The 53,868-nt window shown below is 66.9% G+C and carries 60 protein-coding genes and 2 tRNA genes (2 of these 62 cut by a window edge); 34 read left to right on the plus strand and 28 right to left on the minus strand.

The window, feature by feature from the left end:
• The 6 genes from EPO41_RS13395 to ribA form a co-directional block, all read right to left on the minus strand.
• Window positions 1–847, minus strand: the 5' portion of a protein-coding gene (locus EPO41_RS13395; RefSeq protein WP_296325809.1) for a class I adenylate-forming enzyme family protein. It extends 653 nt beyond the left edge of the window; the window shows 847 of its 1,500 coding nt (coding positions 1–847); its start codon is at window positions 845–847; the stop codon falls past the left edge of the window.
• Complete coding sequence (locus tag EPO41_RS13400) at window positions 841–1,932, minus strand: M14 family metallopeptidase (protein WP_296325811.1); 1,092 nt, start codon at window positions 1,930–1,932, stop codon at window positions 841–843. Before EPO41_RS13400 ends, EPO41_RS13395 begins: the two co-directional genes overlap by 7 nt.
• Before the next feature lie 50 nt (window positions 1,933–1,982).
• Window positions 1,983–2,825, minus strand: a complete 843-nt coding sequence (locus EPO41_RS13405) for a VOC family protein (protein ID WP_296325813.1) — start codon at window positions 2,823–2,825, stop codon at window positions 1,983–1,985.
• Between the two features lie 192 nt (window positions 2,826–3,017).
• Entirely contained in the window at window positions 3,018–4,484 is a 1,467-nt protein-coding gene (locus EPO41_RS13410; protein ID WP_296325815.1) for a GH1 family beta-glucosidase, read from the minus strand.
• An 83-nt stretch (window positions 4,485–4,567) separates the two neighbouring features.
• A complete protein-coding gene (locus EPO41_RS13415; RefSeq protein WP_296325817.1) occupies window positions 4,568–5,800 on the minus strand; it encodes an ABC transporter substrate-binding protein in 1,233 nt (410 codons plus the stop codon).
• A gap of 22 nt (window positions 5,801–5,822) precedes the next feature.
• Window positions 5,823–6,986, minus strand: a complete 1,164-nt coding sequence (gene ribA / locus EPO41_RS13420) for a GTP cyclohydrolase II (protein WP_296325818.1) — start codon at window positions 6,984–6,986, stop codon at window positions 5,823–5,825.
• A gap of 106 nt (window positions 6,987–7,092) precedes the next feature.
• Here ribA and EPO41_RS13425 point away from each other — a divergent pair, with 106 nt between their 5' ends.
• A complete protein-coding gene (locus tag EPO41_RS13425) occupies window positions 7,093–7,791 on the plus strand; it encodes a response regulator transcription factor (protein WP_296325819.1) in 699 nt (232 codons plus the stop codon).
• Between the two features lie 94 nt (window positions 7,792–7,885).
• Window positions 7,886–8,953, plus strand: coding sequence for a ferritin-like domain-containing protein (locus EPO41_RS13430; RefSeq protein WP_296325820.1), 1,068 nt, complete (start codon window positions 7,886–7,888; stop codon window positions 8,951–8,953).
• A gap of 71 nt (window positions 8,954–9,024) precedes the next feature.
• Here the strand turns inward: EPO41_RS13430 and EPO41_RS13435 are convergent, their stop codons facing one another.
• Window positions 9,025–9,711: a YoaK family protein gene (locus EPO41_RS13435; RefSeq protein WP_296325821.1), complete on the minus strand. Its 687-nt coding sequence runs from the start codon at window positions 9,709–9,711 to the stop codon at window positions 9,025–9,027.
• A complete protein-coding gene (locus EPO41_RS13440) occupies window positions 9,645–10,664 on the minus strand; it encodes a ferredoxin--NADP reductase (RefSeq protein ID WP_296325822.1) in 1,020 nt (339 codons plus the stop codon). The genes EPO41_RS13435 and EPO41_RS13440 overlap by 67 nt, the downstream gene beginning before the upstream one ends.
• Before the next feature lie 145 nt (window positions 10,665–10,809).
• Here EPO41_RS13440 and EPO41_RS13445 point away from each other — a divergent pair, with 145 nt between their 5' ends.
• A complete protein-coding gene (locus EPO41_RS13445; protein WP_296325824.1) occupies window positions 10,810–11,877 on the plus strand; it encodes a ferritin-like domain-containing protein in 1,068 nt (355 codons plus the stop codon).
• A gap of 149 nt (window positions 11,878–12,026) precedes the next feature.
• Here the strand turns inward: EPO41_RS13445 and EPO41_RS13450 are convergent, their stop codons facing one another.
• The 3 genes from EPO41_RS13450 to EPO41_RS13460 form a co-directional block, all read right to left on the minus strand.
• Entirely contained in the window at window positions 12,027–12,686 is a 660-nt protein-coding gene (locus EPO41_RS13450; protein WP_296325826.1) for a hypothetical protein, read from the minus strand.
• Between the two features lie 12 nt (window positions 12,687–12,698).
• Complete coding sequence (locus EPO41_RS13455; protein ID WP_296325828.1) at window positions 12,699–13,364, minus strand: hypothetical protein; 666 nt, start codon at window positions 13,362–13,364, stop codon at window positions 12,699–12,701.
• Window positions 13,365–13,442: 78 nt separating this feature from the next.
• Window positions 13,443–13,518: transfer RNA gene (locus EPO41_RS13460), tRNA-Ala, on the minus strand.
• 103 nt (window positions 13,519–13,621) lie between these two features.
• Between EPO41_RS13460 and EPO41_RS13465 the strand changes: the two genes are divergently transcribed.
• The 6 genes from EPO41_RS13465 to folD all read left to right on the plus strand — a co-directional run bounded on the left by EPO41_RS13465 (window position 13,622) and on the right by folD (window position 16,496).
• Window positions 13,622–14,014, plus strand: a complete 393-nt coding sequence (locus tag EPO41_RS13465; RefSeq protein WP_296325829.1) for a RidA family protein — start codon at window positions 13,622–13,624, stop codon at window positions 14,012–14,014.
• A 4-nt stretch (window positions 14,015–14,018) separates the two neighbouring features.
• Window positions 14,019–14,258, plus strand: a complete 240-nt coding sequence (locus EPO41_RS13470) for a hypothetical protein (RefSeq protein WP_296325831.1) — start codon at window positions 14,019–14,021, stop codon at window positions 14,256–14,258.
• 3 nt (window positions 14,259–14,261) lie between these two features.
• On the plus strand, window positions 14,262–14,909 hold the full coding sequence (locus EPO41_RS13475; RefSeq protein WP_296325833.1) for an FHA domain-containing protein: 648 nt from the start codon (window positions 14,262–14,264) through the stop codon (window positions 14,907–14,909).
• 78 nt (window positions 14,910–14,987) lie between these two features.
• The gene (locus EPO41_RS13480) at window positions 14,988–15,281 is read left to right on the plus strand and encodes a YggT family protein (protein WP_296325836.1); all 294 of its coding nucleotides are present in this window, start codon (window positions 14,988–14,990) and stop codon (window positions 15,279–15,281) included.
• Between the two features lie 47 nt (window positions 15,282–15,328).
• Complete coding sequence (locus EPO41_RS13485; protein ID WP_296325837.1) at window positions 15,329–15,601, plus strand: DUF167 domain-containing protein; 273 nt, start codon at window positions 15,329–15,331, stop codon at window positions 15,599–15,601.
• Window positions 15,594–16,496: a bifunctional methylenetetrahydrofolate dehydrogenase/methenyltetrahydrofolate cyclohydrolase FolD gene (folD, locus tag EPO41_RS13490; RefSeq protein WP_296325840.1), complete on the plus strand. Its 903-nt coding sequence runs from the start codon at window positions 15,594–15,596 to the stop codon at window positions 16,494–16,496. Before EPO41_RS13485 ends, folD begins: the two co-directional genes overlap by 8 nt.
• 7 nt (window positions 16,497–16,503) lie before the next feature.
• On the opposite strand, the gene EPO41_RS13495 is transcribed toward folD, so the two are convergent.
• The 3 genes from EPO41_RS13495 to EPO41_RS13505 form a co-directional block, all read right to left on the minus strand.
• A complete protein-coding gene (locus tag EPO41_RS13495) occupies window positions 16,504–18,231 on the minus strand; it encodes a GSCFA domain-containing protein (protein ID WP_296325843.1) in 1,728 nt (575 codons plus the stop codon).
• Between the two features lie 84 nt (window positions 18,232–18,315).
• Window positions 18,316–19,209, minus strand: coding sequence for a zinc ABC transporter substrate-binding protein (locus EPO41_RS13500; RefSeq protein ID WP_296325844.1), 894 nt, complete (start codon window positions 19,207–19,209; stop codon window positions 18,316–18,318).
• A gap of 17 nt (window positions 19,210–19,226) precedes the next feature.
• Window positions 19,227–19,718 (minus strand): prolyl-tRNA synthetase associated domain-containing protein, encoded by a 492-nt coding sequence (locus tag EPO41_RS13505; RefSeq protein ID WP_296325846.1) that lies wholly within the window; start codon window positions 19,716–19,718, stop codon window positions 19,227–19,229.
• Between the two features lie 113 nt (window positions 19,719–19,831).
• On the opposite strand from EPO41_RS13505, the gene EPO41_RS13510 reads away from it, so the two are divergent.
• From EPO41_RS13510 to panC, 3 genes are all read left to right on the plus strand, one after another.
• Window positions 19,832–19,906, plus strand: a tRNA-Gly gene (locus tag EPO41_RS13510).
• A gap of 198 nt (window positions 19,907–20,104) precedes the next feature.
• Window positions 20,105–21,046 carry an FkbM family methyltransferase gene (locus tag EPO41_RS13515; protein WP_296325848.1) on the plus strand — a complete coding sequence of 314 codons (942 nt, stop codon included), beginning with the start codon at window positions 20,105–20,107 and terminating at the stop codon, window positions 21,044–21,046.
• Window positions 21,047–21,091: 45 nt separating this feature from the next.
• Complete coding sequence (gene panC, locus EPO41_RS13520) at window positions 21,092–21,958, plus strand: pantoate--beta-alanine ligase (protein ID WP_296325850.1); 867 nt, start codon at window positions 21,092–21,094, stop codon at window positions 21,956–21,958.
• Window positions 21,959–22,111: 153 nt separating this feature from the next.
• On the opposite strand, the gene EPO41_RS13525 is transcribed toward panC, so the two are convergent.
• Window positions 22,112–23,389, minus strand: a complete 1,278-nt coding sequence (locus tag EPO41_RS13525) for an acetyl-CoA C-acyltransferase (RefSeq protein ID WP_296325852.1) — start codon at window positions 23,387–23,389, stop codon at window positions 22,112–22,114.
• Between the two features lie 9 nt (window positions 23,390–23,398).
• Complete coding sequence (locus EPO41_RS13530; RefSeq protein WP_296325853.1) at window positions 23,399–24,283, minus strand: TauD/TfdA family dioxygenase; 885 nt, start codon at window positions 24,281–24,283, stop codon at window positions 23,399–23,401.
• A 54-nt stretch (window positions 24,284–24,337) separates the two neighbouring features.
• Here EPO41_RS13530 and EPO41_RS13535 point away from each other — a divergent pair, with 54 nt between their 5' ends.
• The gene (locus tag EPO41_RS13535; protein WP_296325854.1) at window positions 24,338–25,333 is read left to right on the plus strand and encodes a D-2-hydroxyacid dehydrogenase family protein; all 996 of its coding nucleotides are present in this window, start codon (window positions 24,338–24,340) and stop codon (window positions 25,331–25,333) included.
• Between the two features lie 95 nt (window positions 25,334–25,428).
• Here the strand turns inward: EPO41_RS13535 and EPO41_RS13540 are convergent, their stop codons facing one another.
• Window positions 25,429–26,358 carry a hypothetical protein gene (locus EPO41_RS13540; protein WP_296325856.1) on the minus strand — a complete coding sequence of 310 codons (930 nt, stop codon included), beginning with the start codon at window positions 26,356–26,358 and terminating at the stop codon, window positions 25,429–25,431.
• Window positions 26,359–26,380: 22 nt separating this feature from the next.
• Window positions 26,381–27,631 (minus strand): class I SAM-dependent methyltransferase, encoded by a 1,251-nt coding sequence (locus EPO41_RS13545; RefSeq protein ID WP_296325857.1) that lies wholly within the window; start codon window positions 27,629–27,631, stop codon window positions 26,381–26,383.
• 84 nt (window positions 27,632–27,715) lie between these two features.
• Between EPO41_RS13545 and EPO41_RS13550 the strand changes: the two genes are divergently transcribed.
• Window positions 27,716–28,282: an RNA methyltransferase gene (locus tag EPO41_RS13550; RefSeq protein WP_296325858.1), complete on the plus strand. Its 567-nt coding sequence runs from the start codon at window positions 27,716–27,718 to the stop codon at window positions 28,280–28,282.
• 53 nt (window positions 28,283–28,335) lie between these two features.
• A complete protein-coding gene (gene rlmN / locus EPO41_RS13555; RefSeq protein ID WP_296325859.1) occupies window positions 28,336–29,484 on the plus strand; it encodes a 23S rRNA (adenine(2503)-C(2))-methyltransferase RlmN in 1,149 nt (382 codons plus the stop codon).
• 78 nt (window positions 29,485–29,562) lie between these two features.
• Here the strand turns inward: rlmN and EPO41_RS13560 are convergent, their stop codons facing one another.
• Window positions 29,563–30,591: a class I SAM-dependent methyltransferase gene (locus tag EPO41_RS13560; RefSeq protein ID WP_296325860.1), complete on the minus strand. Its 1,029-nt coding sequence runs from the start codon at window positions 30,589–30,591 to the stop codon at window positions 29,563–29,565.
• A gap of 108 nt (window positions 30,592–30,699) precedes the next feature.
• On the opposite strand from EPO41_RS13560, the gene EPO41_RS13565 reads away from it, so the two are divergent.
• The 13 genes from EPO41_RS13565 (at window position 30,700) to EPO41_RS13625 (ending at window position 41,644) form a co-directional block, all read left to right on the plus strand.
• Complete coding sequence (locus tag EPO41_RS13565) at window positions 30,700–31,956, plus strand: argininosuccinate synthase (RefSeq protein ID WP_296325862.1); 1,257 nt, start codon at window positions 30,700–30,702, stop codon at window positions 31,954–31,956.
• Between the two features lie 43 nt (window positions 31,957–31,999).
• The gene (locus EPO41_RS13570; RefSeq protein WP_296325863.1) at window positions 32,000–32,659 is read left to right on the plus strand and encodes a rhomboid family intramembrane serine protease; all 660 of its coding nucleotides are present in this window, start codon (window positions 32,000–32,002) and stop codon (window positions 32,657–32,659) included.
• A 17-nt stretch (window positions 32,660–32,676) separates the two neighbouring features.
• Window positions 32,677–34,071 (plus strand): ATP-binding protein, encoded by a 1,395-nt coding sequence (locus EPO41_RS13575; protein ID WP_296325864.1) that lies wholly within the window; start codon window positions 32,677–32,679, stop codon window positions 34,069–34,071.
• An 81-nt stretch (window positions 34,072–34,152) separates the two neighbouring features.
• A complete protein-coding gene (locus tag EPO41_RS13580) occupies window positions 34,153–34,371 on the plus strand; it encodes a hypothetical protein (protein ID WP_296325865.1) in 219 nt (72 codons plus the stop codon).
• 104 nt (window positions 34,372–34,475) lie between these two features.
• The gene (locus EPO41_RS13585; protein WP_296325867.1) at window positions 34,476–34,736 is read left to right on the plus strand and encodes a hypothetical protein; all 261 of its coding nucleotides are present in this window, start codon (window positions 34,476–34,478) and stop codon (window positions 34,734–34,736) included.
• A gap of 16 nt (window positions 34,737–34,752) precedes the next feature.
• Window positions 34,753–35,451: a response regulator transcription factor gene (locus tag EPO41_RS13590; protein WP_296325868.1), complete on the plus strand. Its 699-nt coding sequence runs from the start codon at window positions 34,753–34,755 to the stop codon at window positions 35,449–35,451.
• A gap of 240 nt (window positions 35,452–35,691) precedes the next feature.
• Window positions 35,692–36,657: a 2OG-Fe(II) oxygenase gene (locus tag EPO41_RS13595; RefSeq protein ID WP_296325870.1), complete on the plus strand. Its 966-nt coding sequence runs from the start codon at window positions 35,692–35,694 to the stop codon at window positions 36,655–36,657.
• Between the two features lie 50 nt (window positions 36,658–36,707).
• Complete coding sequence (locus EPO41_RS13600) at window positions 36,708–37,079, plus strand: hypothetical protein (protein WP_296325872.1); 372 nt, start codon at window positions 36,708–36,710, stop codon at window positions 37,077–37,079.
• A 290-nt stretch (window positions 37,080–37,369) separates the two neighbouring features.
• Window positions 37,370–38,188: a phosphonate ABC transporter ATP-binding protein gene (phnC, locus tag EPO41_RS13605; protein ID WP_296325874.1), complete on the plus strand. Its 819-nt coding sequence runs from the start codon at window positions 37,370–37,372 to the stop codon at window positions 38,186–38,188.
• A gap of 37 nt (window positions 38,189–38,225) precedes the next feature.
• Window positions 38,226–39,140: a phosphonate ABC transporter substrate-binding protein gene (gene phnD, locus EPO41_RS13610; RefSeq protein ID WP_296325876.1), complete on the plus strand. Its 915-nt coding sequence runs from the start codon at window positions 38,226–38,228 to the stop codon at window positions 39,138–39,140.
• A gap of 37 nt (window positions 39,141–39,177) precedes the next feature.
• Window positions 39,178–40,062, plus strand: coding sequence for a phosphonate ABC transporter, permease protein PhnE (gene phnE, locus EPO41_RS13615; RefSeq protein ID WP_296325878.1), 885 nt, complete (start codon window positions 39,178–39,180; stop codon window positions 40,060–40,062).
• Window positions 40,062–40,898: a phosphonate ABC transporter, permease protein PhnE gene (gene phnE / locus EPO41_RS13620; protein WP_296325880.1), complete on the plus strand. Its 837-nt coding sequence runs from the start codon at window positions 40,062–40,064 to the stop codon at window positions 40,896–40,898. The genes phnE (EPO41_RS13615) and phnE (EPO41_RS13620) overlap by 1 nt, the downstream gene beginning before the upstream one ends.
• Window positions 40,895–41,644 (plus strand): DUF1045 domain-containing protein, encoded by a 750-nt coding sequence (locus tag EPO41_RS13625; RefSeq protein ID WP_296325882.1) that lies wholly within the window; start codon window positions 40,895–40,897, stop codon window positions 41,642–41,644. Before phnE (EPO41_RS13620) ends, EPO41_RS13625 begins: the two co-directional genes overlap by 4 nt.
• On the opposite strand, the gene phnN is transcribed toward EPO41_RS13625, so the two are convergent.
• From phnN to phnG, 8 genes are read right to left on the minus strand one after another with little or no spacing between them, the layout of a single operon-like run.
• On the minus strand, window positions 41,592–42,197 hold the full coding sequence (gene phnN / locus EPO41_RS13630; protein WP_296325884.1) for a phosphonate metabolism protein/1,5-bisphosphokinase (PRPP-forming) PhnN: 606 nt from the start codon (window positions 42,195–42,197) through the stop codon (window positions 41,592–41,594). The two genes, EPO41_RS13625 and phnN, sit on opposite strands and share 53 nt — an antisense overlap.
• Window positions 42,181–43,326 carry an alpha-D-ribose 1-methylphosphonate 5-triphosphate diphosphatase gene (locus tag EPO41_RS13635; protein WP_296325885.1) on the minus strand — a complete coding sequence of 382 codons (1,146 nt, stop codon included), beginning with the start codon at window positions 43,324–43,326 and terminating at the stop codon, window positions 42,181–42,183. The genes phnN and EPO41_RS13635 overlap by 17 nt, the downstream gene beginning before the upstream one ends.
• Window positions 43,323–44,057 carry a phosphonate C-P lyase system protein PhnL gene (phnL, locus tag EPO41_RS13640; RefSeq protein WP_296325888.1) on the minus strand — a complete coding sequence of 245 codons (735 nt, stop codon included), beginning with the start codon at window positions 44,055–44,057 and terminating at the stop codon, window positions 43,323–43,325. The genes EPO41_RS13635 and phnL overlap by 4 nt, the downstream gene beginning before the upstream one ends.
• Before the next feature lie 5 nt (window positions 44,058–44,062).
• On the minus strand, window positions 44,063–44,836 hold the full coding sequence (gene phnK, locus EPO41_RS13645; RefSeq protein WP_296325890.1) for a phosphonate C-P lyase system protein PhnK: 774 nt from the start codon (window positions 44,834–44,836) through the stop codon (window positions 44,063–44,065).
• Entirely contained in the window at window positions 44,833–45,690 is an 858-nt protein-coding gene (locus tag EPO41_RS13650; protein ID WP_296325892.1) for an alpha-D-ribose 1-methylphosphonate 5-phosphate C-P-lyase PhnJ, read from the minus strand. Before EPO41_RS13650 ends, phnK begins: the two co-directional genes overlap by 4 nt.
• Window positions 45,691–45,693: 3 nt before the next feature.
• Window positions 45,694–46,797, minus strand: a complete 1,104-nt coding sequence (locus EPO41_RS13655; protein ID WP_296325894.1) for a carbon-phosphorus lyase complex subunit PhnI — start codon at window positions 46,795–46,797, stop codon at window positions 45,694–45,696.
• Between the two features lie 2 nt (window positions 46,798–46,799).
• Window positions 46,800–47,390: a phosphonate C-P lyase system protein PhnH gene (gene phnH / locus EPO41_RS13660; RefSeq protein WP_296325896.1), complete on the minus strand. Its 591-nt coding sequence runs from the start codon at window positions 47,388–47,390 to the stop codon at window positions 46,800–46,802.
• Window positions 47,387–47,845, minus strand: coding sequence for a phosphonate C-P lyase system protein PhnG (gene phnG, locus EPO41_RS13665; protein WP_296325898.1), 459 nt, complete (start codon window positions 47,843–47,845; stop codon window positions 47,387–47,389). Before phnG ends, phnH begins: the two co-directional genes overlap by 4 nt.
• Window positions 47,846–48,105: 260 nt before the next feature.
• Here phnG and pstS point away from each other — a divergent pair, with 260 nt between their 5' ends.
• The 6 genes from pstS (at window position 48,106) to phoB (ending at window position 53,405) form a co-directional block, all read left to right on the plus strand.
• The gene (pstS, locus tag EPO41_RS13670) at window positions 48,106–49,149 is read left to right on the plus strand and encodes a phosphate ABC transporter substrate-binding protein PstS (protein WP_296325901.1); all 1,044 of its coding nucleotides are present in this window, start codon (window positions 48,106–48,108) and stop codon (window positions 49,147–49,149) included.
• 73 nt (window positions 49,150–49,222) lie between these two features.
• Window positions 49,223–50,215, plus strand: coding sequence for a phosphate ABC transporter permease subunit PstC (gene pstC, locus EPO41_RS13675; RefSeq protein WP_296325903.1), 993 nt, complete (start codon window positions 49,223–49,225; stop codon window positions 50,213–50,215).
• 4 nt (window positions 50,216–50,219) lie between these two features.
• Entirely contained in the window at window positions 50,220–51,092 is an 873-nt protein-coding gene (gene pstA / locus EPO41_RS13680; RefSeq protein WP_296325904.1) for a phosphate ABC transporter permease PstA, read from the plus strand.
• 5 nt (window positions 51,093–51,097) lie between these two features.
• Window positions 51,098–51,922 carry a phosphate ABC transporter ATP-binding protein PstB gene (gene pstB, locus EPO41_RS13685; RefSeq protein ID WP_296325938.1) on the plus strand — a complete coding sequence of 275 codons (825 nt, stop codon included), beginning with the start codon at window positions 51,098–51,100 and terminating at the stop codon, window positions 51,920–51,922.
• Between the two features lie 32 nt (window positions 51,923–51,954).
• Complete coding sequence (phoU, locus tag EPO41_RS13690; RefSeq protein ID WP_296325906.1) at window positions 51,955–52,665, plus strand: phosphate signaling complex protein PhoU; 711 nt, start codon at window positions 51,955–51,957, stop codon at window positions 52,663–52,665.
• 47 nt (window positions 52,666–52,712) lie between these two features.
• The gene (gene phoB / locus EPO41_RS13695; protein ID WP_296325908.1) at window positions 52,713–53,405 is read left to right on the plus strand and encodes a phosphate regulon transcriptional regulator PhoB; all 693 of its coding nucleotides are present in this window, start codon (window positions 52,713–52,715) and stop codon (window positions 53,403–53,405) included.
• A gap of 189 nt (window positions 53,406–53,594) precedes the next feature.
• Here the strand turns inward: phoB and EPO41_RS13700 are convergent, their stop codons facing one another.
• On the minus strand, window positions 53,595–53,868 hold the 3' end of the coding sequence (locus EPO41_RS13700; protein ID WP_296325910.1) for an MFS transporter. Its footprint extends 1,118 nt past the window's final position; only the last 274 of its 1,392 coding nucleotides appear in the window; its start codon lies off the right edge, out of view; it ends in the stop codon at window positions 53,595–53,597.

The raw sequence follows: 53,868 nt of genomic DNA on the forward strand, positions 1-53,868 counted from the left end.
CGATCAGCGACTGGGTGATCGGCGCGGAGCCCATGCGGACGGCCTCGACGGCGGAGAGGTCGTTGTTCGCCAGCAGTTCGCGCTCGCGCAGCATCATCGCGATCATGGTGGGGACGGAGGTCAGGAAAGCGACACGATGCTTCGCGGCCGCCTCGATGTAGCCGCGGGTCGTGAACTGCGGCAGCAGCACCACGGTGTCGCCGTGCGAGAAGGTGGTCTGGCACATCGCGAGACCATTCATGTGATAGAGCGGCGCGGCCACGAGGGCGCGCTGGCCGATCGGCGCCGGCCGGCGCACGCGCTGGCTGATCGCCCAGAGATGCGAATAGTGCGACAGCACCACGCCCTTGGGCCGGCCCGTCGAGCCCGACGTGTAGAGGAACATCGCCGGTTCCTCCGGCTTCATCGGCACGGGCGTGAAAGGTCCCTCGTCGAGCAGGCTCTCGAAGTCCCGGTCGAAGGAGAGCTTCGGCACGTTGTCGGGCGCCAGCGGCAGCCGCGCATCGTCGCCGATCACCAGCCTGGCATCGCAGTCTCCGACGACATAGGCGACCGTCTCGGCCGGCAGCTTGTAGTTCACCGGAACGGAGACGAGGCCGGCCTGCATCGTGCCGAGGAAGGTCAGCAGGAACTCGGCGCGGTTGGCCGAGAGGATCGCGACCCTGTCGCCGCGCTGCAGGCCGCGCTTCAGAAGCCCGCGCGCCACGGCGCCGCTGAGGCGAATGATGTCGGCGTAGGTGTAGCTGCGTTCGGTCCCGTTGCCGCCCGCGTCGATCAGCGCCAGGCTGTCGGCCGGCACGTCGCGCGAGATCGCGTCGCCCTGATTGTCGTACTTGATCGTCACCATGATGCGAGTCCCGCAAGTGCCTGGTCGGTGAGCTTCAGCCCGTAGTCGAGCGTGTCCTTGCGCCACTGGCCGTCGAAGGGGCAGAAGGCGTCCATCATGTCGGCCTGCAGGGTGGCGCGGATGTCGGGGTCGAGTCCGTGCTGGCGACGCAGCCACTGATCGAGTCGCAGCACGCGGCGCATGTTGACGCCGCGCGTGCCGAACTCGATCACCGCGCCGCACATGTCGCGATTGCCGAGGAAGCGCTGCACGCCCTGGAAGACGAGGCCGGTGTAGTTGGGCCGCTCCATGCCGTGCGGCCGCACGCCGTCGACATTGTCCTTGCCCCACCACTCGCAGGCGCGCGCGAACAGCGGGCCGGCGGGATCGTTGAAGCAGAGGAAGAACGGCTTGCCGTACTCGCCGATGCCGGTGTGCCTGTCGATGAAGGCCACGCGCTCGGCGTCGGCCAGCGTTTCGGCGACGATGGTTTCGAGAGTGCGATTGGACCATTCGCGGTCCGTGCCGCCGAACATCAGCCCGTCCGGGTGCTCGTACTGGCCGCGTGCCAGCGTATCGAACAGCACGTCGCGGCCCTTGCTTTCGGCAAAACGGTCGAGCACGCCGGCGACCCGATCGTTCTCTGCGTCGGTCCATTCGCGGATCAGCAGATCGGCGTGAAGCGTCTCGTAGTGCGGATTGGCGGGCGCGGGGCCCGCATCGCGGTCGATGAAGTTGCGGTTGAGGTCGACGTTGTTCTCGGTCGTGCGCGTGAAGTGCGCGAAGCCGTAGGGATTGAGGCCGTGCACCAGCACCACGCCGACGCCGTCGGGCAGCCGCGCCGGACCGCCCGCGTTCAGCCAGCCGATCTGTACGGCCGAGCCCGAGAAGCCCTCCTGGCCGTGCGTGCCGCTCACGAACAGCCCCTGGCGCGCCGCCTTGCGGTCGCCGAAGCAGGCGACGTCAATCGCCAGCGGGCCTCCGTCCGGCGCCTTCTTCGCAGGGTGCAGGAACGACCGCACTTCACCGTGGGCCGCGGTCGCCGCCTTCAGGAACTTCGCGCGCGCATTGGCATAGCTTGCGGCGAAGCAATCGTAATATTCCATCGAATCCCTTCTCGGCCGCTCCCCAGCAGCCCTGACGATCGTGCTCGAGTCTATTCGATGAACTCCAGCACCGCGTTCAACGCCTGCTTCGCCGGCACGACGACCCGGCCCTCTCCGGCAATCACCCCACTGATGCCGCCAGCCTGCAAGGCACGTGCCGCCTTCGCCGCCGACAGCGTGCGGAAAGTGAGGCCCGCCATATAGGCCTTGCGGCCCTCGGCATCCGGCGCGGCATCGCCGAACTGCGCCTTCAGCTCGTCCTCGGTCACGATGTCGACGCGCGAATTGCTGACCACGACGGACTTGCCGCCCTTGATGTCGCGCACGGCTTCCGGTCCGAACATGTCGGCATAGAGCTTCGAGGCCGCCGCGGGATCCGGCTCGACGATCAGGAAGCGCACGATGGCGACCGTACCGTTGGCATGATGACGCCACTCGTCGCGCCATACGACGTCGCGGGTGAAGTGATGACAGTAGTAGACGCGCCCGTACGGCACGACACCGGCCTTCATGCGCACCGTGCGGAAGCGCGCATCGCGCGTCTCGCCGCCGACCTTCACGGGGCGCGTGAACTCGACGGGCGGGTCGACGGGGACGCCCGCCTTGGCGAGCGCTTCGTAGGTGACGGCCGAGTCTTCCGCGCCGAACACGAGACCGTTGAGGCCGAACGGGAAGGTGAGCAGGTCCAGGCGACCCGACGTTGCGCTCTTCGGAATGGCGATCAGCTCGAGATAGTCCGTGCCGAACATGGCGAGATGGTTCATCGAACCGAGCGAATGATAGCCGCGTTCGGTGAGCGAAAAGCCCAGTCGCGTATAGACATCGGCCGCATGGTCCATGTCGTCACGGGCATTGATGACCACGTGGTCCAGCGTCGCTACGGGCAGCTTCATTTCATTCCCCTCTCGCCGTTCACAGCGTCGCCCATCTTGGCACAGCGGGCACGTCAGGAATTCTTATATTAGGGAGCGATGCTTTCATGCGCGAAAACTGCTTCCAAGTTTCGCGGGCAAAGTAGAAATTAAATCCTATTTCCTGGCTGTCGCGACCAACCCTGTTTTATGGCCTGCGAATTGCTGCGCCGCTCACGCCAGCGCGTTGCGCGAAATGACTTCGCGATAGAAGGCGGCGCTGAGCTTGGGTGTCCGCTTCTGCGTGGCGTAGTCGACGTGGACGAGACCGAACCGTGTCGCGTAACCATCGGCCCATTCGAAATTGTCGAGCAGGCTCCACAGGAAGTAACCGCGGACCGGAACGGCCTCCGCTGTCGCGCGCTGCAGGTGCATCAGGCAGTTTCGCAGGTACATCACGCGGTCGACGTCGTAGACCGCACCGTCCGCCGAAATCTCGTCCGCCGCCGACGCGCCGTTCTCGGTGATGAAGATGTCCTTCACCTGCCACAGCCGGGCGGCGTGACGCGGCGCCCAGTACAGCGCCTCCGGCCCCAGCAGGAGCCAGGAAGAGGCCATGTGCGGATGCGACGACGGGAAGGGCACCGGGGTGAAGCCCGGCGCCGCCTCGCTCGCCAGCACATACTGGCTCGGCGCATAGACGTTCAGGCCGACGAAATCCACCTTGCTGGAGATGATCTTCAGCTCCTGGTCGGTGAACCGCGGCGCGTCGCGGCCGGCCTTCGCGAGCCAGGCATCGGTGTAGCGGCCCTCCAGCATCACCGTGAGGTAGGGTGCGTTCAGCTCGCGCGTCGCCAGTTCCGCGGCCTTGATGTTCTCGGCCGTCTCGACAGCCGGCAGTGCCGTGGCAATGTTTTCCGCAGGCCCCACCTTCGTGCCGCGGCGGCCGCTGGCGCGCACCGCCTGCACGGCCAGTCCATGCGCCAGCACCGCATGGTGACGGACCTGGTTCAATCGACCGAGAGGAAGCTTGAGGCCCGGGGCGAAGTTCCCGGTCTCGTGGCCCTGTTCCACGAAGGTCTGCATCTCGTTGATGGTGAAGACCTGGCGCACGCGATCGGTGAGTCGGCTGGCGACGTAGGCCGCGTAGTCGCCGAACGCCTGGGCGGTGTCGCGCGACTCCCAGCCGCCGCGGTCCTGCAGCGCCTGCGGCAGGTCCCAGTGATAGAGCGTCGCGAACGGTTCGATGCCGGCTTCAAGCAGTTCGTCGACCAGCCGGTCGTAGAAATCGAGGCCCCGGGGATTGGCTGTGCCTGTGCCCTCGGGAAAGATGCGCGGCCAGGCGATCGAGAAGCGATAGGTGCGCGCGCCGATCGACTTCATCAGCGCCACGTCTTCCTTGTAGCGATGGTAGTGGTCGACGCTGACATGGCCGGTCGAGCCGTCGCGGATCCGGCCGGGCTCCCCGGTGAACGTGTCCCAGATCGAGGGACCGCGACCGGCTTCGTGGGCCGCGCCCTCGACCTGATAGGCCGAGGTGGCGGTGCCCCAGCGGAATCCCTCGGGAAAGCCCGGCGCCGGTCGGCGAGGCGTCTGCGCGGGACGGGGGGCGGTGTGTGCCGATCCGTAGGTCGTGGCGGCAAGGGCTGCCGCCCCCGCCGCAGTGAGCAGCGCGCGGCGGCGGGTCAGATTGGAAGGCATCGGGCTGAGTGGCTCCGGTCGGTCAGTGACCGTACGGAAGCATCCCCCGTGCCATCGCGCCCTGCACGGGCAGGTTTCAGTTTTCAGGCGCTTTCGTTACTCAGCACGTCGCCGAACAGCTTCCACGTCTCGCCGTCGAAGGCGGAGAGGCGAACCGACTGGATGGGATAGAAGTCCGTCGGACTGGTGTTGATCGTGATGCCGGGCAGCAGCATGGGCACGACCAGCTTCTTCATGCTGGCGGCCTGCTTCATCAGGTTCTCGCGCGTGAGGTTGTCGCCGCAGGCCTCGAGGCAGTGCTTCATGGTGGCAGAGACGGCATAGGCATAGGTGTTGCCCGAATCGGCGGGGTTGGCATCGGGCAGGTACTTCTTCATCCACGCGTCCCATTCCTTGTAGTCCGCGTCGTTGACCCACTGCTTGTCGGTGGCGTCCTTGAGGTAGGCGGCCGTGATGATGCCCTTGCTGTTCTCGAACCCGGCAGGCTTCAGCACGGCGGCAACCGATGCCGAGACATTGGCAAGATAATGGTCGGGCTTCCAGCCGAGGTCGGCGACCTTGCGGATGGCCTGCGCCGCCGCCTTGGGCGCCGCGTCGTTGAAGAAGACGTTGGCGCCGGTGTTCTTGATCTGGATGATCTGGCTGTCGACCGTGGGATCAGTGACCTCATAGCTCACCTTGGCGGTGACGTACTTCTCGTTCTCCTTGCCGAGGCCGGCGAGGAAGCCGCCAGTATAGTCCTTACCCGAATCGTCGTTCTGGTAGAGCATGCCGATGCGCAGGTCCTTGAGGTTGTCCTTATACTTGGACAGGACGTGCTTGGCGTAGATCGCAGCCTCGGTGTGATAGTCGGGCTGCCAGCCCATGGTCCACGGGAACTCCTTGGGCATACCCCACTTCGAGGCGCCGGTTGCCACGAAGAGCTGCGGCACCTTCTTCTGGTTCAGATATTTCTGCACGACCGTGTTGGTCGGCGTGCCCAGCAGCTGGAAGATCGCGAAGACCTTGTCGTCCTCGACCAGCTTGCGAACCATCTCGACGGTCTTGGGTGGCACGAAGCCGTCGTCGTAGGTGATGAAGCTGATCTTGCGGCCGTTGATGCCGCCATTGTCGTTCACCATCTTCCAGTAGGCCTCGATCGCCTTGCCGATGGTGCCGTAGGCCGAGAGCGGTCCGCTATAGGGATTGGTGTGGCCGAGCTTGATCTCCTTGTCGGTGACGCCGGTGTCGTACTTCTTCTGGGCACGCACGATATACGGGGAGAACGCGAACGCAGCACTACCGGCCGCGAAAACGCGGCGACGCATCTTGGTCATGTTTCCTCTCCAGTCGTCGTTATTAGAGCAGGTGGCCTGCTCGCTCCGCCTTGGTGCGAAGATAGTTCTCGTTGTGCCCGTTGGACGGGAAGGAATGCGGGACCCTCGCCGCGACCTCGATGCCGTAGCGTTCGAGCTGGGCGATCTTCTCCGGATTGTTGGTCATCAGCCGCACGCGCTGGATGCCCATGCGCGACAGCATCGTGGCGGCCGGCGCGTAGATGCGCTCGTCGGCGTCGAAGCCGAGCTGCTCGTTGGCGTCGATCGTGTCGAAGCCGTCGTCCTGAAGCTCGTAGGCGCGCAGCTTGTTGACCAGGCCGATGCCGCGGCCCTCCTGCGCCAGGTAGAGCAGCACGCCCGATCCCTGTTTGGCGATCTCGGCGATGGCGCTGCGCAGCTGCACGCCGCAATCGCAGCGCAGCGAGCCCAGCAGGTCGCCGGTGAAACATTCTGAATGGAGGCGGATCAGGACGGGCTCGGTCGGGTCGATCTCGCCGACGACGATGGCGAGGTGCTCCTTGCCGCCGTCGCTGGGACGCCAGGCCAGGATGCGGGCGTTCTCGGCGCCTTCGAGCGGCACATGCGCCTGCGCGACCTGCTGCAGCGTCCGCGAAGCGGTTTCCTCGTAGGCCGACACGTCGGCCGCGGCGACATAGACGAGATCCTGCTCGCGGGCCCAGTCGCGCCGCTTGTTGCCCGGATCTCGGGTCAGGGGTCCCAGGACCACCGCCGGCAGGAGGCGCGAGAGCTTGGCGAGTTCGATCGCCGCCTGCGCGATGCCGGGGGCATGGCTGGCCACGGGTCGGGACAGATGGCGAAGGGCCACGTGACGGCCGGTCCTGTCGCTCTCGTGCGGCCGCAGGATCACGTCGACGGGGACGCCCTCCGGCAGGTCGATGGTGATCGGCTTGTTGGTCTCGCCCATGCCGCCCGCGATGTGCGGGGGGATGTCCATGCCGATCGCCTCGGCGCGCCGGCGGGTGGTGACCAGCACCGGAGCGTTCTGGGCGAGACCCTGCAGTCGCTGCAGGGCGCGCGGGCCGCAGGATTCGGCGGCGATGACCAGGCCGCCGGCCCCTTCCGCGTCCCGCAGCACCACGATTCCGCCGCGGCGAAGCTCCGCCATGGCGCGTTCGACGGCGGCGACTGCAGCCGCGCTGCGGGAGTGGGCCGGGTTGGAATTCATGACTCTCACGGTATCACGCCACGGGATTTCGCCGAAGTGAACCACTTTTGTGCCCAGATCGTACCGGATAGAATATATTTCCAGATGGCTGGCAGGTAGCAGACGCATGTCCGTGAACAATCGTGGCAAGAAAATCCTGTTGGTCGATGACGACCAGGCGTTGCGCACGGTGCTCGCCGAGCAGCTCGATCTCTATGATGGTTTCACCACCATCCAGGTCAGCACCGCGGCCGAAGGGCTGGAGAAGGCCAAGCTCGCCCATTACGACGCCATCCTGCTCGATATCGGCCTGCCCGACATGGACGGTCGCGAGCTGTGCAAGCTGATGCGCCGGGAGGGCGTGCGCGCGCCGATCATCATGCTGACCGCCGCCGACAGCGACGCCGACACGATTCTGGGCCTGGAATCCGGTGCCAACGACTATGTGACCAAGCCGTTTCGCATCAATGTCCTGCTCGCGCGCCTGCGCGCCCATCTGCGCCAGCACGAGCGCAGCGAGGACGCCGTCATGTCGATCGGCCCCTACGAGTTCCACCCCGCGGGCAAGCTGCTGATGGAGAAGGGCGGGAAGAAGAAGGTCCGCCTGACCGACAAGGAAGCCTCGATCCTGAAGTACCTGTTCCGCGCCGGCGACCGGCCGGTGGGGCGGGACGTCCTGCTGAACGAGGTCTGGGGTTACAACGCCGGCGTCACGACCCACACCCTGGAGACCCACATCTACCGGCTGCGCCAGAAGATCGAGAAGGACCCGGCCAGCGCCGCGATCCTGGTGACCGACCGCGGGGGCTACCGGCTGCAGCCCTGACGGGCTGTGATGGGTCGGGGGGCTTGCCAATATATGAGCGAGGCGTCATCTTTCCGGCAAGCAATAGCCAGAACCACCCTGGGAGGGTGATGCCATGACCACGCAACGGATCTACGCCCTGCCCGTCGACGTGACGCAATGGACGTTCGACGGCGCGACCGACCTCCTGTTCAACTGGGAATACGACGACGGTTCCGCGCCGCTGCTCGAACTCTACGAGAAGGGCAAGCAGCAGCAGTGGGACGCCAGCACGCGGCTGGACTGGTCGCTCGAGCTCAATCCCGACAATCCGATGGAGCTGAAAGACGAGGCGATCTCGATCTACGGCACCGATCACTGGAACAGGATGAACGAGAAGGAGCGGAGCTGGCTCAGGCTCCATCTCCAGGCCAATTCGATCTCGCAGTTCATGCATGGCGAGCAGGGTGCCCTGATCGCCACCGCCAAGATCGTCGGCACGGTTCCCGACATGAACGCCAAGTTCTATGCCGCCACCCAGGTGATGGACGAGGCCCGTCACGTCGAGGCCTACAAGCGGCTGCTGCACGACAAGTTCAAGGTTGCCTATCCGATCAACAAGGCGCTGCAGACCCTGCTCGAGCAGACGCTGACCGACCGCCGCTGGGACATGACCTATCTCGGCATGCAGGTGCTGATCGAAGGTCTGGCGCTCGCCGCCTTCCAGTCGATCCGCGACAAGGCCGGCAACACGCTGGCTGGCGCGGTGAACGCCTACGTCATGCAGGACGAGGCGCGCCACGTCTCCTTCGGTCGGCTGGCACTGCGTGAATACTACCCGCACCTGTCGGATGCCGAGCGCGACGAGCGCGAGGAATTCGTGGTCGAGGCGCTCTACTTCATGCGCGACCGCTTCAATCAGTCCGAGGTCTGGGAGCGGCTCGGCCTGCCGGCCAAGGTGCTCGACGACATCCACTACAATTCCAAGCAGATGCAGTCCTTCCGCGGTCGCCTGTTCAGCCGCGTCGTGCCGACCGTGAAGGACATCGGCCTGTGGGGGCCACGCGTGCAGAAGGCCTTCGCCGATATGGGGGTGATGGACTACGCCAAGATCGATGTCGCCGAGGTTCTCGCCAACGACGGCAAGGTGGCCGAGGAGTTCGACCGGAAGATGTTCGTCGAGAAGGCGATCGCGGCGGCTTAGCGGAGCGTTCGTTCTTCGGCGCTCTCGGACATTGCGAGCAATGTCCTGTCGCTCAACGGGCTGAGCGTCGCTCAGCCCAGCAACGGCAGCATCAGGATCAGCAGGGCGGCCGGGACGAGCAGCGGCCAGGCCAGCACCGGCAGCAGGAGGCCGCCGATCACGGCGCCCACGAGGTAGCCCGTCCAGGTTAGCGCCAGCAGCCCGGTGTTGAGGGCCGAGGGCGGGGATATCGCGGCGCCACGCCACAGCCGGTCGACGGCGGCGTCGGCGGTGCGGGCCAGGGTGCTGGTGACGACGACGGTGCTGACCGAATGGCCTGCGAAGCTGGTGATCGTCGAGGCCTGCAGTCCCATCGCGAAAGCGACGATCATCACTGCATTTTCCTCCCCAATGGGCAGGAAGCCCACGATCGCGAGGAGCGCCGCTTCGAGCAGGATGCCCGCCGCGGGCCCCTTGAACAGGCGTACCATCGCGCGGGCCAGCATGGCGCCGGGGAAGAAGGCGACCAGCGGCGTGAGGTGGTTCCACGCGCCGAGATGGTTGCCCTTGGCGATGTCGATGCCGGCCAACACCGTGTTCCCGGTCATGTTGGCGGCGAACACGCCACCCATGGTGACGTAGCCCACGGCGTCGGCGATGCCGGCGACCAGGGTCAGGATGGTCGCCTGGGCGAGGGGACGGGCGCCGATCGCTACACCACGTCGTAGGTGATCTCGACCTCGGCCCCGAAACAGTGGCCCTGGCAGGTCAGGATCCAATTGTTGGCGAGATCCTCCGGCGTATAGATGTCGTTCTTGGCCAGGATGACCTTGCCCTTGATGCGCTTGGCCGCGCAGGAGGCGCAGAAGCCTTCCTCGCAGGAGGAGAGCGGGTTGAGCCCGCCGGCGCGCGCCGCCTCCAGGATCGTCTGCCCCTTGGCATAGGCCACCTTGTGCACCTTGCCCTCGAAATGGATCGTGATCTCGCTCGGGATCACGTCGCCTTCCTCGCTGGGCTGGATCGGGATCGCGTCGTTGCCCGAGGCCTCGAACCGCTCGATGCGCACCTTGTCGTGCGGCATGCCGTGCTCGAACAGCGTCTCCTCGACCAGCTTCATGAACGGGCCGGGGCCGCAGAGATAGACGTCGCCCGCCTCGAACCCTTTCATGGCGGCGACGATCTCCTCGGGCTTGATGATGCCCTGCGTCGCGTCGAGGTGATGGACGATTTCCAGCCGGCCGGGATGCGCGGCCAGCAGCGCCTCGAACTCGGCGTCGAAGATCACCGATTGCTTGTCGCGGTTGGCATAGAACAGGCGGATGCGGCGCGGCCCCCTGAGGGCGCTCTTGATCAGGGACATCATCGGCGTGATGCCGCTGCCGCCGCCGAACAACAGCAGCGGGGCGTCGCCGTCGCCCAGCACGAAGCGGCCGGCGGGCGGCAGCACGTCCAGCATGCCGCCTTCGGTCAGCGAGTCGTGGAACCAGTTGGAGCCCCTGCCGCCGGCCACCCGCTTGATCGTCACCTTCGGCAACCCGTCGGTCTCGGGCGCGCTGGACAGGGAGTAGCAGCGGTTGAAGGCGCCGTCGGCATGGGGAACGCGGAAGGTCAGGAACTGGCCGGCGCGGTAGCGGTACTTTTCCGCCAAGTCGGGCGGAATCTCTAGGACGAAGGAGCGGGCGTCCGGCGTTTCCTGGATGATCTTGGCGATGCGCAGCTGATTGTAGGACATCAAAAACTCGTCTTCAGATGCCCGATTTCCGGGCGGACTCTCCTAGCAGACTGTGCTAGCGTCCGCCGAGAAAAATGAGCGGAGCGTCATTGTTCCGACGCTCCATAGGGATGGGACAAGGTTCAGGGCCAGGAGGCAAGAGCCGATGACAACGCAAAAAATTTATCAGCTGCCGGTCGAGATCACGAACTGGAAGTTCGATGGCGCGACCGAGATCGCCTTCAACTGGGAATACGAGGACGGGTCCGCCGACCTGCTGAACCTTTACGAGAAGGGCAAGCAGCAGCAGTGGGACACCAGCACCCGTATCGACTGGACCCAGGAGCTGTTCGAAGGCAACCCGATGGGCATGGCCGACGAGACGATCCCGATCTACGGCTCGCCCTTCTGGGACAAGATGACAGACAAGGAGAAGGACTGGCTGCGCTTCAACCTGCAGTGCCATTCCATCTGCCAGTTCATGCATGGCGAGCAGGGCGCGCTGATCGCCACCGCCAAGATCGTCAACACCGTGCCGGACATGAACGCGAAGTTCTATGCCGCGACGCAGGTGATGGACGAGGCCCGTCACGTCGAGAGCTACAAGCGTCTGATCCACGAGAAGTTCAAGGCGGCCTATCCGATCACGGATTCGCTCAAGAACCTGCTTGAGCAGACGCTGACCGACCGTCGCTGGGACATGACCTATCTCGGCATGCAGGTGCTGATCGAAGGCCTGGCGCTCGCCGCCTTCCAGCGCATCCGCGACACCGCCAAGAACAACCTGGCCGGCGCCGTGAACGCCTACGTCATGCAGGACGAGGCGCGGCACGTCACCTTTGGCCGCATGGCGCTGCGCGAATACTATCCGCACATCTCCGATGCCGAGCGCGCCGAGCGCGAGGAGTTCGTCGTCGAGGCGCTGTACTTCATGCGCGACCGCTTCAACCAGGGCGAGGTCTGGGCGCGGTCCGGCCTGCCGGTGAAGGAGATGCTGGAGCACGCCTACCACTCGGGCGCCATGCAGTCGTTCCGCACCCGCCTCTTCACCCGCATCGTGCCGATCCTCAAGGAGATCGGCCTGTTCGGGCCGAAGGTGCAGAAGGCGCTGGGCGAGATGGGCGTGCTGGGCTACGCCGAGGTCGACGTCGAGAAGCTGATCGCCAACGACCTCAAGGTCGCCGAGGACTTCGACGCCAAGAAGTTCGTGAACGCCCAGATCGCCGCCGAGTAGCGCAGCAATCGCAGCTGGAATCGGAAAAGGGGGCCGCGAGGCCCCCTTTTCATATCTGTCGTCCTGGGCGATAGCGAAGGACCTCACGCCCGCGAGGGAGTCCGCCGGTCGCTCGGCAAGGTCCTTCGCTATCGCTCAGGACGACGCGGTTATTGGCACGCCTCGATGCGCGGCGGCGCGCCGAGCACGGTCGCGACCTTCGAGATGTCGAGGCAGCGCGTGCCGATCCAGGCCCTGGTCTGCACGAAGATCGCGAAGCGCGCGAAGGTGTCGGCCTGTTCGGCGGGGGTCGGTCGCTTGCGCGCCAGCAGCCAGCTGAGCGCGTAGATGTTGCCGGTCGCGAAGTCGGCCGACGGGATGTCTGGGTCTTTCGCCCAGAGAGCGACATTCTTCCTGGCCGCGCCCGTCGGATCGGCGAGGCCGCCGAGCCAGCTGCTGGCGTTCGCGGCCAGCGCATAGGAGCCGCCGTTCTGGGCGATCAGCGCCTTCACTTCTCCGGCCGCAGCGACATAGCCCTGGCCCTCGACCGTGCTGCCGGCGCAGCCCAGGCGACAGAGCGCCACGAACATCAGGTATTCGGCGAGGATGATCTCGACGTTGCCGTTGTTGTGCCGGCGCCAGGCGCGCGCGAGGTTCCACCCCTGGGTCAGCTCCGCCCCGGTCCAGGGTTTGGCGGCGAGGGGCGTGTCGCGTTCCAGCTCGCCGATCACCGCCTGCGCCGCGGCCTGCCATTCGGCGGGGATCTGGGCCGCCGCCGGTGTGGCGGTGCCCAGCAGGATCAGCAGCAGGATCGCGCGGAGTTGTCTCATGGCGGGCTCCCTTCAGTATTTGCGGGCCGTCTTGCGGTCGCGGCTTTCGTACTGGACGAGGTCGTCGGCCCTGAGCACGGTGGCGTCGGGCGCCATCAGCCACCGCTTCTGCGTCGGCCTGATGAGCGGATAGTGGCGCGCATCGTCGAGCGCGGCGCCGACTTCCCAGCAATCCTCCTCGTTGGTGATCCAGGTGTCGGGCGCGAAGCGGCGCAGGTCGATCGAGGTCGAATAGGTGCGCAGGGTCTTGCGGCCCTTGTTGAAGTATTCGTGGAAGTAGGACATCGCCAGTTCGCGCAGGCTCCGATAGACCGGGTCGCGCCAGCGCAGCCAGACATGATTGCTCTTGGAGATCGCGCCCCAGCAGCCGTCGCGGCGGAACAGGGTGACGACGTGATCGGCATCCTCGCGCGTGGCCGTCAGGTCCATGACCAGGGGAGGCTCGCCCTGCAGCCACAGGGCGCAGGCCGCGACGAACGCCGCCTCGAGGCAATGGGCCTCGCGATGGCGCAGCACGCCGCGCACGGAACGCAGGCTGTCGCCGTCCGGCTCGAAATTGGCCGGGAGGGCGGAGACGTATTCCTGCACGCGCTGTGGCGTGCGGAGCGACGCGAGGAGGCGTCCTTCCGCAGCGGTGAGGCCGAGTTCTTCCGGTGTGGGACGTTTGCGTCTGCGCATCGAGTGCAATAGTGCCGTGATGCGCCGGGACAGGCCAGTGAATGAGGCCGGATGCAAACGGCCGAGGGTCGGGGTGGTTGGTGGAGCTGAGGGGGATCGAACCCCTGACCTCCTCATTGCGAACGAGGCGCTCTCCCAGCTGAGCTACAGCCCCCTCCGACCCTTGGAGAACCGCGCGGATAATGGTTACCGGGCCCCCTGTCAAGCAAACCGGCCTGTGATAGCGTCCGGTCCCCGTTTTCATCGAGAGGTAGACCGTGGCCCACGCCAAGAAGATCGTCCAGACGGACGCCGCCCCCAAGGCCCTCGGCCCCTATTCGCAGGCGGTCGTGGCCAATGGCCTGGTGTTTTGTGCGGGGCAAATCCCGCTCGATCCCGCGACCGGCGAGATCGTCGAGGGCGGCATCGCCGAGCAGACGCACCAGGTGCTGAAGAACCTGCGCGCGGTACTGAAGGCGGCGGGCAGCGACCTCGGCCATGCGGTCAAGACCACTGTGTTCCTGAAGAGCATGGACAGCTTCGCCGCCATGAACGAGGTGTATGGCCTGCCCGAATATTTCGGCAGCGCGACGCCCGCGCGCTCGACCGTGGAAGTCGCCCGGCTGCCGCGCGACGTCATGGTCGAGATCGAAGTCGTTGCCCTCGCCTGACGTCATGGCCAGCCTGGTGACATGGGTGCTGGCCCTGGGCTCCCTCACGGTGGCCCTGATGCTGGTCAGCTACGTGCTGATGTCCCTGATCCTCATCATCCCGACCTGGCGCATCTGCACGCGGGCCGGTTTCTCCGGGGCGCTGTCGCTCTTCCATCTGGTGCCGTTCATCGGCTCGTTCATCGTCATGGGCATGCTGGCCTTCAGCACCTGGCCCACCGGCGAAGCGTCCCCGAGGCGCTAGCCGATGGGCGTGGAAATCGCGGCCCTGACGAGCCTCTTCGGCCTGACCGGTGCCTTCGCACTGGTCGGCACCGTGCTGGCGGCGTGGATGGCCTGGCGCATCGTGGAAAAGGCAGGTCTGCCGGGATGGGCAGGCCTCGGCGCCATCCTGCTCACCTTGACCGCCGTGGGCACGATCGTGCCGCTGATCCTGCTCTGGGTCTTCGCCTTCATGCGCTGGCCGCGCGATGAGGCGGACTCCGCCGGCTCGTTCGGCTTCGCGCCCTCGCGCGGCGGCGCTCCGACGACGGGACCCGTCGCCCTGTCGGGTCCGCCGGTGGCGCTGCCCGATGCGCGCGGCTGGCGGCTTTCCGGCAGGCTCGGCAATGGCGGCACGGTCTCGCTCGCCGTCGCCGGCACCGCCGGCACCTATGCGCTGACGGGCGCCGATACCGGAGCGCCGACCGATCTCAGCGTGCCCGATCCGTCGGTCGGCCAGCCCCATGCCAGGCTCATGCTCTCGGGCAACCGTCTCGGCCTCGAGGATCTCGGAAGCCCGGGCGGGACCTTCCTCGACGGCGCCCGGCTGCTGCCCGAGCACGGACCGCGCGACATCAGCGCGGTGCGCTCGATCCGGCTGGGCAGCGTGGAACTCAGCCTGACGCGGGCCTGAATGGGCTTGTGATCGGCAAGGCCCGCCGAGTAGGGTGCCGCGGCCGGCGGTTGGCCGGCCTCAAGGCGCGGGGGCCCGATGCTGTCGTTGGCGGTGCTGATCGACAAGGTGATCGACATCTACACCTGGATCGTGATCGCGAGCGCGATCATGAGCTGGCTGGTCGCGTTCGGCGTGGTGAATGTCCGCAATCAGTTCATCCGCGTCGTGGTCGACCTGCTCTTCAGGTTGACCGAGCCGGTCCTACGCCCGATCCGCCGCGTGCTGCCGAACCTGGGCGGCGTTGATATCTCGCCCGTCATCCTCCTGCTCGGCCTGTTCTTCATCCGCAGCCTGCTGTGGGAGTATGTCTGGCCGGCCTTCGTGCGCTGAGCGCTCCCCCGACCGATCCCATTTTCCTGCGCCGGAACCCCGGCGGCGTGACCATCCAGCTGCGCGTGCAGCCGCGGGCGCGCCGCACGGCGCTCGAGCGCACGCCCGAAGGCGCGCTCAGGGCCGCGGTGACGGTGGCTCCCGAGGATGGCAAGGCCAATGCGGCCGTCGTCGCCCTGCTGGCAGACGCTTGGCGCGTGCCGAAATCGACCATAGAAATCGTGCGCGGCGGAACGGCACGGGAGAAGACGCTCAGCGTCGCGGGCGAGCCCGATGCGCTCGCCAGACGGATTGCCGAATGGATGGACAAGAATGGCTGATGCAAAACTGATCGACGGAAAAGCCTTCGCGGGCGGCCTGCGCCAGAAGGTGGGCGCCGGGGTTGCCGATTTCGTCGCCAAGGGTGGGCCGAAGCCCGGCCTCGCCACGGTGCTTGTCGGCGCCGATCCGGCCAGCCAGGTCTATGTCCGCAGCAAGGGCAGGCTCGCGGTCGAGCTCGGCATGGCGAGCTTCGACCATCAGCTGCCCGAGGACACGACCCAGGCCGAGCTGCTGGAGCTGATCGGGCGCCTCAACGCCGATCCCTCGGTGAACGGTATCCTGGTCCAGCTGCCGCTGCCCAAACATCTCGACACGGCGCAGGTCCTGATCGCCATCGATCCGGCCAAGGATGTCGACGGCTTCCACCCGGTGAATGTCGGCCGCCTCGGCTCGATCGCGCCCGGCGCACCGCTCGACTTTCCGGTGCCCTGCACTCCGCTCGGTGTCTCGATGCTGCTGCAGGATGCGCTGGGCTCGCTGTCCGGCCTCAATGCGGTGATCGTCGGCCGGTCCAACCTCGTGGGCCGCCCCGTGGCGCAACTCCTGCTGCGCGCCGATTGCACGGTGACCATCACCCATTCGCGCACGCGCGACCTCCCCGGCATCTGCCGTCAGGCCGATATCCTGGTCGTCGCGATCGGCAAGACCGAGTTCGTGAAGGGCGACTGGATCAAGCCGGGCGCCGCGGTGATCGACGTCGGCATCAATCGCATCCCGACGCCGGAGGGCAAGAGCCGGCTGGTCGGCGACGTGGCCTTCGCCGAGGCGCAGAAGGTGGCGGGATACATCACGCCGGTGCCGGGCGGCGTCGGCCCCATGACCGTGGCCTGCCTCATGTTCAACACGTTCCAGGCTGCACGTCACAAGGCCGGATTGGCGATGACGGCCGCCTGAGCGGCGTTCAGGCCTTTCCGACGGCGCGCCGGATCAGGGCGGTCGACCATCGTGCGGCCCTTTCGAGAGGGGTCGCCGCATCGGCGGTTGCGACGCCAGCCTGGCGCGACGGCAGGCGGGCCTTCCGGATCTCGGCGCGCAGGCGCAGGCCCGTCTTCTCGTTCGGATCGTGGAGCAGGGCGCGGTCGACCCATTCGGCCGCTTCAGGCCAGCGATCCTGCTTCGCCAGGAACTCGGCGAAGGCGGCCATGTAGAGGGCATTCTCCACGAGCCCGTTGCACTCGCGCAGGAACGCTTCGGCATCCTCGAGCCGTCCCAGCCGCTCGCAGTAACGCGCCTTCCAGTGGAGCAGCAGCGATTTGCGCTCGAGGGGCCAGCGGATCCTGTCGAGCACGACGAAGCCTTCCTCGAATCGGCCGAGATGATAGTAGGCCTCGACCCGCTGCAGCGAGGGGTCGAGCATTGCCTTGCCGTGTTCGCAGGCCTTCTCGGCCTGCAACGCGGCTTCCTCGTGGCGACCGCTCTCGTTGTAGTGGCGTGCGAGCAGGGTGCGGCCGGGAACGCTTTCGTGGGTTTCCAGCAACGCGAGCAGCAGGGATTCCGCGGCGGCGCCATTGCCGGCCCGGAGATGCGCCCGTGCCAGCGCGATCGCGAGGTCGGGATTCCCGGGATGTGACGTCCAGGCCTGCTGCAGCCGCTTGAGGCCGGCCTGGAAGCGTCCGGCAGCGCCATCCTCGCGGGCGCGTGCGATCACGTTGGCAATGGTGTCGTCGCCGGTCTCGACATAGCGGTTGATCATGCGGTCGACGTTGAAGCGCACCATCGACGTCTGGATATGGACCTGGTCGTCGACGAAGGCGATCGACCGGTCGGTCAGGACCACGCTCTCGTAGGAGGGGAAGTATTCGATGTGGGCCCGGTCGGCGACGAACGGCTCGACCGCCGCCCGCAGGACCGCCTTGCTGTAGGCGTTCGCCACCGCCACGTCGGACGAGGTGAAGGTCGCCTGGAGCGGCACGGGCGAGACGGTGAGGATGATGCGATGACCGGGCGGGCAAACCCGGTCGAGCAGGTCGACGAGGTCGGCGAGCGAACGGGTCACGTCGGCATAGTCGAGAACATGCAGTTCGAAGCGAGAGGGATCGGTTCGGACGATTCCCTTGGGCGGCGGGCAGTTGATGTAGAGACCCGAGCGATTGTCGAACCACGCCTCGATCAGGCCGAGGGTGATCAGCACCACATGGCTGCTGGCGAGATTGCGATAGATCGCGCTGATGTCGTTGCGCCGCCCGACCAGCGCTTCGGCGGCGACGGGCCGGAAGCCCAGCGTCAGCTGCGGGTCGATATATCGCCCCGGCGCCACTTCGATGGCATGGCGGTCGATGTCGAATTCCTCGAGGCCGAACGCCCAGCGGATCTGCGGCGCGATCGCCGGCGGCACGTAGTTGTTCAGGATCGTCGTCGGATCACCGCTCCACCCGGTCTTGTCGACCTTCAGGGCCAGCGTGGGAATGTCGAAGCCGCGGTCTGCCAGCGTCCTTTCGATGCCGCGGGCGAAGCAGGAACCGATGGTGAAGATGCGCTGGCCCGGCTCCAGCGTGAAGCGCGGCTTGAACGATGGATCGGCGAAGTGCGCGAACCTGTTCGCAGGATCGTCACGACGCGGCCAGTTGCTGTCCGGATTGGCCCTTAACGTTCCGTAGGCGTCGGCAGCGCTGATCCGGCGGATTGGCATCGTGTCTCTGACCCTCTGGACACATGGCTAGCATCCCTGAGTGACCGGGGGAAAGCCGCCTCCTGTCCACGACCTCGCGTGCGGTCAGTTCTTCAGCATGCCTGCGACGAGGGCGGTCACGTTGTGGCGCATCATCTTCTCGTAGGTGGGCGCCGGTCCGTCCGGGCCCGAGAGGGCGTCTGTGTAGAGGCGGGGGCCGACCACGGCGCCCGATTCGCGCGCGATCTGGTCGATCAGGCCGGGGTTGGTCATGTTCTCGACGAACAGCGCCTTGATGCGCTGCTCGCGCGCCGCGCGGATCAGCGCCGCGACGTCGCGCGCCGACGGCTCGCTGCTGGTGTTGTAGCCGCGCGGCGACTGGAATTTCACGCCGTAGGCGCTGGAAAAATAGCGGAAGGAATCGTGGCCGGTGATCGCCCGGCGCTTGTCGGCCGGCACCTTGGCGATCTCCTCCTTCACCCAGGCATCCAGTTCGACCAGGCGGCGGTCGAAGGCCTCGGCGCGTTCGCGATAGGAGGCAGCGTTCGGCGGATCGGCGTCGGCGAGGCCCCTGGCGATGTTTGCGACATAGGTGCGGACCCTCTGGACGTCCTGCCAGCAATGCGGGTCCGCCCCGTGATCGTGGGAATGACCGTGGTCCGCGCCTGCCTTGAGGGTCACAACGCCGGTCGTGGCCACGATCGCCTTGCCCTTGAAGGGCGCCGCCTTGGCCAGCCGGTCGATCCAGCCCTCGAAACCGAGCCCGTTGCTCACCAGCACCTGCGCCTCGGCCAGCGCGCGCGCGTCGCCGGGACGAGGCTGGTAGGCATGGGCATCCATGTCGGGGCCGACCACCACCGACACGGCCACTTTGTCGCCCGCCACCTCGGCCAGCAGGTTGCCCAGGATCGAGAAGGTCGCGACGGCCTTGATCTCGGCTGAAGCTGGCAGGGAAACGACGACCAGGCCCAAGGCCAGCAGCAGTGCGCGGAAAAGCATTCCGTTATAGTATAACGTCAGAGGGGAAAGTCGAGCCACTCGGGGGTGTGGCCGGTCGCCGCGAAGAAGCGCAGCAGGTCGGCAATGCCAAGCGCCGTGGTCATGGTGTTGACCAGCGGATGGGCGTTGACCGGCCCGCCCTCGGCGAGGCCGCGATCCAGCACCAGCCGGACCTTGTGCTCCGGATCGTTGATGACGGCGAGGGGCGTTACCGAGCCCGGCTCGACGCCGAGATGGCGCCGCAGCCGATCCGGGCTGCCGAAAGAGAACTTGCCTGCGCCCAGCCGCTCGCCCAGGCGCTTGAGGTCAATGGCACGGTCCTCCAGCGCCACGACCAGCCACATCTCCTCCTTCCGGTTGCGCAGGAAGAGGTTCTTGATGTGATGGCCGGGCAGGTCGCCGCGCAGCGCCTTGGCTTCCTCGACCGTGAAGACCGGCGGATGCTGGACGGTGCGATGGGCGATGCCGAGCGCGTCGAGGCGGCTGAGCAGTTGGGTCGGATCAAGCATGGTGGGTGAGGGCTCTACCCCATCGAACGCGCCGCTTTCCAGCCCCTTGCCAAGGGGGAGGAAAAGCCCTATCAACGCCGCCTTCCGGCCAACTACCCAGCCGGATACGGAGCGCGGGCGTAGCTCAGGGGTAGAGCACGACCTTGCCAAGGTCGGGGTCGAGGGTTCGAATCCCTTCGCCCGCTCCAAATCTTCCCATGGCGCAGACATTGAGTGCACCAAGACCGGTGCAGCGATGATCTGTGCCTTGGAAGGCACGAGATGGTGTGGTTGTGATTGGATCGTCATCCAGTGGTTTCGCCGGAATGTGGGCCCACCATCGCCGGAACATCCCCTATCAAGTCGGCCGTTGGCTGGACAAAGCTGGATGCGCGTTGATCTCCGGCGTGCCTCCGCTGGGCCGCCTTTATGCGAACCTCATTGCCAGGCGCGGTGTCAGGCTCGAGCGCTATCCCGGCTGGACGTTCGGTGCCGAGTACTACATCGAGCGGACCTGGGGCTCCCTGCGTCGCGCCAAGCTGTGGGACCATGCGGTCGAACGGCGGCTCGAGGTCCCGCTCACCGTCAAATGGTATGATGGGCTGAAGGTCGACGTAATGCTTGGCAACGATCACAGCCTCTGCCTCTATGTCGGCGGCACCTTCGAGCCGAACGAGTTGTTCTTCCTCGGGCAGATCCTGAAGCCCGGCATGACGATGCTCGATGTCGGCGCGAACGAAGGCCTCTACACGCTGTTCAGTGCAAAGCGGGTCGGTGCTGCCGGGCGCGTCGTGGCTTTCGAGCCAAGCTCGCGCGAGCGTCGCAAACTCCAGCACAATGTCACGCGCAACAAGCTCGGCAATGTGACCGTCGTGCCGGTCGCCGTCGGCAGCAACGAAGGCACCGCCGCACTGCAGATCGCGTCTGGCGTGCATTCGGGCCACAACACGCTGGGCGCGCTGGTCCATGACGATGCGCCTTCAGCCGGTGTCGAGCATGTTCCCGTGGAACGCCTGGACTCGGTGGTGGATCGGCTCGGTATTGCCCAGGTCGACGTCATCAAGATCGACGTCGAGGGTGCGGAGATGCATGTGCTCGAAGGGGCACGCAGGACACTCTCCTCCCAGCGGCCCATGCTCATGGTCGAGGCGAACGACGAGGCGCTGCGCGCGCAGGGTGCGAGCATCGATGCCTTGATTGCTTGCCTGCGAGGTGAACTCGGCTACGACATCCTTGTCTTTTCGCCGGTGACGGGCGGCGTCGAGCCGATGGGCGATGATTCGCCGGTCTCCGACAATATCGTCGCGGTACCGTCGGAGCGCCGGTCCGGGATCCTGGCGCACGCCTGAGGCCTGCTTGCCCGGCTCCGGCGTGATGTGCTTAACCAGCGCATCATGACCGCATCCGCGAACGCCAACGACCTCGCCATTGTCCGCACCGTTGCCGACCTGCGCCGCGCCGTGGCCGATTTTCGCAAGGCCGGTCGCACGATCGGCCTCGTGCCGACCATGGGGGCGCTGCACGAAGGGCATGTCAGCCTGGTGAAGGGCGCGCTCGATCGCGGCGACGTGCCGGTGACCAGCATCTTCGTCAATCCGACCCAGTTCGGCCCGAAGGAGGATTTCTCCGCCTATCCGCGCGACGAGCAGGGCGACTTCGACAAGCTGCGCGATGCGCAGTGCCGCATCGTCTTCGCGCCGAGCAAGGACGAGATGTATCCCGGCGAGCAGCTCACGACCGTGACGGTCGCCGGCATCACCGACGGCCTGTGCGGTCCGCTGCGGCCCGGACACTTCCAGGGCGTCGCCACGGTGGTGAGCAAACTCCTGCTGATGGCGATGCCCGATCGCGCCTATTTCGGCGAGAAGGACTACCAGCAGCTTCAGGTCATCAAGCGCATGGTGCGCGACCTCGCGATGCCGTTCGAGATCGTGGGCATGCCCACGGTGCGCGAGAAGGACGGTCTCGCGATGTCGTCGCGCAACCGCTACCTCAGCGCCGAGGAGCGCACCCAGGCGCTTTGCATGTACCGGCAGCTCGTGAAGGTCGCCGACACGGTGCGCGATGGAAGGACCTCCTGCGCCGAGGCGTCGGCGGCGGCATCGCGGGCGCTGCGCGACGGCGGCTTCGACATCGTCGAGTATTTCACCGTGGTCGATGCCGAGAGCCTGAAGCCTCTCGAGCGTGTCACGGGTCCGGCGCGCGTCATTGCGGCGGCCCGTCTCGGCCGCACGCGTTTGATCGACAATCTGGCTGTCTGACAGGAAAGCCCGTCGTCTCGACCGGAGCCTCGCGTAGCGAGGCGTAGTGGAGAGACCTTTCTTCTACGATTTGCCGGCTTTTTGTCGCGGCAAGGTCTCTCCGCTACGCGCCTTCGGCGCTTCGGTCGAGATGACGATGTTTTGCTTTGGGCACTATGCGGCTTCGAGCAGCAGCACGCTTCCCTGGCCGCCGTCGGCGCAGATGCTGACGATGGCGCGCTGGCCCCTGGGCATCGCGGCGAGTTCCTTCACCGTCTGGCCGATGATGCGCGCGCCGGTGGCGCCGAACGGATGGCCGAGCGCCGTGCTGCCGCCGTTGGGATTCATGCGCTCGCGCGGGAAGGGGCCGAAGTCGCGCGGAACCTTCGCCCGGTCACGCAGGAACGTCGCGTCCTGCAGCGCCTTCAGGTGGAAGGCGACCTGCGCGGCGAAGGCCTCGTGGATCTCCCAGAGATGGATGTCGCCATAGGTGAGGTCGTGACGCGCCAGCAGGCGCGGGATGGCGAAGGCCGGCGCCATCAGCAGGCCCTCGACACGGAAGTCGACGGCGCCGATCTCCCAGTCGACCAGTTTTACGCGCGGCGTATTCGTCGGAAGTCGGTCGAGGCCTTTCTCCGAGGCGACCCAGACGCCCGCCGCGCCGTCGGTGAGCGGCGAGGAATTGCCGGCGGTCAGGCTGCCCTTGCCGCTGGTGCGATCGAACGACGGAGGCAGGCGTGCGAGCTTCTCGAGCGTCGTGTCCTTGCGCGGGATGGTGTCGCGCGTCACGTCGCCGATCGGGATCACCAGATCGTCGAAGAAGCCGCGATCCCAGGCAGTCACGGCGTTGCGATGGCTGCTGAGCGCGATCTCGTCCTGCTCGGCCCGCGAGATCTGCCATTCCTTGGCGGTGATCTCCGTATGCTCGCCCATGCTGAGCCCGGTGGTGCGGTTGCTGATCGCGGGGATGTAGAGCTTGAGATCGCGCAGATGCAGATGCGTCAGATGGTCGATCTTCTGGCCGAGCGACCGCGCCTGCTGGAACTTGCGCAGCCAGTCGGAGAGACGCTGGTCGAGCCCGATCTGGATGCGGCTGAGACTGTCGACGCCGCCCACCATCGCGAGGTTGATGCTGTCGCCGTCGATCATGCCGGCAGCCTCGATCACGCCCATCATGCTGGTCGAGCAGGCCATGACGGTGGAGAAGGCGGGCACCGTGGCGTCGATGCCGGCTTCCATCAGCACCTCGCGCGCGATGTTGCTCCAGGTGAGGTTGGGCACGACGGTGCCCCACACGGCGAAGTCCGGCTTGCCGCCCTTGAGCTGATCCACCATATGCCGCGCCACCGGCACCGAGAGTTCGATCGCGTCGAGCTTGGCCAACGCCCCGTCGACCTTGGAGAAGGGCGTGCGGACACCCGACGCCAGCCAGATGTCCGTCGCCCGTCTCATCGTGCGGCTCTAGGCGGCTTGTTCGAGCGTCGAGGCGACGTCGCGTGTCGTGACGCGGCGCAGGTCGCGCACCTTGGTCGTGTCGAATGGCCGGGCGCGGTGCATGGTGCAGCGATTGTCCCAGATCACGAGATCGCCCTGCGCCCAGCGATGAGTATGCACGAATTTGGGCTGCGTGGCGTGCTCGATCAGGTCGAGGATGATCAGGCGCCCGTCGGCGACCGGCATGCCGATGATGTGGGAGGCATGCGCGGCGAGATAGAGCGTCTTGCGGTGCGAGCCGGGATGGGTGCGCACGACGCGCTGCGGCACCGGCGGCAGCGAAGCCCGCTCCTCGTCCGTGTATTGCACGACGCCGAGCTGTTCGCGCGAGCGCCAGATCGAATGTTCGGCGACCAGGCCTTCCAGCGCCGCCTTCTTCGACGGGGGCAGCGCATCGTAGGCCGCGCGCATGTCGGCGAACTCCGTGTCGCCGCCTTCGTCGGGAATGACGTGCGCGTAGAGCATCGAGAGGGCGCCGGGCACGGCGCGGAACGAGGCATCGGTATGCCAGAGCCGGTTCGCCAGCCCGTCGAGCCGCCGGCGTGCGTCGGGCTTCAGCACGTTGCCGTCGCCGTCGAGGTTCGAGATGTCGGCGACCTGGCTCGATTCGAGCCGGTGCTTGATGTCGCGATGCCGGAGCTTCAGCGCCGAGGATTCGACGGGGCCGAAATTGCCGGCGAAAGCCACCTGCCGCTCGTCGTCGAGCGTCTGGCCGCGGAACACCACGACCGCATAGCGGTTGATCGCATCCCCGATGGCCTGCCGGTCGCCCGGGCTCAGCGGCTTCGCCACGTCGACGCCACCGATCTCGGCGACGAATTCGGGATGCACTGGCGTAACCGTGATGCTCATGACCGCCTCCCGCGGCTATAGTGCCTTTCCAAATATTCTCTCCCAGGAAACGCCATGCCGCAAACGATGAAGCTTGCCCTGCTCGACGATTACCAGAAGGTAGCCATGCGCATGGCCGACTGGGACAGGCTCAAGAAGCGCGGCGTCGAGATCACGGTCTTCCACGAGCCCTTCATCTCGGTCGAGGATGCAGCGCAAAAACTGGCGCCCTTCGACATGCTGGGATTGCTGCGCGAGCGAACTGCCTTCCCGCGGGCGCTGATCGAGAAGCTGCCCAACCTCAAGTTCATGGTGCTGACCGGCGCCCGTGCTGCCAGCCTCGACGACAAGGCCGCGGCCGAGCGCGGCATCCCGATCTCCACGACACCCGGTGGCACCTCGAACGCGCCGACGGCAGAGCTGGGCTGGGCGCTGCTGATGATGTGCGCGCGCGACCTCGCCAAGGCCGAGCGGCTGGCGCGCCAGGGCAAGTGGCATGACGGCATCGAGCAGATGGTGGTGCTCGAGGGCAAGCGCCTGGGCATCCTGGGCCTCGGCAAGCTCGGCAGCCGCGCGGCGCACTATGCCAAGGCCTTCGGCATGGAGGTCGTGGCCTGGAGCCAGAACCTCACGCCGGAGAAGGCCGAAGCCGGCGGCGCCAAGTACGTCACCAAGGACGAGCTGCTGGCGACCTCGGACTTCGTGTCGATCCATCTCGCGCTCTCGGACCGCACGCGCGGCCTGATCGGCGCGGCCGACCTCGCGAAGATGAAGAAGACCGCGATCCTGGTGAATACGTCGCGTGGGCCGATCGTCGACGAGGCGGCGCTCATCGAGGCGCTGAAGAACCGCACGATCCTGCATGCCGGCCTCGACGTCTACGACAGGGAGCCGCTGTCCGCCGACCATCCGCTCACCAAGCTCGACAACGTCACGCTGATCCCTCACCTGGGCTACGTCGTCGAGGAGAGCTACCGGCACTTCTATGAAGGCACGGTCAAGGACATCGAAGCCTGGCTCGACGGCAAGCCGATCAACGTCCTCAACCCGGACGCGCTCAAGAAGGCCTAAGGCTGTATCTTCGGAGCGCGCCACTCCAGTGGCGCTCAAGCTTGGTCGATCGGCAGCCATAAGCGCAACTGGAGTTGCGCGCTCCAATGAGTAGATCACGACGTACGGACACGGACCACGATCAGCCAGACGGCGCCGGCGAGGATCACGCCGGCGGCCAGCCACTCCGGCGTCGTCAGGGTCGCCGGGGTCAGCCAGCCCAGGTGGGCGAACAGGGCCTCCAGTGCGATGGCGAAGAAGGGCATCGCGGTGAGCGCGATCAGGTAGGTCTGCACGCCCGAATGGTTGATGGTCCAGAATCCGAGCCAGGTGCCGGGGGCGCGGAACAGCAGGCCGGCCAGGATCGCATAGAACCAGAGCTCGACGCGGCCGAAGGCGTCGCCGCCGCCGGCCCACGGCGAGGCCATTGCGCCCGCGAGGCCGGCCAGCGTCCAGACGAGGATCAGCGCCAGCGAGGCGGCGACCAGGATCTCGCCGGTGAAGCGGCTGCGCGCCGCCGGATCTGCCGCGCGGTTGCGCGGGTGCCAGGCGATCATCCACGAGGCCGCGACCGCGATGGCTTCCGAGGCGATCAGCCAGGCGACGCCGCGCCAGGCCGTCTCCGATCCCAGGCCGGCGGCGAAGGCCACGACGCCGAGGGCCAGGAGCGCGAGGCCGGGCCAGTCGCGCCGTGACGGCGCCTGACGGGTCAGGGCCCAGCCTGACGCCGCACCGATCAGCACGCTCATCGTGGAGAGCAGCGTGCTCTGCGTGACGGCCAGCCACACGATGGCGGCGGCCGTGCAGCCGTTGATGATCACGCGCATGAAGGCGTAGCAGACCGTCCATGGCACCAGCAGGTCGGCCCAGCTTCCCGGGGTGCGCCGGCCGACCCAGAGCATGGCAAGTCCAGCGCTCAGCAACTGCACCAGCGTGTAGGCCCAGGCATCGAGCTGGGCGCCGCTCACGACATGGCGCGTCAGCAGCAGATAGACCGACCAGAGGAGGGAGTTGCCGAGCGCGATGGCCAGGACGTGACCGCTCATTGCGGATCTCGCAGGCGTTATTTCAGGTGCGAAAGCGCAGCAGCAGGTGATTGACGCCGTTCAGCTTGACGTAGAGGTCCTCGAACTGCGTGTAGAAATCCTCCCATTGCGGCAGGCCGCCCTGGCTGCCGAGCGAGGTGTAGATCTCCGCAACCGTCCGGCGGCCGTCGATCTGGGAGATGATGCGCGGCGCCAGCGGCGGCAACTGGGCCCGCCACGGAAAGCCGTCGAGGTTGGCGACCAGCGGCGCGCCGGGCTGCAGGCCGGCGGCGAACTTCTGTGCGTCCATCTCGCGCAGCACAGGAATGGCCGACGTGTCCTCGGGCCGTGCGACCGTGTCGAAGCCGGCGCGCGTGGCATAGAAGACGTGGGTGCGCAGGTTGCCGGCCAGGCGTTCGGCGAAGGCCGCCCGTTCCAGCAGCGGCAGCGAGCTCAACTGGCGCGCGATCATCGGATCGCTCATGTAGGTCGCGGGCTCGTAGCGCACCGGCTCGAGGAAGGCGACGACACGCAGTCCCGACGCGGCGGCCATCGCGCCGATCTGCGGCACCGTGAAGGCGCGATCGCAACTGTGCAGCAGCAGGTCGTAAAGGCCCGCGTCGCCGCCCGTCACATGGTCGTTGAGATAGGGATTGCGGCGGAACAGGTTGGTCGTCGGCAGAAAGCGGATCAGGCGCTTGGCCATCGCCAACCGGTCCTCGATCGCCATCGACGGCGGCGCCAGGGTCTGCAGCATCTCCTGCAGGGGATAGACGCCGCTGCGGCCGTACTCGCCATAGAGCATGACGCCCATGCCGCCCTCGGCGTGCAGCACACTCGCCAGGGCCTGCATACCGGCCGTCGGGTCGGGCAGGTGGTGCAGCACGCCGGTGCAGTCGATGTAATCGAACTGGCCAACGTTCATCGTCGGCAGGTCGAGCAGCGAGCCGGTCAGGAACGTAATGTTGCGCAGGCCGCGGGCCTTGGCACGCGCCTCGCAGATCTGTCGCGAGGCCGAGGAAAGGTCGAGATAGAAGACTTCACCGGGGCAGCGGCGATCGACGAGCTGCTGGGCCAGCATGATGCAGGCATCGCCCGTGCCGCCGCCGGCGACCAGCGCGCGGAAGGGGCGGATGAAGTTCAGCCGGCCGGAGAAGAGATAGTGGTTGATCTCGAGAACATGGCTCGGCGTGCCCGTGATCAGGCGGATCGCCTCGTCGCGCGGGTCTCGGGAAGGATAGGGCAGCGCCTCGTACTGGGCGCGAACACTGTCCAACGGCGAGGAAACGGTCATCAGGGCCTTGTTTGACGGCGGGCGGGGCGCTACCGGGGGGGATGGCAGCGCCTGCCAATCATTACTGCAACAAATCGAAGGGCCATGAAAGGCTATTTCGGCATCGGCATCGAGGGTCCGAGCAAGTCGATGAACGTCGGCACCCTGTTCCGGACGGCCCATGCGTTCGGCGCCTCGTTCGTCTTCACCCTGCGCGCGCAATACGACGCGCGTGCGGGCGCGCTGGCCGACACGTCGGACACGCCGCTGTCCGTGCCGACCTACCGGTTTGCCGACCTTGAGAGCTTCCGCCTGCCGCTGGGCTGCAGGCTGGTCGGTATCGAGATCACCGACGATGCCATCGAGCTTCCGAGCTTCCGGCATCCCCGACAGTGCGCCTATATCCTGGGCTCGGAGCGCGAGGGCCTGTCGCCCGCGGTTCAGTCGACCTGCGACTACGTCGTGAAGATTCCGACCCGCTTCTCGGTCAATCTGGGCACCGCCGGCGCGCTGGTCATGTACGACCGTCTGATCAGCCTCGGCCGCCACGCCCCGCGGCCGGTCGGCGAGGGCGCTCCGACCGAGGCGCTGGAGGTGCCGGTGTTCGGCGAGCCGCTCTACAAGCGCAAGCAGCGGCTGCGCCTGCGGCAAAAAGAGCAGTTAAAACAATAGATTGGCGCGGCGTGGTTGCGCAGAGGGAGTGCGACGACTATCTCGGGCGCTCGATGTCCGTTCTGCCCACCGAACCGCTGCAGATCCTCGAGCCCGGCGCCCCCGCGCACGGCCGCAACGATCTGCGCCGCAACCTGATCGGCCTGTCGCGCGACGGGCTGAAGACGGCGCTGGCCGAGGCGGGCCTGGAGCCGTTCCGGGCCGCCCAGATCTGGCAGTGGATCTACTGGCACGGCGTCACCGACTTCGGGCGTATGACCAACATCGCGAAGAAGACGCGCGATCGGCTGGCCGACCGGTTCGTGATCGAGCGGCCCTCGATCGTGACCGAGCAGCGGTCGGTCGACGGCACGCGCAAATGGCTGCTGCGCTTCGCCGACGGCAACGAGGCCGAGACGGTCAACATCCCGGAGACCGATCGCGGCTCGGTCTGTGTCTCCAGCCAGGTCGGCTGCACGCTCACCTGCACCTTCTGCCACACCGGCACCCAGCCGCTGGTGCGCAACCTCACGCCCGACGAGATCGTGGGCCAGTTCATGGTGGCGCGCGACAGCTACGGCGAATGGCCGACGCCGACCGCCGATGCTCAGCGCATGCTCAGCAACATCGTCATGATGGGCATGGGCGAGCCGCTCTACAATTTCGACAACGTGGTCACGGCGCTCAAGATCGTCATGGACGACCAGGGCATCGCGCTCAGCCGCCGCCGCATCACCCTTTCGACCTCCGGCGTCGTGCCGATGATCCCGAAGGTTGGCGAGGCGCTCGACGTCAATCTCGCGGTGTCGTTGCATGCGGTGAACGACGAGATCCGCGACACCCTCGTGCCGATCAACAGGAAGTGGCCGATCGAAGAGCTGCTGCGCGCCTGCGCCGACTATCCCGGCGCGCGCAACAGCCGGCGCATCACCTTCGAATATGCGATGCTGAAGGGCGTCAACGACAGCGACGCCGATGCGCGCGAGCTGGTGAGGATCCTCAAGCCGATCCACGCCAAGGTGAACCTGATTCCGTTCAATCCCTGGCCGGGCGCGCCCTACGAGTGCAGCTCCAACAACCGCATCCACCGCTTCGCCGAGATCGTGAACGATGGCGGCCTCAGCGCCCCGGTGCGCACACCGCGCGGCCGCGACATCTCCGCTGCCTGCGGCCAGCTCAAGAGCGCCAGCCTGCGCCAGCGCGGCGTGAAGGTCGCGCTGTAAGAGGTCTATCAATGGAGCGCGCCACGCCAGTGGCGCTCGAGCGCATGAGCGCCACTGGAGTGGCGCGCTCCAATGACCTCAGCGCGTGAAAGCGGCGATCTTCGACAGGAAGGCGTTTTCGCTCGATACCGGTCGGAGGCCAGTCGCGCTGAACCACTCGTCCAGACGACCGGCGGTGTACTCTGCGTAGTAGGGCTCGTGGAAGTAATGCGGGAAGAGGTCGAGCAGGCCGTCCCAGTCGGGACGATCGCCCTTCTGCAGTGAGTCGACGATCACGACCAGGCCGTCAGGCTTCACGACACGCGCCATCTCGGTGATCGCTTTGGCGCGGATTTCCTGCGGCAGTTCGTGCAGCAGGAACGAGGAGACGACGAGGTCGAGGCTCGCTTCGTCGAAGGGCAGTGTCTCGGCGGCGGCTTCCTCCAGCTTCACCCTTGCCGTGCGGCCGATCAGGCGGCGCGCCTCGTCGAGATAAGGTCTGCTGAGATCGATGCCGGTGAGCTTCATGCCGGGCCACGCGCCGTGCAGGGCAGCCAGCAGGCGACCGGTGCCGCAGCCGACATCGAGGCCGCGCACCTCGCGCTGGTTGCGGCCGGCCAGCCAGGCCGCGATCGGCGCCAGGGCGCGGCGGCGCATGACGTCGGCGGCGCCGGTGAAGAGGACCTCGACCTGGGTGTCGTAGAGCGCCGCCGAGTGGTCCGAGAGCCATCCGTCGCTCTGGAAATGGAAATTCTGCCGGTAGTAGTCGGGCAGGCCGTCGGCCTGGGTGCCGGGCGGCAGCTCGTCGTCGAGCACACCGTGCCGCCGCGCGTCGACCTGCGGCAGGTCGCGGAAATAGAGCAGGCTGCGGCGCAGGAACTCAGCCGGTTCCGGCCCCTGCAGGCGCGGGGCCGGGAAGAGGCCGGCGGCGACGTCCCGCCATTCGCGCTCGAACAGTGCGCGCATCTCGGCGGTCAGCTCGGCCCGGCTGGGTGTCGGCCCGATGGGAAAATCGGGCTTGGGCATGGGCTTCAGGATGCGGCGGCCGGCGGCATAGTGGCCGGCATACCAGGCGACCCGCGCGGTCTGGCGGGCGGCGTAGGAGAGGCGGTCGAGGCGCGAAACCATGGGATGCTATTCTCGCATTGATTATAGCGTCTTTGCGGCGCGCTTGCCCCATCGGGGTCGACCGCTATATTCGCGCGCCTTCACCGAACGGACACGAAAGCGGCCAGCATGAGCGTTTCTTATACCGGGCCCTACAAGAAGGGCGACATCAAGAAGGTCGTCCTGGCCTATTCCGGCGGCCTCGACACCTCGGTCATCCTGAAGTGGCTGCAGACGGCCTATGGCTGCGAGGTGGTGACCTTCACCGCCGATCTCGGCCAGGGCGAGGAACTGTCGCCGGCGCGCAAGAAGGCGGAGCTGCTGGGCATCAAGCCCGAGAACATCTTCATCGAGGATGTCCGCGAGGAGTTCGTGAAGGACTTCGTGTTCCCGATGTTCCGCGCCAATGCGCTCTACGAGGGCCAGTACCTTCTCGGCACCTCGATCGCGCGCCCGCTGATCTCCAAGCATCAGATCGATCTCGCGCTGAAGACCGGCGCCGACGCCGTCTGCCACGGCGCCACCGGCAAGGGCAACGACCAGGTCCGCTTCGAGCTCTCCTATTATGCGCTGAAGCCCGACATCAAGGTGATCGCGCCGTGGCGCGAATGGGAGCTGACCTCGCGCACCAAGCTGCTCGAGTTCGCCGAGGAGCACCAGATCCCCATCGCCAAGGACAAGCGCGGCGAAGCGCCGTTCTCGGTCGACGCCAACCTCCTACACTCGTCCAGCGAGGGCAAGATCCTCGAAGATCCGTGGGAGGAGGCCGACGAGATGGTCTACCAGCGCACGATCTCGCCCGAGAGCGCACCCGACAAGGCGACCTACATCGAGATCGAGTTCGAAAAGGGCGACGCCGTCGCCATCGACGGCGTGAGGATGTCGCCCGCGACCCTGCTCACCAAGCTCAACGAGCTGGGCAAGGCCAACGGCATCGGCCGCCTCGACCTCGTCGAGAACCGTTTCGTCGGCATGAAGAGCCGCGGCATCTACGAGACGCCGGGCGGCACGATCCTCTACGCCGCCCATCGCGGCATCGAATCGATCACGCTCGACCGCGGCGCCGGCCACCTCAAGGACGAGGTGATGCCGAAATACGCGGAGCTGATCTACTACGGCTTCTGGTACTCGCCGGAGCGCGAGATGCTGCAGGCGCTGATCGACAAGAGCCAGGAGAACGTCACCGGCACGGTGCGGCTCAAGCTCTACAAGGGCAACACGACCGTCGTCGGCCGCAAGTCGCCCGTGTCGCTCTACTCCATGCAGCACGTCACCTTCGAGGAAGACCAGGGCGCCTACAACCAGCGCGACGCCGAGGGCTTCATCAAGCTGAACGCGCTCAGGCTGCGCCTGCGGGCGCTCGGCCAGGGTGGTCCCAAGAGCTAGCGGCCCGAAGAGCTGAATTCACCTGACCTGACGGGAACGGCGCATGCCATTCGACGACGACGAGCGCCGCCTCCCGGGAGGGCGCGGAACGGGCGAGCGGGCCATCAACCTGCCGCCCGCCGTGCTGTGGCTGATCGGCATCAACGTCGCCGTCCATCTGCTGCGCCAGCTTCTCGGCGAGCAGGCCGACCAGGAGATCATCCTGCAGTTCGGCCTGGTGCCGGCCGCCTACACGACCGATAGCGGCCAGGATCTCTTCTCCCTGCTGGTGGCGCCGGTCACCTACCAGTTCCTGCATGGCGGCTGGATGCATCTCGGCATCAACATGCTGACCCTGGCGGCGTTCGGCGCGCCGGTCGAGCGCCTGCTGGGCGTGCGCCGCTTCGTGCTCTTCTATCTCCTGTGCGGCGTCGTCGCCGGCCTCGTGCACATCCTCGTCTATCCCGAGTCGCCCGATCCCGTGGTCGGTGCGTCGGGCGCCATCAGCGGCATCTTCGGCGCCGTGCTGATGCTGATGCGTTACGTCGGCAGCCTGACCTCGCTCCTGCCGGTCGCCGGCATCTGGATCGGCCTCAACATATTCTTCGGCATCTTTGGCGGAACGCCGGGCGCGGGCGGCGAATCGGTCGCCTGGGTGGCGCATATCGCCGGCTTCGTGTTCGGCATGGCGAGCATACGCTTCTTCGCACCACGGATGAGTTAAGCCGCTATAGTCGGCGCATGGCCGACAACGCGATCCCCTTTCGTCGCACGCTCGTCGCCAACGCCGTGGCGTTGGCGCCGTCCTGGGGCGCGCTCGCCATCCTCTTCGGCCTCGGCGAACTGTCGGGCCGGACCGCGCTGATCGCGATGGCGGGGATCGCCGCGGTCACCACCTTCCTGGTCCAGCGCTATCTCAGCTCGCTGGCTAGCTTCGCCCGTTTCGTCGGCGAGCTTTCCGACGAGCGCGAGCCGGTGATGCCGCGACTCTCCTTCGCGCCCGCGACCGAGGAACTTGCGAGCGCCGCGGCGACGCTCTCGATCGGCTGGCGGCGCCAGCGGGCGTCGATCGACAATCTGGCGGCCTCTGCCCAGGCCATCGTCGACGGTCTTCCCGATCCCCTCGTGTGCCTCGACCGGCAGCGCCGCATCGTGCGCACCAATCTCGCCGCCGCCCTGCTGCTGGGCGGCCCCGGCGGTTCCGAGCGCGACGTCTCGACCGTGCTGCGCCAGCCGCAGCTCCTGACGGCCATCGATGCGCTGCTCGAGACAGGCGTCGACGGCAACTTTGCACGGCCCGACCAGAGCGTGGTCGAACTGGTGCTGGCCGGGCCGCCGGAACTCGACATGGTGGCCCATCTGCGCCGCCTGCCGCGGGCCGCCGCCGACGGCTCGCTGGCGCTGATCGTGCTGCACGACACGACCGCACTGCGTCGCGCCGAGCGCATGCGGGCCGACTTCGTGGCCAATGCCAGCCATGAGCTGAAGACGCCGATCGCAGGCCTCGCGGGCTTCATCGAGACGCTGCGCGGCCCGGCGCGCGAGGATACGGCGGCGCGCGAACGGTTCCTCGGAATCATGGCCGAGCAGGCCGACCGCATGCGCCGCCTGGTCGACGACCTGCTGATGCTGTCGCGTATCGAGCAGCACGAGCATGCAAGGCCCGCCGCCGCCGTGGATCTCGGCCGCGTGCTGCGCTCCGTGCTCGACCTGCTGCAGCTCAAGGCCTCCTCGCGCAAGGTCAGGCTGGAACTCGACCTGCCGGCGGATCTGCCGCGGGCCATCGGCGACCACGACGAACTGATCATCGTTTTCCAGAACCTGATCGACAATGCGGTCAAGTATGCGCGGCCGGCCACGTCCGTGCGGGTCGAGGTGCGTCCGGCGGGCAAGGATCGCGTCGCGGTCGCCGTGAAGGACGAGGGCGATGGCATCCCCGCCGCGCATCTGCCGCGGCTCACCGAACGCTTCTACCGCGTCGACACCGCCCGTTCGCGCCAGCTCGGTGGCACTGGCCTGGGCCTCGCCATCGTGAAGCATGTGGTCAACCGTCACCGCGGCCGGCTCGACATCCAGAGCGTGCCGGGCAAGGGCTCGACCTTCACGGTGACCCTGCCAGCCTCGGACGTGGCCTGACTACTCTGCAGCCCTCTCGAAAGCGCGTTGTAAGGAATCCGCCGCATAGTTGCGGGAATTGAGTGCGCGAGAGTCTGTCCCATGACGTCCAAGACAAGCGAGCCCAGCGGAATCGTGGTGACGGCCGGAATGATCCGGGCCGGCCTTGAGGTCGTGAAGTCGTGGCCATCGCTCGCCGACGGCGAGGTACTGGCCATGGCCTACCGGGCCATGGCGGCGGCTGCGCCCCCCGAGAGTCTCGCCCTCAGCATGCCGACGCCGACGATGCTGCAGGCCCTGCGGATGCTGGGCCACAAGTAGCACGTCGTAAGCTCGTCGAAATCGGGCCGCCGCAATCGAAACTCCGTCCCTGCCTTCAATGGTGGTGCTCTTCGAGAGCGAAGGAGGATCAGATGATGAGGAATATGGGGCTCGCTTCCGCAATCGTGGCGGTGGCGCTGATGCCGATCGCCGCGATCGCCCAGTCATCCGACGCGGGATACTGCTCGGCGTTGGCCGCCAAATACGAGCAGTATCTCGACATGTCGTCCAAAGGGGGGCAGCAGCCTCAGAGTCTGGATGCGCGCGTCGCCGTCGAAAAATGCAAGGCGGGCGATACGAGCGGGATCTCGGGGATAGAGAAGGCACTCAAGGCCGCCCGAATCGATCTGCCGCCGCGAAGCTGATCGACGGGGGCCGGCGATGCGCGTGCTGATCATAGAGGACAGCCGGGAATTGGCCGGATTGATCGGCCAAGCCCTGAAGCGTGCCGGCATGGACGTCGATATCGTGGGCCTGGCCGACGAGGCGAGGCTTGCCGTCCGGGCCGTGCAGTACTCGGCGATCGTGCTCGATCTCGGCCTGCCCGACGACGACGGCCTCGCCGTGCTCGATCAGCTGAAAAGGCGGCACGATCCGACGCCGGTGCTCATCCTGTCGTCGCGGAGTGCGCTGGGCGACCGGGTGAACGGCCTCGACCGGGGAGCCAGCGACTACATGGTCAAGCCCTTCGCAACGGCTGAACTGATCGCCCGACTCCGGGCGCTCCTGCAACGCCCGCCGGAGGTCCCCTCGCCCGTCTTTGCGATGGGCAACGTGGCTTTCGAGGCCCGCAGCCGCCGCGCCGTGGTGAACGGGAGTGCGTTCACCATTCCGGCCCGTGAAGGCGAACTCCTGGAAGTTTTCCTGAAGCGCGGCGGAAGGGTGCTGGCGCATGACGTGCTCGACGCGGTGGTCTTCGGCGGCAGGCACGACAGTTCGTCGAATGCCGTCGAGGTCTATGTCCACCGATTGCGTCGCCTGCTCGCAGAAGCCGGTGCCGATGTCGAGATTCATACGATCCGTGGCGTCGGCTATCTGATGAAACCCGCGATCGCGGCAAGAGCCACCGCACAAGCATGAACCGTTTCTCGCAGCATGCTGTAGCGATCGCGAAAGTCTCGCTGCGGTTGTGGTGCAAGATGCACATCCACAGAGCAATGCCCGCATAGGTGCCTCCCGATCGGGACGTAAGGTTCTGGTCAACTTTCGGCGCTCTTATTCCCGTCGGGGAGTAACGACGTCATGGCGCGAAGTCGGAATTGGGATGTGACGATGGTCGAGAGGTCGCATCGCCCGCCCGGCCTCGGCGTCGGCGATCCGATGCCGCGCATCACCCTGCCACTTGCTTCGGGTGCTCTCTTTGACTCGTGGGATGCCGTGGTGTCGGGTTTCACGCGCATCTACTGGCTTGGTGCGCTGCCTGATGGGGAACGTGTCGCGACGATGATGGCGCGCCTCCCGCGGTGCGAGGCGAGCTTGTGTGTCGTGGCGCCCCAGCCGTTGGACAGTCTCAACGCGGATGCGCCCTGCATCCTGGATCGGGGCGGCGAACTTGCCCGGGCATTCGGCGCAAGGGGAACCTTTGCGATCGTGGTCGATGCCGCCGGCCGTGTGGCGGCTTTGTTGCCTTCCCCAGTGCCGGACGACGTCGTCGCTCTCGCGGAGCAGCTCTACGGCGAGACGGAACCGGTGGTGGTTCGGAACACCGCGCCGATCATGTTGCTCAATCGTGTACTCGATGCCGAACTCTGTCGTTGCCTGATCGAGTACTGGTCGGCCCGCGACAAGGTCGCCAGCATCGTCGGGTCGGACGACGGCAATGTCGTCGATACCCAGACGAAGCGCCGACTCGACACCAATCTCGACGATCCCGGTCTGTTCGCCCGCGTGCGTGACTCGCTCGTACGCCGTGTGGTGCCGGCCATCGCGCAGGCCTCGCACATCCATACGTCGGTGATCGAGGCCCCTCGTATCGGTTGCTACGATGTCGCGAGTGGCGGCTGGTTCCTCCGCCACCGGGACAATACGAGCCGCATGACCGCGCACCGCCAGTTCGCGGTCAGCATCAACCTCAATCCGGGCGACGAATATGAAGGAGGCGAACTGCGCTTCGCCGAGTTCGGCCGCCAGCTCTACCGACCAGCGGTCGGCTGCGCCGTGGTTTTCTCGGCCGCGCTGCTGCACGAGGTCAATCCGGTGACGCGAGGTCGCCGGTTCGGCCTCTTCACCTTCCTTTCATCGAGTGGCTCCGCTGCCGGTTATGGCCCAAGGCACATGGCACGATAGGAAGGCTGCGTTGGTGGAACGTCCATTGCCGGCCCTGCGTTCTCCACCCGATGAGCATCATCGAAGCCTTCGGGTGGACGATGGCCACCCGGTTCGAACCGCACCGGCGGGGCTTTCTCTATCGTCGCGATCGCAAAGCGCCTCCGATCCTGGTGACGGCCGCGGAGCGGAATGCTTTCGTGCGCGCGTTCGGTTGGCATTTCCTGACCCATGTTGCGGGCTTCATGCTGGCCGTGATCGCCGCCTCCATGCTCACGGCACGCTTTTTTCCCCGTGGCGATGAGACCGGTGGCTTCTTCCTGATGGGTGGCCTGCTGACCGCGATCGGCCTTGCGCTCTATCTGTCGATCCACTGGGCGATGAATGCTCCGGCCCGTGCACTCGCGGCCCGCCCATCCTTCTCTGGCGGCGAAGGACCCTGACCGCGAGCATCGCAGTGGGAATGCCGATCACGAGCCCGGCCGCGACAGCTTAGAGGACGAAAAAGACCATCGAGAAGATCACCATGCCCACCGTGCCACGCTCCGTGACATCGGCAGCTTGGACCAGCGTGCTCATGTCGCCTTTCCCACCGTTGCGCGTTTTGGGGCAACGCGGATAAGGGGGCCGGGTTCGGTCGCTTCTCCACCGTTTGTCTTATGTCCGTAACCAAAGCGTAGCGCGGTCGAAGCGTGCGGCCGGTACCGAGCGTCCGGTGGGACCCGGAGGCCGGATGCTTCGATTGGAAGGCGTTACCAAGAGCTTCGGCGGCAAGAATGCCGTGGACGGAGTGTCTCTCGTCGTGCCGGCGGGACAGATGGTCGGCGTCATCGGCCGGTCGGGTGCGGGCAAGTCGACCCTCCTGCGCATGATCAATCGCCTCGGCGATCCCACCTCCGGCCGCATCCTGTTCGGCGACACCGACGTGACGGCGCTCCGCGGCCGGCCGCTGCGCGCCTGGCGTGCGCGCTGCGCCATGATCTTCCAGCAATTCAATCTCGCCGGTCGCCTCGACGTGCTGACCAACGTCATGATGGGCCGGGCCTTCCACATGCCGACGACCCGGGCTCTCCTGAAGATGTGGAGCGACGAGGAGAAGGCCCAGGCCCTGTCGGCGCTCGAAAGCCTCGACATGGCGCGGATGGCAAGCCAGCGTGCCGAGACCCTGTCCGGTGGCCAGCAGCAGCGGGTCGCGATCGCCCGCGCGCTCGTCCAGCAACCCGACATCGTCCTCGCCGACGAGCCCATCGCCTCCCTGGACCCGCGCAACACCAAGGTGGTGATGGACGCGCTGCAGCACATCAACCGCCATCTCGGCATCACCGTGATGTGCAACCTCCACAGCCTCGACCTGGCGCGCGGCTATTGCGACCGGCTGGTTGGCATGGCCGGCGGCCGCGTCGTGTTCGACGACGTGCCGGCGGCGCTCACCGAAGCGACCGCCCGCGAGCTCTACGGGCTCGAGGCGGGCGACGTCATGGGCCATGGCGCGCCGGCGCCCGTCCCCCTGCCGGCCGGCGTCCAGCCCGGTCTCGCCCTCGCCGGCTCCTGATCTTCAGACAACCGATCGTCATCCAAGGAGAACAAGCATGCTTACCCGCCGTCATGCCCTGGGCGCCGCCCTCGCGGCCTCGTCGTTCGCTCTCGCCGGTGCTGCCCACGCCCAGTCCTGGAAAAGCGCCTATCCCGAGCTCGTCTTCGCCGTGATCCCGGCCGAGAACGCCTCCGGCGTGACCGAGCGCTACGGTCCGTTCATCGAGTACCTTTCGCAGACGCTCGGCACCAAGGTGACCCTGCGGGTCGCCAACGACTACGCCGCCGTCATCGAGGGCCAGCGCAACGGCTCGATCCATATCGCGGGCTACGGCCCGGCCTCCTATGCGCGGGCGATCGTGACCGGCGTCAAGGTCGAGCCCTTCGTCACCACGGTGAACAACGATGGCACGGTCGGCTACTATTCCGTCTTCTACGTGCGCGCCGACAGCCCGTACAAGACGATCGACGACCTCAAGGGCAAGAACCTCGGCCTCGTCGATCCCAATTCGACCTCGGGCAACAATGTTCCGCGCTTTGCGCTGAACAAGCTCAAGCTCAATCCCGAGACCTTCTTCGCGCGCGTCACCTACACCGGCAGCCACGAGAACGCGGTCATCGCGCTGCAGCAGAAGACCGTCGACGTCGCCGCCAACTGGTGGAACGCCGAGAACGACTCGAATCTGACGCGCATGGTCTCCAAGGGCCTGGCCAAGCAGGAAGACTTCCGCATCATCTACAAGTCCGATCTGATCCCCAACTCGCCCTTCGCCTATCTCGCCAGCCTGCCGCCCGACATGAAGGCCGCCATCACCAAGGCGTTCATGGAGTCGCCGACCAAGGCCAAGGCGGCGTTCGACAAGCTGTCCGACGGCAAGGATCGCGAATTCAAGGTCGTCGACGCGCAGTATTACGAGCCCGTGGTCGAACTCATCAAGTTCATCGACGCGCTGCGCAAGCAGAAGAGCTGATCGGGCTCCGGGCTTCCTTCCTGGTGTCCGTGTTGTCTTGAGTACCCACATCGTCCGCCTGCCCGAGGCGCAGTTGAGGCCGCTGATGGCGGCCTACGACGCCTCGGTGCGGTCGCGTCGCTGGCACACGCTGCTGATGGTGGCGTGTGTCGCGGCGGCGATGCTGCTTGCGTCGATCTCGGCCGAGGTGTCGCCGGTCAAGTTCCTCGAGAACATCCATCGCTTCCCCAGCTACATCATCCGCCTGTTCCATCTCGAGAATGGCCAGCCCGTCTGGACGGATTTCGGCGAATGGTTCTGGGGCCTCGGCCGCTGGTTTCGGCTGCTCTGGGAGACCCTGCTGATGGCCTATGTCGGCACGCTGCTGGGCGCGCTGGCGGCCTCGTGCCTCGCCTTCCTGGGAGCGGCAAACGTCGCGCCGGCGCGCTGGGTGCGCCTGGTCGTGCGTCGCTTCTGCGAACTCTGCCGCACCGTGCCGGAACTGGTCTTTGCCCTGCTGTTCGTGATCGCCTTCGGCCTCGGTCCCATGGCGGGCGTGCTGGCGGTCGCCATCCATACGCTGGGGGCGCTCGGCAAGCTGTTCGCCGAGGTCGTCGAGAACATTGACATGAAGCCGGTCGAGGGCGTGTCGTCGACGGGTGCGCCCTGGCACGTCGCGATGCGCTTTGGCGCGCTGCCGCAGGTGCTGTCCAATTTCGCAAGCTACGCGCTGCTGCGCTTCGAGATCAACGTGCGCGGTGCCGCCGTCATGGGCTTCGTCGGTGCCGGCGGCATCGGCCAGGACCTGATCGAAGCGATCCGCAAGTTCTACTATTCCGACGTCTCCGCCATCCTGGTGATGATTTTGCTCACCGTGGCAATCATCGACAGTCTGACTTCCTTGCTGCGGCATCGGCTGATCGGTCTCGAAGGGAAGAACTGATGGACGCCGTGCGCGATCGCTATCCCGAGCATTTCCGGCGCTTTGGCGCCGAGCGTCTGCCCGTGGTCGCCGTCGCAACCGGGATGTTCGCTCTCCTCCTGTTCGGCATGGAGAGGCTGGGCTTCTTCGACGGCAAGCTGCTGTCGGGGATGGGCCGGCTGGCCGAGATTGCCGGCCTGATGCTGCCGCCCGATCCCGGATCGTGGGCGCATGCCCGTGCCTATGGCATGGCGCTGATCGAGACGGTGGCCATTGCCTTGCTCGGGACCCTGTCGGCGGCGATCCTCGCCCTGCCGGTCGGTCTGCTCGCCGCCCGAAACGTCACGGCACAGCGCATCGTCCGCTTCCTCGCCCGGCGCTCGCTCGACACGATCCGCAGCGTGGACATCCTCATCTGGGCGCTGATCTGGATCAACGTCGTGGGACTGGGTCCCTTTGCCGGGGCGCTCGCCATCATGACCTCCGACATCGGCAGCTTCGGCAAGCTCTTCTCGGAAGCGATCGAGGCCGCCGACCGCAAGCCGGTGGAAGGTATCGCCTCGGCCGGCGGCAGCCATTTCATGGGCATCCGCTTCGGTATTCTGCCCGAGGTCTTCCCCGTGCTGGCGAGCCAGGTTCTCTACTACTTCGAGTCCAACACCCGCTCGGCCACCATCATCGGCATCGTCGGTGCCGGCGGCATCGGCCTGCATCTCGCCGAGGCGATCCGGACGCTGGAGCTGCAGCAGACATCGTTCATCATCCTGATGATCCTGGTCACCGTCGCTGCCATCGATATCGTCTCGAACCAGCTCCGCTTCGCCATGATCGGCCGGCGCGCAGGGATAGGGAAATGAGCGATCCGTCCCCGGAACTGCCCCGCTACGCGCTCTACTACGCGCCGCGGGCGGAGGAAGCGCTGGCCGTGGCCGCCAGCCGGTGGCTCGGTCGCAGCCCGGACTCGGGCGAGGCGCGCGACCTCGTCCCGATCGGCGGCATTTCCCATGAACGGCTGTCGCAGATCGTCGCCGATCCGCGACTCTACGGTTTCCACGGCACGCTGAAGCCGCCGATCGCGCTCGTCGAGGGCGCGACTGAACGCGATTTCCTCGAGGCGGTCGGCACCCTCGCCGCGACCGAGCGTCAGATCGACGTCCCGGCAGTGGCCCTCGCCGAGCTGCAGGATTTCCTGGCGCTGGTGCCGTCGGAGCGCTGCGCTGCCCTGCAGGACTTCTCGGATCGGTGCGTCGTGGAGTTCGACGAGTTCCGCCGCCCAGCCGGCGAGGCCGAGCTGGCGCGCCGGCGTGCGGCCGGCCTGACGCCGCGGCAGGAAGACCTGCTGCTGCGCTGGGGTTATCCCTATGTCCTCGAGCAGGGCCGGTTTCACCTGACGCTCACCGGGAGGATGACGGAGCCGCGCGAGCGTGCCGTGATCCTCGACGAGCTGCGCCGGCGCTTCGTGGCCTTCGTCGGCCGGCCGCTGGCCGTGCGCGACCTTTGCGTCTTCCGCCAACCGGCGCCGGGCCGGCCTTTCACCGTCCTGGCGCGATTCAGGCTCGGCGGAGGGCGGCGCCTGGCCACTCAAGTCTGGCGAGCAGCCTGACGAAGGAAGCGGCGGCTTCGTCGATCGTGCCGTCGTTGACGATCGTCACCAGGCGCGGGTCGTCGATCTCGTAGGCGTCGGCGCGTTGCAGCCGCTCCGCTGCCTCGACGGCCGATTCGCGGCCGCGGCCGGCGAGGCGCTGTTGCAGGCGCTCGACGGGCGCCGTGATCAGCACGGGCCGGACCTGCGAGTCGAGGCCGCCGGTCCGCAGGAAATGGTCGCGGGAGCCGCTCACCACGACGGTCAGGCCGGCGGCCCGCCAGTCGTGGATTTCGCGGCCGACGGCGTAGTCGTTGCCATGGGCGGTCCAGTGATAGGCGAACAGGCCGTGGGCGCGGCGGACGGCGAACTCGGCGCGCGTCACCGCGACATGGTTCTCGCCGCCACTATCGGCTGGCCGGGTGATGTAGCGATGCGCGAACACCACGGGCGCTTCGGATGCCAGCAAGGCGCGGGCGCGCCCCAGGACGGAGTCCTTGCCGGCGCCGGACGGACCCATGACATAGACCAGCGATCCTTCCATCACCGTCACCGGTTCAGACGACGCGCTCACCCTCGCGCCACACGGCGCGGACGACGGCGGCGCCATCGACCGTGCGCACGCGCACCAGGTCGGCGCGGCGCCCGGGAGCGATCTCGCCGCGATCGCCGAGGCCGACCGCGCGCGCCGGATTGAGCGTCGCCAGCCGCACGGCCTGCGGGAGCGAGATCCCGATGCCGGACGACGGCAGTTTGAACACGCTCTCCATCAGGCTGGCCGGCACATAGTCCGACGACAGGATGTCGACCTGGCCGGCGCGCAGCAGGTCGATGGCGGCGATGTTGCCGGAATGCGAGCCGCCCAGAACCAGGTTCGGCGCTCCCATCAGCACGGCGAGGCCGGCGTCCCGCGAGGCGCTGGCGGCCTCATGCGTGGTCGGGAACTCCGCGATGGTCATGCCGTTGGCGACGGCTTCCTGGACGTGGCCATGGGTCGCGTCGTCGTGGCTCGCGATCGGCAGGGCGCGGGCCTGGGCGCGACTCACGATCTCGCTGCGATGCCTGACGGCGTTGCGATGATGCAGCTCGGTGACGCGGATCGAGAATTCCTCGAACTGCGCGTCGGTCATGGAATACTTGCCCTTGTAGTATTGCTTCAGCTTCTCCGGATCGAGGAACTGGCGCTGGCCGGGCGTGTGGTCGTTGATCGACACCAGGCCAACAAGGGGCAGGTCGATCCACCTGTCGACGGCCTCGACGGCATCGTCGGCCGTGATCTCGCAGCGCAGGTGGATGCGGTGCTCCGCCCTCGTGATGCGCCGGTCGTTGGCGGTGCAGATCGCTTCGATCATGCGCTCGCGATTCTGCACGCGATCCGACTTGCCGTGGACGTCGCCCAGCGCCAGCGAATCGAACACCGTCGTGATGCCGGCGGCGCTGACCTGGGTGTCGTGCGCCATCACGGCCGACACGCTCGGCCATTTCACGCCGGGACGCGGCGCGAAGTGCTTCTCCATGTTGTCGGTGTGCAGCTCGACCAGGCCCGGCACGAGATAGTCGCCTTCGAGATCGAGGGCGCTCGTGACATGGGAACGCTCGGTGTCGATCCCGGCGATGCGTCCGCCCCGAACGACGACGGTGCCGTCGAATTCCGCGTCGGCGGTCACGACGCGGGCGTTGGTCAGGATGGTCTCGAGGCTCATGGGGAAACTCCGGCCAAGGAGGCTGGGGGACTTGAGGCGGGGGGAATGACTTCATGCACCCGGGTCGCCACCGCATCGCGCACGTCGGTATCGTGGAAGATGCCGACGATGGCGGCGCCGGCGTCGCGGCGCTGGCAGATGAGCTCGACGACACCGTCGCGATTGGCGGCGTCGAGCGAAGCGGTCGGCTCGTCGAGCAGCAGGACCGGATAATCGACGACCAGCGAGCGGGCGATGTTGACCCGCTGTTGCTCGCCGCCGGAGAAGGTCGCGGGCGGCAGCGCCCACAGCCGCGACGGAATGCCGAGCATGCCCAGCAGGAACTCCGCGCGCTGCCGTGCCTCGGCGGGATCGGCGCCGCGTCGCCGCAGCGGCTCGGCCACGACGTCGACGGCCGAGACCCGCGGGATCACCCGCAGGAACTGGCTGACGAAACCCAGCGTGCGGTGACGCACGTCGAGCACGGTGCGCGGCTCGGCGCCGACCAGCTCGGTCCAGGTCTCGTCCTGGCGTACGCGGATCGAGCCACTGTCGGCGCGATAGTTGCCGTAGAGCGAGCGCAGCAAGGTGCTCTTGCCGGCGCCCGACGGGCCGACCAGCGCCAGGCATTCGCCGGGCGACACCGCCAGCGACACGTCGCGCAGTACGGGCAGCGCCAGACCGCCCTGGGCATGGACGGTGAATGACTTGCTGAGGTTCGAGACGCGCAGGGCGGGTTGGGAGGAGGTCATATCCGTTACACCGGCAGGATCGAGGCGACGAGCATCTGGGTGTAGGGATGCTGCGGATCGTCGAGCACCTGGTCGGTGAGACCCTGCTCCACGACCGTGCCGCCCTGCATCACCATCAGCCGGTGCGTCAGTAGCCGCGCGACACCGAGATCGTGGGTCACCAGCACCGCCGACAGGTGCAATCCTTCGACGAGACCACGCAGCAGGTCGAGGATGCGGGCCTGCACCGAGACGTCGAGGCCGCCGGTCGGCTCGTCCATGAACACCAGCCGTGGATTGCTCACCAGGTTGCGGGCGATCTGCAGGCGCTGGCGCATGCCGCCGGAATAGGTCGTGGGCCGGTCATCGAGGCGGTCGGCATCGATCTCGACCCGCGCCATCCAGTCGATCGCCTGGCCGCGGATCTCGCTATAGTGCCGCGCGCCCACGGCCATCAGCCGCTCGCCGATGTTGGCGCCGGCGCTGACGCCCATGCGCAGTCCCTCGCGGGCGTCCTGGTTCACGAAGCCCCATTCGGTCCGCGCCAGCAGCCGGCGTCGTGCCTCGGAGAGGTGGTGCACGTCCACGATGCCGGCGGACCTGGTCTCGTAGGCAACGGACCCGCCGTCGGGGACGAGACGGCCGGCCAGGCAATTGAGGAGTGTCGTCTTGCCCGAGCCCGACTCGCCCACGATGCCCAGCACCTCGCCGGGCCACAGGTCGAAGCTCACGTCGCGGCAGGCGTTGCGGCCGCCGAAGCGCTTGGTGACACGGTAGGCGGAGAGGACTGGACCGCTCATCGCCGGCTCTCGCAATAGTCGGTGTCGGAGCAGACGAACAGGCGCTTGCCATCGTCGTCGACGATCATCTCGTCGAGGAAGCTCTCCGTCGAGCCGCAGAGCGCGCAGCTCTCGGTCCAGGTCTCGATCTCGAACGGATGGTCGTCGAAATCGAGGCTCTTCACCGGCGTGTGCGGCGGCACGGCGTAGATGCGCTTCTCGCGGCCCGCACCGTAGAGCTGCAGCGCGGGGCTGCGGTCGAGCTTGGGATTGTCGAACTTCGGGATCGGCGAGGGGCTCATGATGTAGCGCCCGTTCACCATCACCGGATAGTTGTAGGTCTTGGCGATGCGGCCGTGGCGGGCGATGCTCTCGTAGAGGCTCACCTGCATGACGCCGTATTCCGACAGCGCGTGCAAAGTGCGCGTCTCGGTCTCGCGCGGCTCGAGCATGCGCAGCGGCTCGGGGATCGGCACCTGGAAGACCAGGATCTGGCCATCGGTGAGCGGCGTCTCGGGCACGCGGTGCCGCGTCTGGATGATGGTGGCCTCCCCGGTATGCGTCGTCGTGGCGACCTGGGCCACCCTGGCGAAGAACCGGCGGATCGAAACGGCGTTGGTCGTGTCGTCGGCGCCCTGGTCGATCACCTTCAACGTGTCGTCGCGACCGATGAGGGCGGCGGTCACCTGGATGCCGCCGGTGCCCCAGCCATAGGGCAGCGGCATCTCGCGGCCGCCGAACGGCACCTGATAGCCCGGCACCGCCACGGCTTTCAGGATGGCGCGGCGGATCATCCGCTTGGTCTGCTCGTCGAGATAGGCGTAGTTGTACGCACCGTCCTGCGGGAGCGTGTCCTGGATCGTCGTGTCAGGCATGGTTCACTCCGCCGCCTGGGCAAGGGCGGCCTGCTCGAGGCGTTTCTCGACCTCGGCGCGCAGCGCCCGCACCACCACGAGTTCGGACTGGAAATCGACATAGTGCGGCAGCTTGAGGTGCTGCACGAAGCCCGAGGCCTCGACATTGTCACTGTGGGCCAGCACGAATTCCTCGTCCTGGGCGGGCGAGGTCACGGCCTCGCCCAGCTCATCGGCCCGCAGCGCACGATCCACGAGGGCCATGGCCATCGCCTTGCGCTCGACATGTCCGAAGGCGAGGCCATAGCCGCGCGTGAACTGCGGCGGCACCTCGTGCGATCCGGCGAACTGGTTGACCATGTCGCACTCGGTCACTTCGATCTCGCCGATCTCGATGGCGAAGCCCAGCTCCTCGGGCACGAACGACACCGGCACGTGGCCGTAGCGGATCTCGCCGACGAAGGGATGGTTGTTGCCGTAGCCGCGCTGCGTCGAATAGCCCAGCGCCAGCAGGAAACCCTCGTCGCCGCGCGCCAGGTTCTGCAGCCGCAGCGGCCGGTCGGCCGGCAGCACCAGCGGCTCGCGCGTCAGGTCGCCCGCTTCGCCGTCGAGCCGGGACGGCGGCGGTTCGAGCAGGCCGTCGCGCTGCAGGATGTCGCCGACCCTCGGCAGGGCGTGCGTGGCATCGGCCGGCGCGGTCGGCGCTTCGGGACGTTCGCCGGCAGCGGCCAGCGAGAAGTCCAGCAGGCGGTGGGTGTAGTCGTAGGTGGGACCCAGCACCTGCCCGCCCGGCACGTCCTTGAAGGTCGAGGAGATGCGTCGCTCCGCCACCATGCGGGTGGTGTCGAGCGGCTCCGACGCGCCGAAGCGGGGCAGGGTGGTGCGATAGGCGCGCAGCAGGAAGATCGCCTCGATCAGGTCGCCGCGCGCCTGCTTGATGGCGAGCGCCGCGAGGCTGCGGTCGTAGCAGGAGCCTTCCGTCATGACGCGGTCGACGGCGAGGCCGAGCTGCTGGTCGATTTGTTCGAGTGACAGCTCGGAGACGTCGCGGTCGCCACGGCGCTTGTCGGCCACGAGATCCAGCGAATGGGCGATGGCGGTCTCGCCGCCCTTGACCGCGACATACATGGTCAGGCCTCCACGGCGATGCTGCGCGGCAGCGCGATGAGTCGGGATCCGCAGGCGAAGACGAGGTCGACGCCGCAGGGAATGAGAGCGTGGTTGGCGGACCAGGCCGGCCAAAAGCCGTCGCCCAGCCCGTCGATCGCGACGCGGACCTCTCCGTCGATACCGGGTCCCCGCCAGATCGTGGACCGGCCGCCATCGAGCGCCGGCACTTCGATCACCAGGGTGGCGGCGCGGTCGGGATAGGTATCGGTGCCGATGGCGAAGCCGGCGAAGGGCTCGCCGCCGCCGGCGACGATGACGCCGAAGGTCGCGGCCTCGCGCGCCTGGACGATCGGCGCACCGGCGTGGAAGCGCAGGAAGTCGCGGACCTCCTGCTTGTCGACCCCGGCCTCGAGCCAAAGCGGCGTCTCGCGATCGGCGAAGGTCAGCAGGAAACCGATCGCGGCGATGCTGAGCGTGCCCGGGCCGGCCGGCGCATCGCGCAGCTCGACGATGCGGCCGGGATGGGAAAAGGCATCGAGCACGCCGCGGAACAGGCGCTGCGCATCGTGCGACGGATCGGCGAAGCCGGGGGCGAGGAAAGTCATGGTCATGCGCCGCCCTCGCGGGCAACGGTGAAGAAATCCACCCGGGTGGCGGCGGCGCGCGCGGCGATCAGGCGATGCCGGGCCTCGGCTTCGTCGGCAAGCGGGGTCACGATCGCGGCTTCGAGCCTGTCGGCCCATTCGGCGCGCTGGCTGAGTGCATCGATGGCGGCGGCGATCTCGGCATGCCGCGTATCGCGGCCCCGGACATAGCCGAAGCCCATCTCGCCGCTGTCGAGACGCACGGCGGCGCGCGTCACCGTCATCTCGCCCGCGCAGAAGGGGGCGCCGGTGCCGGAGATGCGGCCCTGCACCATCACCAGCCCGATCTCGGGACGGCGGAGGACGGTGTAGGGAGGAGTCGGCCCGAGCACCTGCCAGAGGGAAGCGAGCCGCGTCCCGGGCGCCTTTGCGAGGACGGAAAGCCATCGCTGGCGGCGCGCGATCAGGGGGGTGGACGACATCGGGGTGCTCTCGAAAGAGGCGCACCTTCGTGGGGCTGCGTTACCGTTCCGAGGGCACGGCGTTAAATTAATGTGACGGAATGCCGGCCCTGCGGCCCGGCCGCAAACCCGTTGATTTGGATCAAATAATCACCTTGGGCCGAGGGGCATCCTGTCCCGGAGGCCGCGCCTGTAACCGGATTGTCATATATTCGTCATATCAAGGAGACCTGCGGCTCCTAGATGACGGGCGCTTCGAAATTCACCGAAGGAGAAACCCCGTGAACCTTACCAAGATCGTCCTCGCGACAGCTTTCGCACTGTCCCCGGCGGCCGCCTATGCCATCGACATCTCCGGCGCCGGCGCCACCTTCCCCTATCCGATCTATGCCAAGTGGGCCGACAGCTACAAGAAGGAGACCGGCAACGGTCTCAACTATCAGTCGATCGGCTCGGGCGGCGGGATCAAGCAGATCAAGGCCAAGACCGTGACCTTCGGCGCCACCGACGCGCCGCTCTCGGGCAAGGACCTCGACGAGTCCGGCCTCGCGCAGTTCCCGATGGTGATGGGCGCCATCGTCCCCGTCGTGAACCTCGAAGGCATCAAGCCGGGTGAGCTCACCCTCGACGGCCCGACCGTCGCCAAGATCTACCTCGGCGAGATCAAGAGCTGGGACGATGCCGCGATCGTCAAGCTCAATCCGAACACCAAGCTGCCGAAGCAGGCCATCGTCCCGGTGCGCCGTTCGGACGGGTCGGGCACGACCTATAACTTCGCCTACTACCTGGCCGACGTGAGCCCGGACTGGAAGACGAAGGTCGGCGTCAGCACGGCGCTGCAGTGGCCGGTGGGCATCGGCGCCAAGGGCAACGAAGGTGTTGCCGGCAACGTGGCGCAGACCAAGGGCTCGATCGGCTATGTCGAGTACGCCTACGCCAAGCAGAACAAGCTGATCCACACCAAGATGGTCAACAAGGCCGGCAAGACGGTCGAGCCGACCTCGGCCACCTTCCAGGCTGCCGCCGCCAACGCCGACTGGAAGTCGCAGCCCGGCTACGGTGTGATCCTCGCCAACCAGCCCGGCGACCAGTCCTGGCCGATGACCGCCGCCACCTGGATCCTGCTCTACAAGAAGCCGGAGAAGGCCGCCGAGACCGCCGAGGCGCTGAAGTTCTTCGCTTGGTCCTATGCCAAGGGCGCCAAGGCCGCCGAGGAGCTCGACTACGTGCCGATGCCGGCCAACGTCGTGGGGGACATCCAGAAGATGTGGCAGGCCGAGATCAAGAGCGCGGACGGCAAGCCGCTCTACTCGCCGACCAACTAGGATCGTGACGGGGCGGGTGGCGACACCCGCCCCTCAATTCTTGGGGAGTTGAATGGCTTCGGGGGAACGGGACGTGAGTGAAGTTGCACTAAAGGGCGCCAGCGCGCCGGCGGCGGCATCTGCCTCACGGGCAGCCGTGCTGCGACGCCTGAGACTGACAGACTCGATATTCCACGGGCTCACGCGCGGCGCCTCGCTCGCCGTGCTCGCCCTGCTGAGCGGCGTCATCATCGCCCTCATCGTCGGCGCGGCGCCGGCGCTCGGCACCTTCGGCTTCGGCTTCCTGTTCGACGAATCCTGGAACCCGGTGACCGAGCGGTTCGGTGCACTGGCGCCGATCTTCGGCACCCTGGTCACGTCCTTCATCGCCATGCTGATCGCGGTGCCGGTCGGCCTGATGGTCGCCTTCTTCCTCACCGAGCTCTGTCCGAAGGTGCTGCGCCGCCCGATCGGCATTGCCATCGAGCTGCTCGCCGGCATCCCCAGCATCATCTACGGCATCTGGGGCCTGTTCGTGTTCGCGCCGTTCCTCCAGCAATACGTGCAGCCCTTCTTCATCGGCGCGTTCGAGAACGTACCGGTCCTGTCGACCCTGTTCGCGGGCCCGCCCTATGGCATCGGCATGTTCACCGCCGGGCTCATCCTGGCGATCATGGTGCTGCCCTTCGTGACCTCGATCTCGCGCGACGTGTTCGACGCGGTGCCGCCGGTTCTCAAGGAAGCCGCCTACGGCGTCGGCTGCACGACCTGGGAAGTGTTCCGCTACGTCGTCCTGCCCTTCACGCGCGTGGGCGTCATCGGCGGCTTCATGCTGGGTCTCGGCCGCGCGCTGGGCGAGACGATGGCTGTCACTTTCGTGATCGGCAACGCCCATCACGTCTCGGCCTCGCTGTTCGCGCCCGGCACGACGATCTCCGCCTCGATCGCCAACGAATTCACCGAGGCGGTCGGCGACCTCTACACCTCGTCGCTGATCGCGTTGGGCCTCATCCTCTTCTTCATCACCTTCATCGTGCTGGCGATCGCGCGCTACATGCTGCTCCGCCTGCAGCGGCAGGGGAGGTAAAGCCATGGCCATCACTGCATCCAAGACGGCCGCCCTGGACAGCCCGCTCTATGCCGGCCGCCGTCGCCGCAACGCCATCGCCAAGGGCCTGGCGCTCGCCGCAACGATCTTCGGCCTGGGCTGGCTGGTCCTGATCCTCGGCGTCCTGCTCTACCAGGGCATCGGCGGGCTCTCGCTCTCGGTGTTCACCGAGAACACGCCGCCGCCGGGCGCCGCTGGCGGCCTGCTCAACGCCATCATGGGCAGCATCGTGATGACCTTGCTGGCGGTAGTGATCGGCACGCCGATCGGCGTCCTGGCCGGCACCTATCTCGCGGAGTATGGCCGTCACGACAAGCTCTCGAGCGTCGTGCGATTCATCAACGACATCCTGCTCAGCGCACCGTCGATCGTGATCGGCCTGTTCGTCTACGAGATCCTGGTGGCGCCGATGGGCCATTTCTCGGGATGGGCCGGTGCGGTCGCGCTCGCGGTCATCGTGATCCCCGTCGTGGTCCGCACGACCGAGGACATGCTGACACTGGTGCCCGACACGCTGCGCGAGGCCGCCGCCTCGATCGGCCTGCCACGCGCCCACATGATCGTCCGCATCGCCTATCGCGCGGCGCAGGCGGGCATCGTCACCGGCATCCTGCTGGCCATTGCCCGCATCAGCGGCGAGACGGCCCCGCTCCTGTTCACCGCCCTGAACAACCAGTTCTTCAGCATGGACATGAGTGCGCCGATGCCCAGCCTGCCGGTGGTCATCTTCCAGTTCGCCCTGTCGCCCTATGCCGAATGGCAGAAGCTCGCCTGGACCGGCGCGCTCCTGATCACCGTCACCGTCCTGGGTCTCAGCATCCTGGCCCGTTCGCTCACCTCCGCGAGGAAATCCTGATGTCCATGCAATCCACGGAGACGCCCAGCGTCGCCGTTCCTGTCGCGACGCACGCCAAGCTCGACGTCTCGAAGCTCACGCCCAAGATCTCGATCAAGAATCTCGAGTTCTTCTACGGCGACAGCCGTGCACTGAAGGGCATCACCATGTCGCTCTACGCCAACAAGGCGACGGCGTTCATCGGACCCTCGGGCTGCGGCAAGTCGACCCTGCTGCGCATCCTGAACCGGATGTACGACCTCTATCCCGGCCAGCGTGCCACCGGCGACGTGATGTTCGACGGCGACAACCTCCTGCGAGACGGCCAGGACATCAACCTGCTGCGCGCGCGCATCGGCATGGTGTTCCAGAAGCCGACGCCGTTCCCGATGTCGATCTACGAGAACATCGCCTTCGGCATCCGGCTCTACGAGAACCTGCCGAAGTCGGAGCTCGACGGCCGGGTCGAGCACGCGCTGCGCCGCGGCGCGCTGTGGGACGAGGTCAAGGACAAGCTGAGCGCCAGCGGCCAGAGCCTGTCGGGCGGCCAGCAGCAGCGCCTCTGTATCGCCCGCACAGTCGCGGTGAAGCCCGAGGTCATCCTGTTCGACGAGCCGTGCTCGGCGCTCGATCCGATCTCGACAGCGAAGATCGAGGAGCTGATCGACGAGCTGAAGCAGGACTACACGATCGTGATCGTGACCCACAACATGCAGCAGGCCGCCCGCGTCTCCGACTTCACCGCCTTCATGTACCTGGGCGAGCTGGTCGAGTTCGGGGCGACGGCCACGTTGTTCACCACGCCGACCGACAAGCGCACCCAGGCCTACATCACCGGCCGATTCGGCTGAACGGCCACGAGAACGAGAAGAAGGGACAGATCATGCCCGAACATACCCTGAAGCGGTTCGACGAGGAGCTGGAGCGGCTGAGCGCCACGATCAGCGAAATGGGCGGCCTTGCCGAAAGCCAGTTCGCGCAGGCACTGCGGGCCCTGCGCGAACGCGACACGGAGATCGCCGAGAAGGTGATCGTCGAGGATCCGCGCGTCGACGCGCTCGACGAGGCGGTGCAGGAGCAGACCGTGCGCCTGCTGGCGCTGCGCCAGCCAATGGCCGTCGACCTGCGCGTCATCCTGTCGTCGATCAAGATCGCCGCTGCCCTCGAGCGCATCGCCGACTATGCCAAGAACACGGCCAAGCGCAGCATCGTGCTGGCCCAGATGACGCCACCGGCCTCGGCGGTCGCCGGCATCGACCGGCTGGGCCGCCTGGTGCGCACCGCCCTCAAGGACGTCCTCGACGCCTTCGCCCACGGCGACGTCGTCAAGGCGCACGACGTGTGGGAACGCGACGAGGAGATCGACCAGGTCTACACCGGCCTGTTCCGCGAGCTGCTCACCTACATGATGGAGGATCCGCGCACGATCACCGCGTGCACGCACCTGCTGTTCATGGCCAAGAACATCGAACGGGCCGGCGACCACGTCACCAACATCGCCGAGCTGGTGAGCTTCCGCACGACAGGCCGCGGCTTCGACGAGGCGCGGCCGAAGGGCAGCGGGGCGATCTACGCTGCGGGCGGCACACCGTGAGCATGGTGGCCACGACTCCCGTCCGTCGCGACGCGCCAACCTCGTCCATGAGGCCTCATGTCCTGATCGTCGAGGACGAGACGGCGCTGGTCGAGCTGCTGCGCTACAATCTCGAGCAGTCGGGCTTCAAGGTCGCCGTCGCCTATGACGGCGAGGAGGCGCTGCGCGCCGTGCAGGAGGACGTGCCCGACCTCATCCTTCTGGACTGGATGCTGCCCCTGATGTCGGGCATCGAGGTCTGCCGCCAGCTGCGCCGCCAGACGTCGACCGCCAACGTGCCGATCATCATGCTGACGGCGCGCGGGGAGGAGGGCGACCGCGTGCGCGGCCTCGACGCCGGCGCCGACGACTACGTGCCGAAGCCCTTCTCGCCCACCGAGCTGATCGCGCGAATCCGCGCCGTGCTGCGGCGCATCCGCCCGGCGCTGGCCGACGAGGCGCTGTCCTACGCCGACATCGTCATGGACCTGGTGGCGCATCGCGTGACGCGCGGCGGCAAGCCGCTGCATCTCGGCCCCACCGAGTTCCGCCTGCTGCGCCACTTCATGGAGCATCCCGGCCGCGTCTTCTCGCGCGAGCAGCTCCTCGATTCGGTGTGGGGGAAGGACGTCTATGTCGAGGCCCGCACCGTCGACGTCCACATCCGGCGCCTGCGCATCGCCCTGAACGGCGACAATCATACCGACGTGATCCGCACCGTCCGCGCCGCCGGCTACGCCCTCGATTCGACGCCCGGCTGATCCGGTACGGCCGGCCAGGCCGGTTGTGCCATCGGGTTTTCCACACGTCCGGTCATGGTTTTGTAGCGTCGGGCGCCTAGACAGGGCGTGCCCGTTCCTTGCAGGCATCCCACGCCCCGCTCCCCGGAACGGGCCGGTTCCCCGGCTCGGAGACGACAACCGCAGCCGCGTCACTAGCCCCTCCTTCCGTCAGGAAGGAGGGGTTTCTTTTTCGAAGTGACGGCGGACGATTGCCGCGAGCACGAGCGCGGGCAAGCCGAGCAGCGCCGTGTAGATGAAGAAGATCGCGTAGCCGCCGAACTTGTGCGTGGCGGAGAATTCTTCCTGCAGCCTGTCGACGACCCATCCCGAGGAGCCGCCGAGCAGCTTGCCGGGGAGGGTCATGATCGAGGTGAAGAGTGCGTACTGCGTCGCCGTATAGGCCGTGTTGGTCAGGCCCGACAGGAAGGCGATGAAGATCGAG

Origin of the sequence: Reyranella sp. (assembly GCF_004297265.1) — a bacterium.
Taxonomy (GTDB): domain Bacteria; phylum Pseudomonadota; class Alphaproteobacteria; order Reyranellales; family Reyranellaceae; genus Reyranella.

What these genes read in the sequence shown, in the direction of transcription:
- EPO41_RS13540 (WP_296325856.1), bottom strand. Translation starts at nt 26,358, where the DNA reads ATGAGCGGTCACGTCCTGGCCATCGCGCTCGGCAACTCCCTCCTCTGG.
- EPO41_RS13505 (WP_296325846.1), bottom strand. Translation starts at nt 19,718, where the DNA reads ATGCTTGATCCGACCCAACTGCTCAGCCGCCTCGACGCGCTCGGCATC.
- EPO41_RS13405 (WP_296325813.1), bottom strand. Translation starts at nt 2,825, where the DNA reads ATGAAGCTGCCCGTAGCGACGCTGGACCACGTGGTCATCAATGCCCGT.
- EPO41_RS13400 (WP_296325811.1), bottom strand. Translation starts at nt 1,932, where the DNA reads ATGGAATATTACGATTGCTTCGCCGCAAGCTATGCCAATGCGCGCGCG.
- EPO41_RS13500 (WP_296325844.1), bottom strand. Translation starts at nt 19,209, where the DNA reads ATGCTTTTCCGCGCACTGCTGCTGGCCTTGGGCCTGGTCGTCGTTTCC.
- EPO41_RS13580 (WP_296325865.1), top strand. Translation starts at nt 34,153, where the DNA reads ATGACGTCCAAGACAAGCGAGCCCAGCGGAATCGTGGTGACGGCCGGA.
- EPO41_RS13440 (WP_296325822.1), bottom strand. Translation starts at nt 10,664, where the DNA reads ATGTCCTACAATCAGCTGCGCATCGCCAAGATCATCCAGGAAACGCCG.
- phnL (WP_296325888.1), bottom strand. Translation starts at nt 44,057, where the DNA reads ATGACCTCCTCCCAACCCGCCCTGCGCGTCTCGAACCTCAGCAAGTCA.
- pstA (WP_296325904.1), top strand. Translation starts at nt 50,220, where the DNA reads ATGGCCATCACTGCATCCAAGACGGCCGCCCTGGACAGCCCGCTCTAT.
- EPO41_RS13535 (WP_296325854.1), top strand. Translation starts at nt 24,338, where the DNA reads ATGCCGCAAACGATGAAGCTTGCCCTGCTCGACGATTACCAGAAGGTA.
- EPO41_RS13495 (WP_296325843.1), bottom strand. Translation starts at nt 18,231, where the DNA reads ATGCCAATCCGCCGGATCAGCGCTGCCGACGCCTACGGAACGTTAAGG.
- EPO41_RS13545 (WP_296325857.1), bottom strand. Translation starts at nt 27,631, where the DNA reads ATGACCGTTTCCTCGCCGTTGGACAGTGTTCGCGCCCAGTACGAGGCG.
- folD (WP_296325840.1), top strand. Translation starts at nt 15,594, where the DNA reads ATGGCTGATGCAAAACTGATCGACGGAAAAGCCTTCGCGGGCGGCCTG.
- EPO41_RS13595 (WP_296325870.1), top strand. Translation starts at nt 35,692, where the DNA reads ATGCCGCGCATCACCCTGCCACTTGCTTCGGGTGCTCTCTTTGACTCG.
- EPO41_RS13410 (WP_296325815.1), bottom strand. Translation starts at nt 4,484, where the DNA reads ATGCCTTCCAATCTGACCCGCCGCCGCGCGCTGCTCACTGCGGCGGGG.
- phnG (WP_296325898.1), bottom strand. Translation starts at nt 47,845, where the DNA reads ATGTCGTCCACCCCCCTGATCGCGCGCCGCCAGCGATGGCTTTCCGTC.
- phnD (WP_296325876.1), top strand. Translation starts at nt 38,226, where the DNA reads ATGCTTACCCGCCGTCATGCCCTGGGCGCCGCCCTCGCGGCCTCGTCG.
- EPO41_RS13550 (WP_296325858.1), top strand. Translation starts at nt 27,716, where the DNA reads ATGAAAGGCTATTTCGGCATCGGCATCGAGGGTCCGAGCAAGTCGATG.
- EPO41_RS13565 (WP_296325862.1), top strand. Translation starts at nt 30,700, where the DNA reads ATGAGCGTTTCTTATACCGGGCCCTACAAGAAGGGCGACATCAAGAAG.
- EPO41_RS13475 (WP_296325833.1), top strand. Translation starts at nt 14,262, where the DNA reads ATGGGCGTGGAAATCGCGGCCCTGACGAGCCTCTTCGGCCTGACCGGT.
- EPO41_RS13625 (WP_296325882.1), top strand. Translation starts at nt 40,895, where the DNA reads ATGAGCGATCCGTCCCCGGAACTGCCCCGCTACGCGCTCTACTACGCG.
- EPO41_RS13530 (WP_296325853.1), bottom strand. Translation starts at nt 24,283, where the DNA reads ATGAGCATCACGGTTACGCCAGTGCATCCCGAATTCGTCGCCGAGATC.
- EPO41_RS13590 (WP_296325868.1), top strand. Translation starts at nt 34,753, where the DNA reads ATGCGCGTGCTGATCATAGAGGACAGCCGGGAATTGGCCGGATTGATC.
- EPO41_RS13600 (WP_296325872.1), top strand. Translation starts at nt 36,708, where the DNA reads ATGAGCATCATCGAAGCCTTCGGGTGGACGATGGCCACCCGGTTCGAA.
- rlmN (WP_296325859.1), top strand. Translation starts at nt 28,336, where the DNA reads ATGTCCGTTCTGCCCACCGAACCGCTGCAGATCCTCGAGCCCGGCGCC.
- EPO41_RS13430 (WP_296325820.1), top strand. Translation starts at nt 7,886, where the DNA reads ATGACCACGCAACGGATCTACGCCCTGCCCGTCGACGTGACGCAATGG.
- EPO41_RS13650 (WP_296325892.1), bottom strand. Translation starts at nt 45,690, where the DNA reads ATGCCTGACACGACGATCCAGGACACGCTCCCGCAGGACGGTGCGTAC.
- phoB (WP_296325908.1), top strand. Translation starts at nt 52,713, where the DNA reads ATGAGGCCTCATGTCCTGATCGTCGAGGACGAGACGGCGCTGGTCGAG.
- phoU (WP_296325906.1), top strand. Translation starts at nt 51,955, where the DNA reads ATGCCCGAACATACCCTGAAGCGGTTCGACGAGGAGCTGGAGCGGCTG.
- EPO41_RS13570 (WP_296325863.1), top strand. Translation starts at nt 32,000, where the DNA reads ATGCCATTCGACGACGACGAGCGCCGCCTCCCGGGAGGGCGCGGAACG.
- EPO41_RS13635 (WP_296325885.1), bottom strand. Translation starts at nt 43,326, where the DNA reads ATGAGCCTCGAGACCATCCTGACCAACGCCCGCGTCGTGACCGCCGAC.
- EPO41_RS13575 (WP_296325864.1), top strand. Translation starts at nt 32,677, where the DNA reads ATGGCCGACAACGCGATCCCCTTTCGTCGCACGCTCGTCGCCAACGCC.
- panC (WP_296325850.1), top strand. Translation starts at nt 21,092, where the DNA reads ATGACCGCATCCGCGAACGCCAACGACCTCGCCATTGTCCGCACCGTT.
- EPO41_RS13480 (WP_296325836.1), top strand. Translation starts at nt 14,988, where the DNA reads ATGCTGTCGTTGGCGGTGCTGATCGACAAGGTGATCGACATCTACACC.
- EPO41_RS13585 (WP_296325867.1), top strand. Translation starts at nt 34,476, where the DNA reads ATGGGGCTCGCTTCCGCAATCGTGGCGGTGGCGCTGATGCCGATCGCC.
- EPO41_RS13455 (WP_296325828.1), bottom strand. Translation starts at nt 13,364, where the DNA reads ATGCGCAGACGCAAACGTCCCACACCGGAAGAACTCGGCCTCACCGCT.
- EPO41_RS13655 (WP_296325894.1), bottom strand. Translation starts at nt 46,797, where the DNA reads ATGTATGTCGCGGTCAAGGGCGGCGAGACCGCCATCGCCCATTCGCTG.
- EPO41_RS13445 (WP_296325824.1), top strand. Translation starts at nt 10,810, where the DNA reads ATGACAACGCAAAAAATTTATCAGCTGCCGGTCGAGATCACGAACTGG.
- phnH (WP_296325896.1), bottom strand. Translation starts at nt 47,390, where the DNA reads ATGACCATGACTTTCCTCGCCCCCGGCTTCGCCGATCCGTCGCACGAT.
- EPO41_RS13425 (WP_296325819.1), top strand. Translation starts at nt 7,093, where the DNA reads ATGTCCGTGAACAATCGTGGCAAGAAAATCCTGTTGGTCGATGACGAC.
- phnE (WP_296325880.1), top strand. Translation starts at nt 40,062, where the DNA reads ATGGACGCCGTGCGCGATCGCTATCCCGAGCATTTCCGGCGCTTTGGC.
- EPO41_RS13525 (WP_296325852.1), bottom strand. Translation starts at nt 23,389, where the DNA reads ATGAGACGGGCGACGGACATCTGGCTGGCGTCGGGTGTCCGCACGCCC.
- EPO41_RS13470 (WP_296325831.1), top strand. Translation starts at nt 14,019, where the DNA reads ATGGCCAGCCTGGTGACATGGGTGCTGGCCCTGGGCTCCCTCACGGTG.
- ribA (WP_296325818.1), bottom strand. Translation starts at nt 6,986, where the DNA reads ATGAATTCCAACCCGGCCCACTCCCGCAGCGCGGCTGCAGTCGCCGCC.
- EPO41_RS13415 (WP_296325817.1), bottom strand. Translation starts at nt 5,800, where the DNA reads ATGACCAAGATGCGTCGCCGCGTTTTCGCGGCCGGTAGTGCTGCGTTC.
- EPO41_RS13450 (WP_296325826.1), bottom strand. Translation starts at nt 12,686, where the DNA reads ATGAGACAACTCCGCGCGATCCTGCTGCTGATCCTGCTGGGCACCGCC.
- phnC (WP_296325874.1), top strand. Translation starts at nt 37,370, where the DNA reads ATGCTTCGATTGGAAGGCGTTACCAAGAGCTTCGGCGGCAAGAATGCC.
- phnK (WP_296325890.1), bottom strand. Translation starts at nt 44,836, where the DNA reads ATGAGCGGTCCAGTCCTCTCCGCCTACCGTGTCACCAAGCGCTTCGGC.
- pstB (WP_296325938.1), top strand. Translation starts at nt 51,098, where the DNA reads ATGCAATCCACGGAGACGCCCAGCGTCGCCGTTCCTGTCGCGACGCAC.
- EPO41_RS13560 (WP_296325860.1), bottom strand. Translation starts at nt 30,591, where the DNA reads ATGGTTTCGCGCCTCGACCGCCTCTCCTACGCCGCCCGCCAGACCGCG.